This window comes from Paenibacillus sp. HB172176, assembly GCF_011947265.1.
Taxonomy (GTDB): domain Bacteria; phylum Bacillota; class Bacilli; order Paenibacillales; family Paenibacillaceae; genus Pristimantibacillus.
The window spans coordinates 86,856-144,526 of record NZ_JAATHD010000005.1; the positions used below are offsets into that span (position 1 = coordinate 86,856).

Sequence of the window (57,671 nt, forward strand, 5' to 3'; positions counted from 1 at the left end):
GTGACGCCGCAAGTCGATAAAGTCGACTTAGGAGAGTAGAAGCGGGCCTGTGTGATGCCGTAAGTCGATAAAGTCGACTTGGAGGAGCAGAAGCGGGCCTGTGTGACGCCGTAAGTCGATAAAATCGACTTGGAGGAGCAGAAACGGGCCTGTGTGGCGCTGCAAGTCGATAGAGTCGACTTGGAGGAGCAGAAGCGGACCTGTGTGACGCCGTAAGTCGATAAAATCGACTTGGAGGAGCAGAAACGGGCCTGTGTGGCGCTGCAAGTCGATAAAGTCGACTTGGAGGAGCGTGACGCCGCAAGTCGATAAAGTCGACTTAGGAGAGTAGAAGCGGGCCTGTGTGATGCCGTAAGTCGATAAAGTCGACTTGGAGGAGCAGAAGCGGGCCTGTGTGACGCCGTAAGTCGATAAAATCGACTTGGAGGAGCAGAAACGGGCCTGTGTGGCGCTGCAAGTCGATAGAGTCGACTTGGAGGAGCAGAAGCGGACCTGTGTGACGCCGTAAGTCGATAAAATCGACTTGGAGGAGCAGAAACGGGCCTGTGTGGCGCTGCAAGTCGATAAAGTCGACTTGGAGGAGCAGAAGCGGGCCTGTGTGGCGCTGCAAGTCGATAAAGTCGACTTGGAGGAGCAGAAGCGGGCCGGAGTGGTGCCGCAAGTCGATAAAGTCGACTTGGAGGAGCAGAAGCGGAGTTTTAGGTGTAGAAAGTAACTCTGCAGAGTGGGTAAGTGCTGAAATGGGCGCTGCAGGTGTAGAAAGTAACTATGCAGAGTGGGAAAGTGCCGAAATGGGCGCTGTAGGTGTAGAAAGTAACTCTGCAGCAAAAAAGGCGCCGCATGCGGCGGCGCCAACAAACCAACAAACCAACAAACCAACAAACCAACAAACCAACAAACCAACAAACCAACAAACCAACAAACCAACAAACCAACAAACCAACAAACCAACAAACTTCCAACCAACGAACCAACCCGCCTAACCCCAATCAACCGACCGCCCCGACCTCAGTCAACCAACCTAACTCTCACCACGTCCCGCTCTACACTTGCTCAACACATGCTCTACACCAGCTTCCTAATCGTGAAGTTCTCGCCGAGCACGTACCAGTTCTGCGGGAACGGCACGCCGAGCACCCAGTAGCTGACGCCGCGGAGCTTGTTCGTTTTGACAAAATCGAATTTGGCTTGCACGCTGCGGGCGTCCTCGAACCATACCACATGCTCCTTGCCTTCTTCGTCATAGTAGCCGTACCAAGGCGATTGGGACTCCGTGTCATATTGAATTTCAGCGCCGTATTTCGCGGCCCGGACGACGGCTTCGTACGGGCTGACGGTCGGCGCCCAAATGCCGCCTTGCACGTAGGGCAATGTCCAATCGTAGCCGTAGAGCGGCATGCCGAGCATGATTTTCTCCGGCGGCATGACGCTCAAAGCGTAATTCACCACCTTGGCCACCTCGTTCAACGGAGCGACCGCGCGAGGCGGACCGCCCGACCATCCCCATTCGTAGGTCATGAGCACGACGAAATCCAATATTTTGCCCATTGCTTCATAATCATGCGCTTCGTACAGCGTGCCCATCTGCTCGCCGGACTGCTTCGGCGCCAGCGCCGCCGAGACGAGATAATTGTATTGATGCATTTCGTTCACGAGATTCTGCAGAAATTCATTGTAGAGCGTTTTGTCAGCCGGCGGTACATATTCGAAGTCTACATGAATGGCCAGATACCCTTTCAGCTTCATTACCGCTACGCACTCGGCGATGACCGCCGTCTGGATAGCGGCGTTCGATACGACCGCATGCGCAATATCCGGACTGAAGCTCCCATTCTCGAAATTCGTAATGACCATCATCGGAGCGACGCGCTTCTCGTAAGCGGCGGCGATGACGCCTTCGTCATTGATCGGCGTTAGCTCGCCGTTCACTTTCACGCGATAGCTGAACGGGCTGAGGTAGGTTAGATATTCCCCCACATCGCGTACCAACTGGACGCCGTCGGCGCCAAATTTCTCCGTATATGCGTTCACCTCGATTATCGGCTTGCTGCCGGCGGGAATTTGCAGCACTTGACCGGGAAAGATCAAAGCCGGATTTCGGATTCTGTTCGCTTTGGCGAGCTCTCTCACCGACAGACCGTAGCGCTGACCGATGCTCCACAGTGTATCCCCGCTTTTGACGGTATAAGTTGTTCCAATGCTTGGAGTGGGGATGATTACGGCTTCCCCGATAACAAGTATGCTTTGCTGGGACAGCCCGTTAGCCGAATAGACCGCCTCTAATGGAATGTTGTAGGTTTGCGACAGCTGCCATAAGGAATCGCCGGATTTAACCGTATGAATGTACATAACGTTAGCCTCCTTTTTAGAGGGGTATTCAATCATGTGCTGAAAACGGAACATTCCGAACACGCAGGATTAGCGGGTTCTCCTTAGAAAATTGCACTCTATAACATCTATATTCAAGAGAGCGGCGTTCTAGTCTTGTTCATAGAAGAGCAAGTCAATGGGCAAAGTAAGTGGGAATGGTTTACAAAATAGTTTGATGTTCGCCAAAACCATGCTTATGCGTTGAAAAAGCGAACTTTAATAATTGACATGTTCAAATTGTTCGTATTTCATTGACAGTACGAAGGCTATTGGATAAACTAAAGTAGCTTTGAAATGAGTCGAATATTGACCGCCTGCATTTCTGGCAGGGAAACTTCTGCAACGGCCCCGCGGCGAGAGATGCAACACCTGCTGAAGGGCTTTTTCTATTTGAATAAGGTATTATTCAACCTATAAGAATGCATAAGTTGCGTCGCACTTATCAGGTTCTTATCTGTCTCGTGAAATCGCTCTTGTCAAATACGACAGAGTGTTTCATCTTGACCATACTGAATATAGAAAGTGGGTTTGTGAAAATGTCTGCTAAGGTAGGCGTCATCATGGGCAGCAAGTCAGACTGGGACACCATGAAGCTGGCATGCGATGTTCTGGAGGAGCTTGAAATCCCTTATGAGAAGAAAGTCGTTTCGGCGCATCGCACGCCGGAGCTTATGTTCGAATACGCGGAATCAGCCGCCGAGCGAGGTCTGAAGGTCATCATCGCCGGAGCTGGAGGAGCCGCACATCTGCCCGGCATGGTCGCTGCGAAGACGATTTTGCCGGTAATTGGCGTTCCCGTGAAATCCTCGAATTTGAACGGTCTCGATTCCTTGCTCTCCATCGTGCAGATGCCCGGGGGCATCCCGGTAGCGACTGTCGCGATTGGCAATGCTGGCGGCACGAACGCGGGCTTGCTCGCGGCGCAGATGATTGGAGCGTTCGAGCCCGAAGTGCAAGCCCTCGTTCAAGCAAGGCGCGATCGCGTGAAGCAGGAAGTGCTGGAAAGCAGCGAAACGTTATGAGCGGCAATGACGTGAAGACGATTACGCGCACCATATTGCCAGGCAGCACGATCGGCATTCTCGGCGGCGGCCAGCTCGGACGCATGCTTGCGAATGCGGGAAGCGCGATGGGTTATCGATTCGTGACGCTCGATCCGACAGAGGACGGTCCAATGGGACAAGTGTCCGAGCAGATTACGGCGGCTTATGACGATCATGGAGCTGCGCTTAGACTCGCGGAACGTTCGGATGTCATTACCTATGAATTTGAAAATGTGGACGCCGAGGTGGCGGCGATGCTGATGTCGGAATCCTACGTACCCCAAGGCAGCGAGCTGCTCTACACGACACAGCATCGCCTGAGAGAGAAGGCGGCCATCACAGCCGCCGGTGTTCCGGTAGCTCCGTATCGCGAAATTGCCAGTGAGGAAGAGCTTCGCGCCGGCGTCGCCAGCTTCGGTATGCCGTGCGTGTTGAAGACGGCCATGGGCGGCTATGACGGCAAGGGACAATGGGTCATCCGCAGCGAGGAAGAGATTCCCGAAGCTTACGAGATGTTAAGCAAGGCGAAAACGGAGCTCGTGCTGGAGCAATTCATCGCCTTCGACAAGGAAATATCCGTTATTGCCGCGAGAAGCACGAATGGTGAGATCAAGGCATTCCCGCCCGCGGAAAACATTCATGTCGAAAATATTCTACATCTGTCGATCGTTCCTGCGCGCATCAACGAGGAGCTGCAGAGGAAAGCGGAGCAGCTTGCCGTTCGTATTGCGGAGAGCATGAATGTCGTCGGTCTGATCGCCGTCGAGCTGTTCGTCACGAAGGATGGAGCGCTGTTCGTGAACGAGCTGGCGCCAAGGCCGCATAACAGCGGGCACTATACGATGGAGGCTTGCCGAACCTCGCAATTCGAGCAGCATATCCGCGCGATTTGCGGTTTGCCGCTGGGCGACACGACACTGATGAGCCCGGTCGTGATGGTGAATGTGCTCGGTCAGCATGTCGAGCCCGTCGTGAAGCGGATGGCCGAGCGGGACGAGCTCGCCGATAAGCTGGGCGTCGCTCCGAAGCTGCATCTCTACGGCAAGAAGGACGCCGTGTTCAAACGCAAGATGGGGCATATCAATGTGCTGGCATCCACGATAGACGCCGCACTCAAATGGATAGAAGAGACAACTATTTGGAAGGTGTGAAGGATTCATGTTAGATCGTTACAGCAGACCGGAAATGAGAGCCATCTGGACCGAGGAGAACAAGTTCAAAGCTTGGCTGGAGGTTGAGCTTTGCGCATGCGAGGCTTGGTCCGAGCTAGGCGTTATCCCGAAGGAGGATGTGGCGGCGCTACGCGAGAAAGCGAGCTTCGACATCGACCGCATCTACGAAATCGAGCAAGATACGCGCCATGACGTAATCGCGTTCACGCGCGCCGTATCCGAGACTGTCGGATCTGAACGGAAGTGGGTGCATTACGGCCTGACGTCGACGGATGTTGTCGATACGGCGCTTGGCTATTTGCTGCTGCAGGCCAACGGAATTTTGCTTAAGGATATCGAGCGCTTCATCGGCATTCTTCGCGAGAAGGCGATTCAGTACAAGGAAACGCCGATGATGGGCAGAACGCATGGCGTTCATGCCGAGCCTACCACCTTCGGCCTGAAGCTGGCGCTTTGGCATGAAGAGATGAAACGGAACCTGGAGCGCTTCAAGCATGCGGCTGAAGGCGTTCAATTCGGCAAGATGTCTGGCGCTGTAGGCACCTACGCCAACATTGATCCTAGAGTTGAGCAATTCGTATGCGAGAAGCTCGGCATTACAGCCGCTCCGATCTCGACACAGACGCTGCAGCGCGACCGTCACGCCGAATATATGGCGACGCTGGCGCTGATCGCGACTTCGATGGACAAGTTCGCAACCGAAATTCGCGCGCTTCAGAAGAGCGAATTCCGCGAGGTGGAGGAGCCTTTCGCAAAAGGTCAGAAGGGCTCGTCGGCGATGCCGCATAAGCGCAATCCGATCGGCTGCGAGAATATGTCCGGTCTGTCTCGCGTCATTCGCGGACATATGCTGACCGCCTACGAGAACGTGCCGCTGTGGCATGAGCGCGATATTAGCCATTCTTCGGCGGAACGGGTTATTTTGCCGGATTCAACGATGCTGCTGAACTATATGCTTAACCGTCTGGGCAATATCATCGCCAACCTGACCGTGTTCCCGGAAAATATGAAGCGCAACATGAGCGCGACCTACGGCGTGCCGTTCTCCGGCCGCGTCATGACGAAGCTGATCGACAAAGGCTTCTCCCGTGAGCAAGCCTACGACACGGTTCAGCCGCGCGCAATGCAGGCCTGGGAAGAGCAGCGTCAATTCCGCTCGATCGTTGAAGATACGAAGGAAATTACAGAGGCTTTGTCCGCGGAAGAGATCGAGGATTGCTTCAATCCGACATGGCATTTGAAGCATGTGGACACAATCTTCGCTCGTCTGGGCTTGAACTAAGGGGGAAACGTCGAACAATGACTGCAGATTCGAACGTATTGGCAATATCCACCGCCGTCGATTATGTGAAAGCGCCGCTTGTCTACAAGGGCAAGGTGCGCGAGCTGTACGATCTGGGCGAGCATTTCCTCATCGTCGTAACGGATCGCATCTCGGCCTTCGATTATGTGCTGGAGCCGGCTGTTCCCGACAAGGGCAATGTGCTGAACAGCTTATCCGCATTCTGGTTCGAGATCACGAAGGATCTCATCGAGAATCATGTCGTGCACACGGACGTGACCAAGCTGGGCGAGCTCGTCACCGAGCCAGAACTTCTTAAGAATCGAATTATGGTTACGAAAAAAGCCGAGCGAATTGATATCGAATGCGTCGTTCGCGGGTATATAACAGGAGGGGGCTGGCGTCAGTACCAGCAAACCTCCTCAATCAACGGCATTAAGCTGCCGGAGGGCATGCGGAAGAACGAGCATTTTGCCGAGCCGATCTTCACCCCGGCCGCAAAGAACGATGTCGGGCATGACGAGGATATCTCCTTCGAGAAGATGTCCGAGCTTGTAGGCGCGGAGCTCTCCGCAGAGCTTCGCGAACGCAGCATCGAGCTGTACAAGTTCGCGCACGGCTACTGCGAGGAGCGCGGCATTATTCTCGCCGATTGCAAATTCGAATTTGGACTTATCGACGGCAAGGTGATTCTGATCGACGAGATCTTCACGCCGGATTCCTCGCGATTCTGGTCGGAAGCGAATTACGCTTATGATGTAGAAATCGACAGCATGGACAAGGAGCCGGTGCGAGCCTATCTGCTCGGTTCCGATTGGGACCGCGACAGCATGCCGGCGCCGCTGCCGGATGTGGTCGTTCAGGCGACAACCGCGCGTTACCGCGAGATTTACCGCCGTTTGACGGGAACAGAGTTGGAATAGTTTTACGAAAATTAAAATCTTTTTTCAGGAGGCAATTATGAAGGCAACGGTCTATGTCACGATTAAAGAGAATGTACTCGATCCGCAAGGTACGGCGGTGCAAGGTGCGCTTCACTCGATGGGCTTCGCAGAAGTAGGCAAGGTGCGCATCGGCAAATATTTGGAGGTCGAGCTGGATACGAACGACCGCAGCGAAGCGGAAGCAAGGCTGAAGGTGATGTGCGAGAAGCTGCTCGCCAACACGGTTGTAGAAGACTACCGTTTCGAACTGGAGGGTTAATTCCATGAAATTTGCAGTACTCGTATTTCCAGGCTCCAATTGCGACATCGACTGCTTCAAGGCGGTGGAATCCACAATCGGCCAATCCGTCGACTATGTCTGGCATACCGCGACCGACCTGTCGGCTTACGACGCGATTCTCGTTCCCGGCGGCTTCTCTTACGGCGATTATCTGCGCTGCGGCGCGATCGCGCAATTCGCCGGCGTGATGAACGAAGTGAAGAAAGCTGCCGAGCAAGGCAAGTACATCCTCGGCATCTGCAACGGCTTCCAGATTTTGACCGAAGCGGGCTTGCTGCCAGGCGCTCTAATCCGCAATACCGGCATCAAATTCCGTTGCCACGCGACAATGCTTGAGGTTGTGAATAATGAAACGCCGTTTACGAATCAATACTCGCAGGGCGAGCTTATTAATATTCCGATCGCGCATGGCGAAGGCAACTACTTCTGCGACGAAGCGACGCTTGCCGAGCTGAAGGCGAACAATCAAATCGTATTCCGCTATGCGGGCGACACCAATCCGAACGGTTCAATCGAGAACATTGCCGGAATCAGCAACAAAGCGGGCAATGTGGTCGGCATGATGCCGCATCCGGAGCGCGCCGTTGATCAGTTGCTAGGCTCGGAAGACGGAACGCGGATGTTTACATCGATTTTGAACGCATGGAGGGAACAGCATGGCGCAGCAGTTAACGGCTAAAGAACCAACGGCAGAACAAATCGCGGATCAGCGGATCTATACGCAATTCGGCGTGACGGACGAGGAATATTCGCTCATCTGCGGACATCTCGGACGCAAGCCTAATTATACAGAAATCGGAGTATTCAGCGTCATGTGGTCCGAGCATTGCTCCTACAAAAATTCGAAGAACATTCTGAAACGCTTCCCGATTACGGGACCGCGCGTATTGATGGGTCCGGGCGAAGGCGCCGGCATCGTCGATATCGGCGACAACCAAGCGGTTGTGTTCAAGATCGAATCACATAACCATCCATCAGCGGTAGAGCCGTATCAGGGCGCTGCTACCGGCGTCGGGGGCATCATCCGCGACATCTTCTCGATGGGCGCGCGTCCGGTGGCGCTGCTCAACTCCTTGCGCTTCGGCAATCTGAAGAACGAGCGCGTGAAATATTTGTTCGAGCATGTGGTCAGCGGCATCGCAGGTTACGGCAATTGCATCGGCATTCCGACCGTTGCGGGCGAGGTCATGTTCGACGAGAGCTACGAAGGCAATCCGCTCGTTAACGCAATGTGCGTCGGCTTGATCGATCATGACAAAATCCAGCGCGGCGTAGCCAAGGGCGTTGGCAATCCGGTATTCTACGTGGGACCGGCTACGGGCCGCGACGGCATTCACGGCGCGACCTTCGCGTCGGTCGAGCTGTCTGAGGAATCCGAAGAGAAGCGCACGGCGGTGCAGGTCGGCGATCCGTTCATGGAGAAGCTGGTTATGGAAGCGACGCTCGAGCTGATCGATTCCGGCATCGTGCTCGGCATTCAGGATATGGGCGCGGCGGGTCTTACCTGCTCCAGCGCGGAGATGGCGTCGAAGGCGGGCAACGGCCTTGAGCTTTACCTCGACGAGGTGCCGCAGCGCGAGACGGGCATGACGCCTTACGAGATGATGCTGTCCGAGTCGCAGGAGCGTATGCTGTTCGTCGTCGAGCCTCAGCATGAGGCGCAAGCGAAGGAGATTTTCGATCGGTGGGGCATTATTTGCGCCAAGGTCGGCAAGGTAACGGATGATGGAAGCCTGAGATTGTTCCACAAGGGCGAAGAAGTGGCGAATATGCCGGTGAAGGCGCTTGTCGACGAGTGTCCGGTATACAACAAGCCGTCTGCGGAGCCTTCCTACTACACGAAGCATGGCGCGGTTGACGCGGGTGGATTCCAAGAAATTACGGATTTGACCGGCGCACTGGAGCAAATTCTCGCATCTCCTACAGTAGCGAGCAAAGAATGGGTATATAACCAATATGACTATATGGTTCGCACAGCTACGGTAGTGCAGCCGGGCTCCGATGCGGCTGTCGTCCGAATCGACGGCACGCGCAAGGCGCTGGCGATGACGACGGACTGCAACGGCCGCTATGTCTATCTCGATCCGGAGATGGGCGGACGCATCGCAGTGGCCGAAGCGGCGCGCAATATTGTATGCTCCGGCGCCGAGCCGCTCGCGGTGACGGATAACCTCAACTATGGCAACCCGGAGAAGCCGGATGTGTTCTGGCAGCTGGAGAAGTCGGCGGACGGCATGGCTGAAGCCTGTGTAGCGCTCGACACGCCGGTAATCGGCGGCAATGTCAGCTTGTACAACGAGAACGCAAAGGGCGCGATCTACCCAACGCCAGTTATCGGCATGGTCGGCCTCGTACACGACATTGATCATGTGACGACGCAAGGCTTTAAGTCGGAGGGCGATGTGATCGTGCTGATCGGCGAAACGAAAGCGGAATTCGGCGGCAGCGAACTGCAATATGTTCGCGACGGCGCTCCGTCGGGACGTCCGCCTGTGCTTGACCTGAAAGTCGAGAAGAAGGTTCAAGGCGCGGTGCTTGGAGCGATTCAGAAGGGGCTAGTCGCATCCGCGCATGACTTGTCGGAAGGCGGTATCGCGGCGGCGCTGGCCGAATCCTGCATCAGCGGCGGAATCGGCGCGGAGGTATCGCTGACAAGCGAGCTTCGTCCGGATCATCTGCTCTTCAGCGAATCACAGTCCCGCATTCTGCTGTCGGCGAAGCCCGAGCAAGCGAAAGCTCTTACGGCTTGGCTTACGGAGCAAGGCGTGGCGAACGCGGCAATCGGAGAGGTCAACGGAAGCAGCCTGAACATCAACGTCAACGGAAAAGCCGGCATCAACGCGCCGGTCAAACAACTGGAGAAGGTTTGGAAGGATGCGATTCCATGTCTGATGAATTAAAGAGTCCCGAGGGACATTCTCTCTGGACGGGAAATCATTATAACGAGGGCATCGGCCGCGATGATATCTTCGACAAGCTGCGGGAGGAATGCGGGGTGTTCGGGGTGTTCGGTCATCCCGATGCCGCCGGACTGTCCTATTACGGGCTTCACGCGCTTCAGCATCGCGGAGAAGAGAGCGCGGGCATCTGCACGGTCGATACGGCGGACAATAACAAGTTCAGCTATTATCGGGGAATGGGTCTCGTCAAAGAGGTGTTCACGAAGGACAATCTGGATATGCTGTCGGGCGACCGCTCGATCGGCCATGTCCGTTATTCTACCGCCGGAGAGAGCAAGCTGGCGAATGCTCAGCCGCTAATCTTCCGATACCGTGACGGAGATCTCGGCGTAGCCACTAACGGGAATATCGTCAACGCTCCGGAAATCCGCCGCGAGCTCGAGCAAGGCGGCTCGATCTTCCAGACGTCGAGCGACACCGAGGTTATCGCGCATCTTATCGCGCGTTCGCCGAAGGACTTCGTCACGGCGGCGAAGAAAGCGTTGCAACGCATAATAGGCGGCTTCGCCTTCCTGATCATGACCAACGACAAGCTGCTCGTCGCCTCCGACCCGCATGGCTTAAGACCGCTGGCGATGGGCCGCCTTGGCGACGCGTATGTGTTCTCGTCCGAGACCTGCGCGTTCGAGACGATCGGCGCCGAGTACGTGCGCGACGTGCAGCCGGGCGAGCTGCTCATTCTGGACAGCGACGGCATGCGTGTCGACCGCTATGCGGATGTGGGCCGCAGAGCGACCTGCGCGATGGAATATATTTATTTTGCAAGACCAGACAGCGATATTAATACGATCAATATTCACTCCGCCCGCAAGCGGATGGGTCAGAAGCTCGCGCATGAATCCTTCGTTGACGCAGATATTGTGACCGGCGTGCCGGATTCGAGTATTTCCGCAGCCATCGGGTATGCCGAGCAGACGGGCATTCCTTACGAGCTGGGACTTATCAAGAACAAATATACCGGCAGAACATTCATTCAACCGTCGCAGGAGCTTCGGGAGAAGGGCGTGAAGATGAAGCTGTCGGCGGTGCGCAAGGTGGTCGAGGGAAAACGCGTCGTCATGATCGACGATTCGATCGTGCGCGGCACGACCTCCCGCCGCATCGTGAACCTGCTTCGCGAAGCGGGAGCGACGGAGGTGCATGTGCGCATCACATCGCCGCCGTTCAAAAATCCATGCTACTACGGCATCGATACGCCGGATCGCAACGAGCTCATCGCTTCTTATCGGACGGTGGAGGAGATTCGCAAGGAAATTAATGCGGATTCGCTGGCTTTCCTGACGGACAGCGGATTTATCGAAGCGGTTGGCGGCAATGACGGCGCTTATAACCGCGGCATGTGCCTGGCTTGCTTCGATAATGATTATCCGACGCCTGTTGACGAGGAAGCGGAGAAGAGCTGCAGCTGCTAGTTGCGAGCGCGCGGATGCTGCAGATCGGGATTTGATTCCTGCTGCTTTGAAAAATGAGACTGCGAGCAGCAAGCAGCATGAATAGGCATGATTGTATAGGATTGAATTTGTGCAAGAGAAAGGGTGGGCGAATTGTCAGAAGCGTATAAGAAGGCCGGAGTCGACATTGCCGCGGGCAACGAAGCGGTCGAGCGGATGAAGAAGCATGTGAAGCGTACCTTCCGTCCGGAGGTTATGGCGGAGCTGGGCGGCTTCGGAGGTTTGTTCAGCCTGAATAAGGACAAATACGACGAGCCCGTGCTGGTATCGGGCACCGATGGCGTCGGAACGAAGCTGAAGCTTGCTTTCGCGATGGACAAGCATGACACCATCGGCATTGATGCCGTGGCGATGTGCGTGAACGATATTATCGTGCAGGGCGCCGAGCCGCTGTTCTTCCTCGATTATCTCGCTTGCGGCAAGGTTGTGCCCGAGAAGATCGAAGCGATCGTCGCCGGGATTTCCGAGGGCTGCGTGCAATCCGGCTGCGCTCTGATCGGCGGTGAGACCGCCGAGATGCCTGGCATGTATTCCGATGAGGAATACGATATCGCGGGCTTCACGGTCGGCATTGTCGACAAGAAGAAAATGATCGACGGCTCCACGATCGCTCCCGGCGACGCGGTTATCGGCTTCGCTTCGAGCGGCATCCATAGCAACGGCTTCTCGCTCGTTCGCCGTTTGCTTCTTGAGGAAGCGGGCTACAAGCTGGAGCAAGAGCTTGACGAGCTTGGCGGCGCGAAGCTTGGCGATGTGCTGATCGAGCCTACCCGCATCTATGTGAAGCAGGCGCTGAAGCTGATCGAGCAAGTGAATGTGAAGGGCATGGCCCATATTACGGGAGGCGGCTTTATCGAGAACATTCCGCGCGTCCTGCCGGATGGCGTGAACGTCGATATCGCTTACGGCTCATGGCCGATTCTTCCGATTTTTGAATTGATGCAAAACAAAGGGAATATTACGAATCGTGACATGTTCACGACGTTCAATATGGGAATCGGCCTTGTCGTTGTCGTGCCGGCGGACGAGGCTGAAGCTGCGCTCAGAATTAGCGAAGAGCTTGGCGAGAAGGCTTACCGTATCGGGACCGTTACGGAAGGAAGCCGCATCGTCACCTTCACGGGAGCGGAAGTCTAATGGCTCCGCTGCGCATCGCGGTATTCGCATCCGGCAATGGCACGAATTTCGCGGCAATGGTTCGCCGGATGCGTGAAGGGAAGCTCGATGTGTCCATCGAGCTTCTTGTTTGTGACAAGGCTTCCGCGCCGGTAATTGGAAGAGCGCAGGAAGCCGGCATTGATACCTTCGTCTTCCGGTCGAAGGATTATCCAAGCCGCGAGGATCATGATCAGGCGATTGCGGAGGAGCTGCGGAAGCGCGGAGTCGAGCTGATCGTGCTCGCGGGATACATGCGAATTATTACGAATGTATTGGTAGAGCCTTATTATGGACGGATGATCAATGTGCATCCTTCGCTGTTGCCGTCGTTCCCGGGCGTGAATGCGATTCAGCAAGCCCTGGACCACGGAGTGAAAGTAACGGGCGTCAGCGTTCATTATGTGGACGGCGGGCTCGACAGCGGCCCGATTATCGCGCAGCAGGCTGTCGAGATTGAAGCAGGCGACACGGAATCGACGCTGGCCCAGCGGATTCATGCGACAGAGCAGCAGCTGCTGCCGGGCGTTATTCAAGCGATTGCTCATGGCAAGGTGAGGTTGAATGTGCGCAAGGTTGAGTTTCATTAATTTAATTGGAGGGGATAGGCGTGGCGATTCGCAGAGCGTTAATCAGTGTGTCGGACAAGACCGGCATTGTGGAATTTTCCAGAGAATTGGCTAATCAAGGCGTTCAAATTATTTCGACGGGGGGCACGTTCAGCCTGCTGCAGAAGGAAGGCATTCCGGTTATCGGCATTTCCGATGTGACGGGGTTCCCCGAAATTCTGGACGGCCGCGTGAAGACGCTGCATCCCGCCGTACATAGCGGCTTGCTCGCCGTTCGCGACAGCGAGGAGCATCAGAAAGCGATGCAGAAGCTAGGACTGGATTATATCGATCTGGTCATCGTCAATTTGTATCCGTTCAAGGAAACGATTGCGAAGCCGGATGTGACCTATGAGGACGCGATCGAAAATATCGATATCGGCGGCCCTACCATGCTTCGTTCCGCAGCGAAAAATCATGCGTTCGTAACTGTTGTTGTGGACGCAGGCGATTACGATGTTGTGCTGGAGGAAGTGAAGGCTGGCGGCGATACGACACTCGAGACACGCAAACGTCTGGCGGCGAAGGTATTCCGTCATACAGGCGCTTATGACGCGCTGATCGGCGATTACTTGTCCAAGCTGGGCGGCGAGCCGCTGCCGGAGAAATACACCGTTACTTACGAAAAGGTGCAGGATCTCCGTTATGGCGAAAATCCGCATCAGAAGGCGGCCTTCTACAGCAAGCCGCTTGCTTCCGCAGGCAATGTAACGACAGCGGAGCAGCTTCACGGCAAAGAGCTGTCCTACAACAACATTAACGACGCGAACGCCGCGCTATCGATTCTGAAGGAATTCGACGAGCCGGCTGTCGTCGCGGTCAAGCATATGAATCCATGCGGAGTGGGCATCGGCGCTACGATTCACGAGGCGTACCAGAAGGCTTACGAAGCGGATTCGACTTCGATCTTCGGCGGAATTGTAGCCGCGAATCGCGAAATTGGCGCGGACACGGCTGAACTGCTCGGCAGCATCTTCCTTGAAATTATTATCGCTCCGGATTATACGCCGGAAGCGCTGGATATTCTGACGAAGAAGAAGAACATTCGTCTGCTGAAGCTCGGCGAGTTGACCGCTGCGGCGGAACGCAAGCCGGAATGGCTTGTTACGTCGGTAGACGGCGGCATGCTGGTGCAAGAGAGCGATGTTCACAGCTTGACGGAGGCGGATCTCAAGGTCGTAACGAAGCGTCAACCGACTGCTCAAGAGATGAAGCAGCTGTTGTTCGGCTGGAAGGTCGTGAAGCATGTGAAATCGAATGCGATCCTGCTCGCGAAGGATGATATGACCGTAGGCGTTGGCGCTGGTCAGATGAACCGCGTGGGAGCGGCGCGTATTGCTATCGAACAAGCCGGTGAGAAGGCGATTGGCGCCGCTCTTGCTTCGGATGCGTTCTTCCCGATGGGAGATACGGTCGAGCTTGCTGCGAAGGCGGGTATTACGGCTATTATTCAGCCGGGCGGATCGATTAAAGATGAGGAATCGATCGCTATGGCGGATGCCCATAATATTGCGATGGTTGTGACAGGCGTACGTCACTTCAAGCATTAATAGAGTCAGGTCTTATTGTCCATTCTCCTGCGCAATAGAAGTCGCACACGTCCGGTTTCTGGTGCAGGAGGGGAATTGATGGGTGCTTGCAAGTACGGTAATTTTCAGGGGAGGTTTGCAGAGATGCGAATGTTAGTCATTGGCGGAGGCGGTCGCGAGCATGCGATTGTCTGGGCGCTCAAGAAGAGCGAGAAGGTAAAGGAGCTGTTTTGCGCGCCGGGCAACGCAGGGATAGCCCAGCTGGCGGAATGCGTGCCGATTGCGGTATCGGAATTCGATGAATTGGTGCGTTTCGCCAAGGACGCCTCAATCGACCTCGTCTTCGTAGGACCGGATGATCCGCTTGCGGACGGAATTGTCGATGCGTTCGAAGCGGCAGGAATCCCGGCCTTCGGACCGAATAAGAAGGCAGCGGCGATTGAAGGCAGCAAGATCTTCATGAAGGATTTGCTGAAGAAGTACAATATCCCGACGGCGAAATATGAGACGTTCACCGACTATGAATCGGCGCTGTCGTATCTGCGGGAGCAGTCGGCGCCGATTGTCATTAAAGCGGACGGACTGGCAGCGGGCAAAGGCGTTACCGTTGCGGCGACGATGGAGGAAGCGGAGAAGGCGCTGCGCGAGGCGATGGTCGACAAGGTGTTCGGCGAAGCGGGCAATCAAATCGTGATCGAGGAGTTCCTGGAAGGTCAGGAAATGTCGATTCTGGCCTTCGTGGACGGCGAAACCGTGAAGCCGATGGTGCCTGCCCAGGATCATAAGCCGATTTTCGATGGGGACAAAGGGCCGAATACGGGCGGGATGGGAACTTATACGCCGTTGCCGCATATCGATCCTGCCATTATTGAGGAAGCGATCCAGAACATTGTGATTCCAACCGCGAAGGCGATGGTCAGCGAAGGGCGTCCGTTCCGCGGCGTGCTGTTCGCGGGCCTGATGATTACGAAGGACGGTCCGAAGACGATCGAATTCAATGCCCGCATGGGCGATCCGGAGACGCAGGTCGTGCTGCCTCGTCTGAAGACGGAGCTGGTGGATATCGTGCTGGCGGCGATGAACGGAAGACTGGCGGATATGGATATTGAATGGAGCGACGAGGCTGCGGTATGCGTCGTGCTTGCTTCCGAAGGCTATCCCGCCTCGTATCCGAAGGGCCGCGTTATTACCGGACTCGCGGAAGCGGAAGCGCAGGGAGCGCTAGTGTTCCACGCGGGAACGGCGATGAAGGACGGACAGTTCGCGACAGCCGGTGGACGAGTGCTTGGCATCGTCGGGCTAGGCGCGGATATCGCCGAAGCGCGCGGGCGCGCTTATGAAGCGGCGAGCGTTGTGCAGTTCGAAGGCAAGCAGAATCGTAGTGATATCGCGGCGAAGGCTTTGCTCTAAGCCAGGTTGATTGCGACCGATAGTTGAATAGAGATAACCTTGAGCCTTCCCATACAGCTGCTGTTGCTGCGATAACAGCAGCCTTCGCGGGGAGGTGATTTTTTATGTTGTGGAGTATGTTTAAGGACTAACTTGTGCGAAAGCAGTTAGGAAGGAACTGCAGCGCTGGTAACCAGCGTCGGAGAGTCAGAAAGTAACTGGGGAGGAACTGCAGCGCTGGAAATCAGCGTAGGAGCGTCTTTGTAACGCTAACGGAACGAGAGCCGCTTATTGAGCGCAGATTGTTGCGAAGTGTCTCATTTTGTCCGATGATGTTACTATTTTGTAACTCTATTAATCTGCTGATTCGATAAGATAAATCTATCAGCGGAATAGTGGGTGAGACAAATGGTGAATCGGAAGAAACGCGTTCAAAGATTGGCAATTGCAGCTTCTCTGACAGGTCTTCTCGTCTGGGCAGGCGGCTGCGCGACGGGACAAACGATCAGCTTGTCGGCATTGGCGTCGATAGGCGGACAGCAGACGGAAGGGCATGCGGATGGCAAAGCGGGCAGCGACGGTATACATGCGGGCGGCTCGGGCGAAGGCATGTCGGACGGCAAGGCAGCCAGCGGCGGCATACATACGGGAGGCTCTGGCGGGGGCATGTCGAACGGCGGAGATCGAACAAGCGGATCGGGCGTGTTGAATACGGCAGAGTCGGCAACGGCGGGCAACGGCGCGGAAGCAGGCGGAAGTTCGACAGCAGATAACGGTGGAGTGACGACAGCGGTTAACAAAGGCGAGAACACTAGCAGCATAGGAAAGAGCAATGAGGAAATGGGAAACGATCAGGGGGAGGCGCAACAAGGAAGCGAGACTAGCGGAAAAACAAGCAGCGATGGAACCGGCAACGCAGGCAGTGAAGGAACAGTTAACGCAAAGAGCAACGGCACAGAAGGCAACGACGGAGCCGCAGCCAGCACGGAAGGCGATGGCGCCAGTAACGACGGAGCCGCAGCCAACGCGGAAGACGGTAACGCCAGCAACGACGGCAGCAAGACTTCCGCGAGCAAGGACAGCAATGCGGCGAGCTCTAACGGAAGCCAAGCGAACAATACAAGCGATAACGAAGAACCAAGCGTCAAACCGTCAACGGATGCAGATGACGCCAAGGAGCAGAAGCTGATCGCACTGACCTTCGATGATGGTCCGGATTTGCATTATACAACGGCGATTCTGGATATTTTGAAGGAAAAAGGGGTTCATGCCACCTTCTTCGAGGTCGGCCTGCAAATCGAGAAATACCCCGAGGTATTGAAGCGTATCCGGGACGAAGGACATGCGATCGGCAATCATACCCAAGACCACAAGGATCTCAGCAAATTGACTGAGGCTCAAATCATAGATCAGATGAAGCAGGTTGACGATGAAATGAAGGACGCGATCGGAGAGGTGCCTACCCTGTTCCGCGCGCCTTACGGAGCCGTATCCGATACGCTTAAGAAGGTGATGGAGGATAACGGACGCCGGCTCGTAGGCTGGAATATCGATACGCGGGATTGGGCGGGCACCTCGATCAAGGATATGCGCGAGATGATTCGGACGAAAGCGAAACCGAATGCTATAATATTAATGCATTCCTTCGGGAGCAAAAATATTCAGCACACGGTGGACATGCTTGCGGATGTCATTGACGATCTGCAGAAGCAGGGCTACACGCTGGTGACGGTTGATCAAATTCCGGAGAAATAAGGGTTGAACCGGAGATAAAGAGAAATGGAAAGAAAAATGGAAAGAGAAAGACCGGGAAAGGAACATCTTGTAAGGCGGAAGGGGGCGACGACTTGGGGCCTGGTAGAGAGTCTGACAGCAGTAACAGCAGTAACAGCAGTAACAGCAGTAACAGCAGTAACAACAGTGACAGCAGGGATAGTAGTCACAGCAGTAACGGCAGTGACAGAAGGGACAACTGCGCAAATAAGCGCAGCATCGCGGGGGGCGCCCTCCGCTCTTTCTTGTTTCTAACCGTGTTCATAATCCCGCTGTTGCTGGCGGGCTGTAGATACACGGCCGCTCCCGCGGATTTGCTGCGGAAGCCCGACGCCTCCGCCGATCATTTGGAGCTGACAGCAGCTGTCAAGGATGTTTTGCCGGAATACAGCAAGCTTATGCTTCCGAACAAGGACGATTTCAAGGATGCGATCCGACTCCTCGACATAGACGGCGATCGCAAGGACGAAGCCGTCGTTACCTTCTTCAATGAATACAGCATTCCGCAAATTGTTATTTTCAAACAAACCGGGAGCGGGTGGAAGCAATGGCTCTTGGTCGAGCAGCCGCTGGCACGGGATATCGGATGGCTGAAATTCGTCGATGTCGGCGGAGAGGACGAGCTGGTGATGCTGGTCGGATGGGTCGGCTCCTTCGACAATCCGAATGTACTGGAGCATTACTCGTTCCAGGCGCAGGCCGAGCGGGACGATAATGGCAATCTTGTTCTGAGGCCGGTAGAGTCCATACCTTACGAGCTTGCGGAGACAGGAGATCTCGAGGGGAACGGCGATATCGAGCTTGCGCTGATTACCTCTACGGGCAACGGAGGAGAGCTCGTCGTGCCGAAGTATAGTCTTGCCGTCTATACGCTGCAAGAGAATGGCATGACGAAGAAGGCTTCCATGGAGCTGGCCGATACCGCGAGCGCGTTCCAGAGCTTGAAGATCGGCCGCATCTCCGAATCGGGGTACGGCATCGTAATCGACGGCATTACAGGAGCGCACAGCTCCGTCACCCTCATGTTCGCCTGGGAGAACCGCAAGCTCCTTCTCGTGTATCCGAGCCGCAGCCTGCAAGCCGGCATGAGCAGGGCAAGCAGCCAGGATGTCAACGATGACGGCATTCTCGAGGTCGAACAGCGAATTGAAGCACCGGGCTATATGGACACGCCGTACTCGGAGATGCAGTGGATTAATATATGGCTGCAATGGGACGGAGAGAAGAGCTTCCATCCCGTGAAGACGAGGTATGAAGACTATGTCTACGATCTGAAAATCGATATTCCGGATTCCTGGCAGAATCGTTATACGCTCAAGAAGCCGACTGCGCCTTATGGCTTGATCTCGTTCGAATATTGGGATGCGATGGAGCAAGCCTCCTATGACTTGGCAACCGTATACGTCGTGCCGCAGAAAAAATGGACAACAGCCGCCGCTTACTGGAAGAGCGGCGGAATTCCCTATCATCAAGTCATGACGGACAGCGGCAATATATTCGTTGTATCGTTCCAGACCGCCCCTCCAGAGGGCTTGTCCGAGGCGGGGGCGAAAGCTTTCGGTGAGCTGCTGGAGGCGGAGAAGGACTTCCCGTCCTACCTGTCTATTGAGCATATGGAGTAATCGGAGGCAGCTTGAAGGCGACTGTGAGCGGACCTATTCAGATCAGATGAAATCGGCGGTGAGTGCTATTGCGAGTTTTACTTCTGGAGGATGAAGAATCGATTCGAGGCTTTATTCGAATTAATTTGAAACGAAACGATATGGAGGTTGTGGAAGCGGATAACGGTGAGGACGCGATCGCGCATGCGGACACGCAAGGGCCCTTCGATATCGCGCTTCTTGACGTCATGCTGCCTACGATTAGCGGCTTCGAGGTCTGCGAGGCGCTTCGCGGACGATATCCCCGGATGGGCATTATTATGCTGACGGCAAAGTCGCAGGAAGAGGACAAAATTCGCGGACTTGAGCTGGGCGCGGATGATTATGTGCAGAAGCCGTTCAGTCCCGGGGAATTGATCGCGCGCATCAAGTCGCTTTATCGCCGCATGACGGTAGATGCGCCGCCGAGTCCGACTCCAGAGCCTCAAGCGGATCAAAGCGAGATGACAACTCCGGAGCTTGCGGCAGAGGAAGCGGCAGTGCCGCAAGAGCGCCTGGAGTCTGCCGGGTCTTCAGGAGTCGAGCATGCTGCTGAGGCAGTGAGCTCTGCGACAGCCGCAGATGCTATGCTCATCAGCGGCGTTATCAAGCTGTCCATCAAGGAACGCAGACTATGGAAGCATGAGCAAGAGATCATCCTGACGCCCACCGAATGGACGCTTGTACGTCTGCTGATGGAGAGGGAGGGGGAGAGCATTAGCCGCGATCATATTCTGAGCGAGGTGTGGGGACGGTATTATGTCGGCGATCTGAAGGTGGTCGACGTGAATATTCGGCGGATTAGGCAGAAGATTGAGGAGAGACCGTCGAATCCGTCCGTCATCGAGACGGTATGGGGCTTTGGCTATCGCTGGAAACGGAGTGGGACGCCATGAGGATGAGAAGCATCCAGACTCGGATGGTTCTAAGCTATTTGCTGCTGATCGTACTGGTCGTGTGTGTGCTTGGAGCCGCCTTCGCCGCTCTGATGTGGAATTATTATTACGGCAGCGCCCAGAGCTCGGTCAGGCAACGCGCCGAATCGGCGATTTCTCTTCACTCCCGTTCGCTCGCCTCGCTTACGCTTCAGGATCAAGCGGATTATATGCTGCAGCATATGGTGGAGGACGGTCCGGCTCGCATCCAATTGCTGAACAGCATAGGTCAGGTGCGCATCGATTCCGACGGATTCGCGCCCCAGGTTCAATATTCGACCGAGGATGTCAAGGCGGCGATGTCCGGCGGCATCGGCAGCTGGAGCGGGGTTGATCCTTACTACGGCGAACGCGTCATCTCCATCACGATTCCGCTGTACAACGATTCGCGAATTGTGTCGATGCTGCGCTACACGTCATCGATCGAACAAGTGGACAATATGGTTGGCAAAATCATTCGGATGGCGGTGTACGTTGGATTAGGCGTTATTCTTCTCTTCCTGGGACTCAGCCTCTTCCTCGCTCAGCGCATCGTGCTTCCGATCAGAGAGCTGACGAGCGCGGCCAGATATATGGCTGAGGGCGACTGGACCCGAAGAGCGACGAAGCGCAGCAATGATGAAATCGGCCAATTATCCGAAACGTTCAACGCGATGGTAAGCGAGCTGACGAAGCGGGAGAGGTTGAAGAACGACTTCATCTCTTCGATCTCTCACGAGCTTCGTACGCCGCTGACCTCGATCAAGGGCTGGAGCGAGACGCTGAAGGAAAGTCAGCCGGGCGAGGACGACGAGGAGGTCAAGCTTGGCTTGTCGATTATCGGGAAGGAGACGGAGCGGCTGTCCGGACTGGTGGAGGATTTGCTCGACTTCTCGAAGCTGTCCGCGAAGACGATGGAGCTGCATGCGGAGACGCTGGATCTGAACAGCTCCGTGAAGGAGACGGTCCGTCAACTCGTCGTGCGCGAGGACAAGACCAAGGTGCGCCTAGTCGCCTCGTACGACGAAGGACCGATTATTATCTTTGCTGACGCGAATCGGTTGAAGCAGGTCATTATCAACCTGATCGACAACGCGTACAAATTCACACCCGCCGGCGGCATCATTCGTGTGACGACGCAGGCAAGGGAACAGTCGGCGCTGCTCGCTGTCTCAGATACGGGAAGCGGCATCGCTTCCGAGGATCTGCCTCATGTGATGGAGAAGTTCTACAAGGCGAGCAATATGGAGGGCGGATCGGGTCTTGGGCTTGCCATCTGTAAGGATATAATTGAGCTGCACGGCGGAACGATCGCGATCGACAGCGAACGGGGATCGGGCACGGTGGTGAAGATTGAGCTGCCGATTCTGAGAGAGGCCGCGTCCCGGGAACAAGCACGCGAGGAATCAATGTCGGATTCGCAATGAGAGAAAGCATGCGAAAGCAGCATGCTTTCTTCGTTCTCCCTCCTTTCGTTCTCCTGTCTTCGCTCTCGCGAACGCGAGCCCTTACTCCTTGTAGAAGATAAGCTTGCGATTAATGAAGACGAACAGCACGGAGACAATCGCGCCGAGAATAAGCATCGCGGACAGCCAATGCTCCTCCAGCCAAGCAATCCACAAAGGCATGGGAACTCACCTCTTTTTCCTCGATAATGACAATAGATTTTGTATGTCGTTATTCCTTATTCTGCACTAATCCGCAATCCCTATTCCGGCTGTTGCAGACGGATGCTTCGAAGACAGGAGCAACAATCCGCGCGAAGGCTCATTTTTATCAAGACAAACTCGTCCGTTCTGTGTTTAAATGGAGATACCATATTGTAGCAAAGGCGGGTTTTCATGAATAACAGAATGCGAGCGCTGTCAGTTGCCCTTCTCACCTCATGTATCCTATTCATTGCGGCATGCAGCGGCAATAACGAGGAAGTCGCAGACGTGATTGCGACGAACACGATGAGTCCAACGATGGAACCTACTCCAACCGTTACACCGGAGCCGACTTCGACGCCAATGCCCTATATAGCGCCTCTTACAGGCATAGGCCTTGAGCAAGAAGCGACGAACAGGCCGCTGGCCGTCATGATCAACAATTATTCGGCGGCGAGGCCGCAATCCGGTCTGACGCAGGCCGATGTCATCTGGGAAATTCTTGCCGAAGGCGGCATCACGCGTCTGGAAGCAATATTCCAGAGCACAACGGAGCAGACGAAGACGCTTGGACCGATACGAAGCAATAGAGCCTATCTCATCGATATTGCCGACAGCTACGGCGCGATCATGGCGCATGCCGGCGGAAGCCCGGAAGCATACGGCATTCTGCAGAAGCAGGGCAAGCCTTATCTTGACGAAATTTCGAACGCGGGCGGCTACTTCTGGAGAAGCAAGGACCGCAAAGCGCCGCATAATCTATACTCCGAACTGGAGCGGCTGCGCAAGGCGGCGGACAACAAGGGCTACAACAACAAGCTCCCGGCCGCGGCGGCTTATCCGTTCTCGCCGGAAGGCGCGCTGACAGGAGCGACGGCGAGCTCGGCGGAGGATGCGAAGAAGATCGAGATTACGTTCCTCGGACAGGACTACGAGGTCGAATATCAATATGACGAAGCGACCGGCCTTTACAAACGTTTCATTAACAACGAGCCGCATATCGACCGGAATACGGACGAGGCGTTAACGGCGACGAATCTGGTCGTGTTCGAAACGAAGCATACGGTGTACGATAATGTCGGCCGCCTGACCATCGATTTGAAAACGGGCGGCGCGGCGTACATTTTCGAGAAAGGCAAGAAGATCAGCGCGCAGTGGGTGCGGGCGAAGGACGGCATGATTCGCTTCATGAAGGACGGCCAAGAGGTGCCGTTCGTTCCCGGGACAACCTTCATTCATGTCGTGCCGAATAGTCCCGCGCTTGCCGAGCATGTGACGATAAGCATGTAGTGAGAGAATGTAATTATTATACGTGGACACAATAACCGCAAGAAGATGTTCAAAAAGTCCGCTTTTGATCGCCGAGCAGACCAAGAAGCGGCCGTGTTCACGGATTTTGCACAAAAAAAGTGCTGTTCCGACATGGAACGGCATTTTTTGCTTGTTCTGAAGCTGAAAATATGATTAAATTTTCATGGATGTTTACAATCCGTTAACAATTATGGTGTACACTAAGGAAGGCTTTGAACAAGCAATACCGCAAGACCCATACTTTCTAGTCGATAAGGGGATTAGCATGTTTAAGAAAAAGGACATTTTTTTTAAAACACTGGAAGAAATGGCGGACACGCTCGTAGAAGCAATTGAATATTTTGCCAGCGGCGTCTCGGATCTGTCGGATGTGTCGGCTTTCGCGAAGCGGATGAAGGAGCTTGAGAGCGAATGCGATCAGTATACACACACCATCTTGAAGGAGCTTAACAAAACCTTCATTACGCCGATCGAACGCGAGGATATTATGGAGCTGATCACCTCGCTTGACGATGTGGTCGACGGCATTGAAGCTTGCGCCTCCCGCTTTGAAATGTACCATCTTCGCGAGAAGGATGAATATATTACGCTGTTCGCGGAAATTCTTGTCCGTTGCGGACATCAGGTGAAGAGCGCGATCTATCTCCTGACCCAGAAGAAGCTGCTTCCGATGCGCGAGCATTGCATCTCGATCAACGAGCTTGAGAACCAGGCCGACGATCTGCTGCGCGTAGGCGTGACGAGCCTGTTCGCCAACGTGAAGGATCCGATCGAGCTGATCAAGCGCAAGGAAATTTACGAACGGCTCGAACAGACTTCCGACTATTGCGAAGACGTTGCGAACGTACTTGAATCGATCATTATGCGCAACAGCTAACAAGGAGAGTAGGAATCGAAGACATGGAATTATATGTACTCTGGATTGTCGTATTTCTAGCGTTATCATTCGACTTCATCAACGGCTTTCACGACACGGCTAACGCGATTGCGACATCCGTATCCACGAGGGCGCTGAAGCCGAGAGTAGCCATCCTCATGGCGGCGGTCATGAACTTCCTTGGCGCGATCACGTTCACCGGCGTTGCGAAGACGATCGGCTCGGGTGTTGCCAATCCCGCGGAACTGGAGCATGGCGTCACGATTGTCATAGCGGCGCTCGTCTCCGCGATCATATGGAATCTGGTCACATGGTGGTTCGGCATCCCGTCGTCCTCCTCCCATGCGCTCGTCGGCTCCTTGGCAGGCGCGGTTATCGCGGGAGCGGGACTCAGCGCCATTAACGGTGAAGGCTTTGTCGACATTATGAAGGCATTGCTCATTTCGCCGCTGCTCGCCTTCACGCTCGGTTTTATTATTATGTGGATTCTGAAGCGGGCATTCGCGAAGTCCTCTCCGCATCAAGTGAATAAGGGCTTCCGGACCGGACAGATCATCACCGCGATGTTCCAATCCTACTCGCATGGCACGAACGACGCGCAGAAGGCGATGGGCATTATCGTATTCGCGCTTGTGACCGCGGGCGAGCAGTCGACGATGCATGTGCCTCTGTGGGTGCAGATTTCGGCGGCTACGGCGATGGCGCTCGGCACATCAATCGGCGGCTGGAAGATCATCAAGACTATGGGCACGAAGATTTTCAAAATAGAGCCGATCAACGGCTTCGCGGCCGACCTGGGCTCCGCTGCCATCATTCTGTCGGCGACGATGATTCATCTTCCGGTCAGTACGACGCATGTTATCACCTCCTCGATTCTCGGGGTGGGCAGCGCGAAGCGCTTCTCCGCCGTGAAATGGGGAGTAGCGGGCAGAATCGCGATCGCTTGGGTCATTACGATTCCGATTACCGTCGTTCTCGCGATGGGCGTCTTCTGGCTTATTCATCTCTTCGCTTAATTCATGCGAAATACATAGGACAGCCAAGATTTCCGGCGAGCGTCATGAGGCGCTTCGGAAATCTCGGCTGTCCTTTTTTGATTCCGTTGGGGGGCAGAGTTTTGTGGAGCGTATTATCTTCGGCGTCCAGGTCTTCTGCGGCGGCGTCTGCCGGAGCTGCCCCCTTGTCTGGGCCTTGGCCTTGCGCTCGATGCCGGACGTCTCCGTCTTCTGCGCCTGCGAGGCTTCCACTCGCTGTTGTTCTCGTCATCCTCGCTGATCGACTTCTTGCCGAAGGAGCCCATGAGCACCTTCACCATCGGGGCCATCTGAGTAACGCTGCCCATCACCTTCTGCACCTTGGTGACGGTGCTGAGGATGCCGTCGAGGCCGCCCATGCGGTCGACGAAGCCCTTGATCTCTGTCAGGTTCGGCAGCGTTCCGAGATTGCCGAGCTTGATTCCCTTCTTCGACTGCATCGCATCGGTCTCGATCAGCTGATTATTCGAATGGGGAACGATCGAGGGCAGCAGGCTCTGCGTATTCGCGGTCTGAGGTGGAGGCGTCATGTCGCCGTTATATTGGAAGCCTCCGTGCAAGCCGTTGTACTGCTGGCCGAGCTGGCTTTGACCTTGGCGATGACTGCTTGCTTGCCCATAGCCTTGCTGGCCATAATGACCGTGCTGGCCAGGATGACCATGTTGGCCGCGCTGGCCTTGTTGGCCTTGCTGGTTGCCGACGCCGGGGTGATGATATTGATTCAAACAGATCACAACCCTTTTTTTCATAGTCTATGGGTTAGGCGTTCATAACGATTGGACGAATGCCCTGTTTCGCGAAGAAAACTTTTGGTTAATAGCCTGTGGGGAGCGGTTAGGGTTGCAGATAGAATTCCGCCCAAGGCTTTCGCACGTTAATGTTTGATAAATAACGAACAAAGCTATACAATAGTAAGAACAGTATACATAGGAGTGAATGCGAATGCAGCTGAAGAAGCTGAATGATAAAGCGATTGACCAGTTATTCGAAGCTATACTAACATTAAAATCGGTTGAGGAATGCTATATTTTCTTCGATGATCTATGCACCGTGAATGAAATTCAATCCTTATCGCAAAGGCTGGAAGTCGCTCGCATGCTTGGCAAGGGCAGTACATACAATCAGATTGAAGCGGAGACGGGAGCGAGCACGGCGACGATCTCGCGCGTGAAGCGCTGCCTGAATTACGGCAACGACGGTTACAAAATGTCGCTTGAGCGTCTCGGCAGGTAAGGAGGCGCGTATCGCCATGACGAAACCTGGCATACTGGTTATCAGCCACGGATCCAGAGAAGAGAAATGGGTGAAGCTCGTTGACGCGGCAATTCATGCCGCAGCAGCGGGCTTTCATGTGCCCGTTGTCTCTTCTTTTCTTGAAATTGTGGAGGGACGCTTGATCCAGGACGGCATTGACGAGCTGATGCGATTCGGCGTGACGGATCTGTTCGTGCTGCCGCTATTCGTATCCTCCGGCAGCACGCATGTCGATGAAATCGGGCAAGCGTTCGGCTTCCCTTGGGTATCCGATCTCGAAGGCGATCTTGGCGAGTTCCGCGTAGGTGAAGGCGTGCGGGTCACGTATGGCCTGCCCATCGACGATGATCCGGAGATTGGCGAGCTGCTGCTTGCGAATATCTCGGAGCTGTCCACCGATCCGTCCAGGGAAGCGCTGCTGCTGGTCGGGCATGGCAGCAAGGAGCCGGTGTTCCACGAGCGCTGGGCGGAGGGGCTCGGCAAGCTTGCGAAGCGGCTGAGGCTTGCCGGCGGCTTCGCGCGGGCCGAATACGCGATGCTGCTGCCGGATCAGGCTGCCACAGTTCTTCAAAGCATGCAGCAGGAGGAGCCTGAGCGCGAGATCATCGTCGTGCCCGTTTTCCTAAGCGTTGGCTATTTCACCAATCGAGTCATTCCGGAACGGCTGGAAGGACTCCGCTATCGCTATAACGGGAAGGCGATGCTGCCGCATCCGGCGATCGAGCGGTGGATTGCAAGGCGGATTTCGAGCTGGCTGGCTGAAGGATCGAATACATAGAGAAGTATTGAAATATTTTTGGAACCATCTGCGATGATGTCCCTAAGGAGGCTTAGAGCTCTGATGAAACGAGCCAGGTTAATCTATAATCCAACATCGGGAAGAGAAGAGATGAAGCGGCGGCTTCCCGATATTTTGCAGCGTCTTGATCAAGGTGGAATCGAAGCCACCTGCCACGCGACGGTCGGCGAAGGCGACGCGACGCTCGCAGCCGCGGACGCTGCGGACCGCGACTACGATATGATCATCGCCGCCGGGGGCGACGGCACCTTGTACGAGGTCATCAACGGGCTCGCCAACAAGCCGAACCGGCCGCCGCTCGGCATTCTGCCGCTGGGGACGACGAACGACTTCGCCAGAGCGACGGGCATTCCGAAGCATTGGGAATACGCATGCGATCTCATCATCGGTCAATATACGAGACCGGTTGACGTCGGGAAGGCGAATGATCGTTATTTTATCAACATTGCGGGCGGGGGCTCCTTGACGGAGTTGACCTACGATGTGCCGAGCAAGCTGAAGACGATGGTCGGCCAGCTCGCTTATTATATGAAGGGCATCGAGAAGATGACACGCCTGCGCCCGACCGAGCTGAAATTCGAAGCCGAGGACGTCGGCATCTTCCAGGACGAATACATGATGTTCCTCATCTGCAACAGCAACTCGGTTGGCGGGTTCGAGAAGCTCGCTCCGGAATCGAAGCTCGATGACGGGCTGCTCGATGTGATGCTGATCCGCAAGATGCATCTGGGCGAGTTCATCCGGCTTGTCACACTGGCGCTTCGCGGCGAGCATCTGAACGATTCTCATGTCACCTACTTCCGCACGAACAAGCTGAAGGTGACAACGCCGGATTATGTCCAGCTTAATCTCGACGGCGAATACGGCGGCGTGCTGCCTTGCACCTTCTCGGTGTTGCCTTCACATTTGCGCATCTTCGCGGATGAGACGGGGGTTTCGACTTATCGGTAGGTAGAGCGAAGCGAGTGATGTGGAACGAATAAGAATAGGTGTACTTAGAGTGGACTTATAATAAAAGATAACAAGGATTAGATCAGATCGGAGAAGCTATGAGCAGGAAACGTACGGGAGCAGCAGGAGCTAGGAATAGCGGGCGGATGTCTGCGGGGGCGGGCAAGTCCGCGCGGCATGACGGGCCGTTCCAGAAAAATGATGTCGTGACGATGGATATCGTCGGGCTGACACATGAAGGCGAAGGGGTAGGCCGCTCGGACGGCTTTACCCTATTCGTGCATGGCGCGCTGCCCGGAGAGAAGGTTCGCGCCAAGGTCATGAAGCTCAAGAAGCAATACGGCTACGCGCGGATGGAGGAGCTGCTTGCGCCGAGCGGCGACCGCGTCGAACCGCCATGCGAGATCTACAAGGAATGCGGCGGCTGTCAACTGCAGCATCTGGATTATGAGGCGCAGCTCGCCTGGAAGCGGCAGCATGTGGTCGATAATTTGACGCGAATTGGGAAGCTGAACAACATAACCGTTCACCCGACCATCGGCATGGACGAGCCTTGGAAATATCGGAACAAAGCTTCGGTGCCGGTCGGCCATGCAAGTGTTCGAAGCGGGGGAGCAGATAGAGTGGAGGAAGGCGGCGCAGATGGATTAATTGCGGGCTTCTATGCCAGAGGAAGCCATCGTATCATCGACATGGATGATTGCCTGATCCAGCATGAGCATAACGACGAAGTCATTCGTGTCGTGAAAGGCATCGCGAGAGAGCTTCGCGTGACGCCGTATGACGAGGAGAGCGGCACAGGCGTGCTGCGGCATATTATGGCTCGCACCGGCGTCGTGACGGGCGAAATTATGGTCGTGCTGGTGACGAACGGCAAGCGTCTTCCTCGGCAGCCAGAGTGGATCGAGCATATTCGCAAGGCGCTGCCTGCCGTGAAGAGCATCGTCCAGAACGTGAACGAACGCAGCACCAACGTCATCTTCGGCGACGAGACCAAGGTGCTGTGGGGCAGCGAGGTCATCTACGACGAGCTTGACGGCATTCGCTTCGCCATCTCGGCAAGATCGTTCTATCAGGTGAATCCTGCGCAGACGGTGGCGCTTTATCGCAAAGCGGTGGAATATGCGGCTTTGAGCGGGACGGAAAAGGTCATCGACGCCTACTGCGGAATCGGCACGATTTCGCTGTTCCTTGCGCGTCAGGCCGGCGAAGTGTACGGCGTGGAGATCGTCCCCGAGGCGATCGAGGACGCGAAGCGCAACGCGCAACTGAACGGCATCGAGAACGCGTCGTTTGAAGCTGGCCCGGCCGAGGTCGTCATCCCTCGCTGGCGCGACGAGGGGATAGAGGCCGACGTCATCGTCGTCGACCCTCCTCGCAAGGGCTGCGATCCTGCCCTGCTCGACACCATCCTCGACATCAGCCCCGAGCGGGTCGTCTATGTGAGCTGCAACCCCTCGACACTGGCGCGCGACTTGCGAGTGCTGGAGGATGGCGGGTACCGGACGGTGGAGGTGCAGCCGGTGGATATGTTTCCGCATACGGTTCATGTGGAGTGCGTGGTGGGGATATGTCGCGTCGATACCTAGAAGTCTATAGTTTTGAGCATTCAGCGAAGTATTTCTCCTTTGCGCAGGATGAGAGTGACTATAAGAACAAGGTGTTGAGAGATACGATTAAGGTTTCAGTTGTTTTGGATTTGAAATGGATAGATATGACGAGCGAGTTTTGACCTACAAAGAGAGAATTCTTCTGTTATTTATGAAATGAACTGTGAAAACGCGAATGAGCATCATAACGATCCAAAGACCACCTTATAAAGCAAAATAGAGGTGGTCTTATTTTTTAGCTTAGATAAACGAATTAGGTACATGAGAGACATGCGCACCTGATTTTTCGTGACACATAAAGCTAATAATGAAAGTATAAATTGACTCAATTTGATAGACGACTATGTTGGAATGTTGGGAATGAACAGTATTGCCGGGCTTTTGCCGAGCGAGGTAACACAATAACGTTATATACCAAACCTTTAGCATGATATGAGGAGAATATAAATGGAAGAGCATCAAAAAATACTAATGAATATAGCGGCACGTGCTAGTCATATCTTACATGAATATTTTTCAAAGATATCACAATATTTTGATAGTGATTCTGAAATGCCGGTTTTTGAAAGGTATGTACTTAAACAATTGCCTATTAGTTGTCATACTACAAGTGAGAGTGTATTAGTGTTAGTCGCAAACAATAGATTATGGGATAACGAGATGCTTATTCGATCTATCCTTGAAGGGACGCTAAAGTTCATTTATTTGACAGTGGGCTCAAATGAAGAAAGGACAAAGAAAATAGATGACTTTTGGAATGTCCTTCCTATCATAAATAAAATAAAACGTTCAAAAAGAGCAGAAGATGTATACAAATATTTACCTGGCGATCAAAAACAAAAAAATGACATGAAATTTATCGGTGCAACCGTTCTTAGTGAAGAAGAAATTGAGGAAATAAATAAAAAGTATCCGCGGAAATACCGAAAAGAGTTAGAGCACAAATGGTCATATAGTGAAATTATTAAAGAGCTATCAAAGCAAGATAAGCATAAGTTTTTCTTTGGATTGTTTCATGGATATGGAATTGGAAGTCACTTAATCCACCAAGATGCGGATGCTATTAATTTTCTAATAGATCATAATCAAAGAATTCCTGAAAGAAGGATAGCTAAAGAGTTAGCGCACGGGTGTAGACAGATTAGCGATGTCTTGATTTTTGCTTTCTTAAGACTCTACGCGTATAAAATACTAAATAACGAACCTGCAGAAAAAATCTATTTAGATTCGCACTCAAGATTAGATGAAGAAATGGAAAGATTCCATAGGTCCTTCCGAGAAATCGAAGAACAGTTTTTAGATTATTGATCTTGTTCATTTAAATTCAAAATGTTTTTGGGAAATGGAGAAGAGGGTGTCCAAAAATACAACCAGAGCTACCTAATAGATTGCTGTTTTGTAATGTTAGAAATGGAAGTATGAAATCGCAGATTCTTGTAGAATGGATGTTACCACACCACCAACTCAAGAAGGGGCGATTTTTTGCGTTGTCGAATGACTACTTCAAAACAGTAATCATATACAGGGGACTTACTTTCGCTATTGAGGAGATCGAAAAACAGGTGAATTTGACAAATATGAATCTGAAATAGTGAATGTTGTCGAAAAAAAGGACTTTCCGATCAGCTTATAGAAGATATACCCATGGAATTGTTGGATCGAATTGTAAGGTTGTCTCTGATAGGAGTGTTGAGGGTTTATTAACGTTAATGTTTCTTAGGGGAGGAGATACGAAAGTTATTTTTAGGTCTTATCAGAAATTACCGAAAAAATAACGGTACTTTATTCGTTGGGCATCCTTAATCATTTAATCATAGAAGAAAGGAATCAGTATATGAAAACAGTCTCGTTGCCGCCGCACGCACCTACGCTAATAGAATCAACCCGTGCGATTGGGTATACGTTAGAAGCAGCAGTTGCTGATATTATCGATAATAGTATAACGGCATTAGCATCATGTGTTGATCTCTTTTTCTTTCCTATAAATGATTCCTACATAGCAATATTAGACAACGGAAATGGCATGCACTCGACACAACTTGAGACCGCGATGAGGTATGGAAGCCAAAATCCTAATGATAACCGCGATGCCAATGACTTGGGACGATTTGGACTGGGTTTAAAAACAGCCTCTCTTTCGCAATGCCGTACTTTAACTGTGGTTAGCAAACAGGAAAGCCGAGTTGAGGCACGCCGTTGGGATATCGACCATGTTACAGAAACAGAAGAGTGGTCGTTATTGGTGCTTGAAACTGAAGAAGAAATGTCCACTGTTCCGCGCATTGAGGAATTAAATAAACTTCAATCCGGCACACTCGTTGTTTGGCAGAATCTTGATAGGTTAAAAGTAGGCGAAGTCAACTTTGATCGCTCGATGAGCAAAAAAATGTCTGATGTACGAGATCATCTATCATTGGTTTTTCACCGCTACATAAGCGGTGAAGCGGGGCTAAAGAAATTACGTATAAATATGAATGCTCTTCCTGTCGAACCTGCTGATCCTTTTCTTACGAAGCGAAATACGCAAGTTATGGCAGATGAAGTGTTATATATTGAGGATGCAAAGGTTGTTGTTCGCCCTTTCATACTTCCGCATGTATCAGCGTTATCCTCTGATGAAATTGATGCTCTCGGCGGAAAAGAGGGGCTTCGTAAAAGTCAAGGTTTCTATATATATCGTAATAAGCGGCTACTTTTAGGGGGCACTTGGTTTCGCATGATGCGCCAAGGGGAACTTTCAAAGCTGGCTCGCATTCAAGTGGATATTCCAAATGAACTTGATGGTCTCTGGACGTTAGATATTAAGAAATCCACGGCAGTTCCACCAGAAGTTGTGCGTAATAACTTGGAATCGATTGTCGAGCGTTTAGCTGAACGAAGCAAGCAAACTTGGACTTTCCGTGGTAAAAAAGAAACAAACGATTCGGTCGTTCATGTCTGGCAAAGATTTAAAGGTAAACAAGGCGGCTTTTATTATAACATCAATCGAGACCATCCAATGGTTGAAATGTTCTTAGACGCACCAGCACAGGTTCGTCGCAACCTAGAAACATTGTTAAAGGCGATTGAATCGCAACTCCCTTTAAATCAGCTATATATAGATTTGAACTCGGATAAGCCAATCGAAAATGACACAGAAACCACTGCAAATGATATTGAAGCAACTCTAAAGTTGCTGCTAGATCAAATGCCAACCGCGGTGATGCGAATGGAATTACTGGAGCGGCTTTCGGTATCTGATCCATTTGTGGATTACCCACATATAGTTGTTAAATTCAGAAAGTGAGGAGCGTGCTAACTATGGCAGGGACTAACGTCGAACAACTGGAAGGGATGATTTCCTCCAGCATCAACACAGCATTTCCCTCCGAGCCACCAACCGAGGCGGAGTTTGATGGTATAGCAGACAAATTGCGAGCGTCGCTCGATTCTTTCTGTCATGTCACTGATGAAGAATATGAGGAGATCAAGCGCAAGCTGAAAATAAACATCGTTGTGAAGATGGAAATAGGTACAGTCATAATTGACCGCAAACGTCCTCACCAGTCATGGCTGCCGGCTCGACGGTCCAAGTACGACTTTTTCTTTTGGAATCGTTACAAGAAGTATCTTGAAAACGTTAAACATTGGAATCCTCGAGTTACTGGCAATCTCGGGAGAGTATCTGATGAAATTGTGGACTTGCTTGGCGATCCCGAAAGCACTGAGCCTTTCCAGCGGAGAGGTCTTGTTCTGGGGGATGTCCAGTCAGGTAAAACCGCTAACTATACTGCTATTTGTAATAAGGCGGCAGACACAGGCTATCGCGTAATAATTATACTTGCTGGCATGATGGAAAACCTTCGTCAACAAACCCAAGAACGACTTGATACTGAGTTTTCGGGTAGATTGAGCCAGTATTTGCTTGACCCTGAGAAGCGTGAGATTGAAAACGTTTCTGTGGGTGTTGGGCGATATGGACAGGAAAAGCGAATTGAATCCTTTACATCAGTTACCAAAGACTTTGACAATAACATATTACGAGCGTTAAACCTGTCTTTGCACAGCGTCACTTCTCCCGTTGTATTTGTCGTAAAGAAGAATAAAAGCATCCTTAATAATCTTATTCGTTGGTTGAAAAACAATAATACCAATTCACATGGCATAATCAACCTGCCAATGCTCTTAATTGATGATGAGGCTGATAATGCTTCAGTTAATACGAAAAAAGAAGATGAAAACCCGACGGCGATTAACGAAGCAATTCGTGCACTGTTGGCATTGTTCCGTCAGGCGTCTTATCTTGGAATCACTGCAACTCCATATGCTAACATCTTTATCAATCCCGACACGGATGATGAGATGTTACGTGAGGACTTATTTCCTCGTGATTTTATATACTCACTCGCTCCTCCATCGAATTACATAGGTGCCGATAGTATTTTTGGTGAGGACGCTACGTTCAGTAGTGTTCTTGAGGAACTCCATCCTATTGAGATGGATGCGTTTTTTCCTTTCGATCACAAAAAAGGCCATCCTGTTACTGCGTTGCCGCCAAGCATGAAAGAAGCAATGGCTTACTTCTTGCTGATGAATGGAATTCGTGATGTGCGGGGCGATAACAAAGCCCATCGCTCTATGATGATTCACGTTAGCCGTTTTACTGATGTGCAGAATCAAATTCGAGATTTGGTGAGCGTATGGCTCAGTGATATGCGAGATGATTTGCGGAGCTATTCGCGTCTTTCTGAAAGTGAAAGTAGCGCAATCGACAACATTTTTTATTTAAAGCAGGTTTGGGAGAAATACGGACTTGCTGAAAAGGCTGGGTATTGTGGTCAACCGATGACTTGGCACCACTTCTTGTCGAAATATCTTTTTATCGCTGTATCGCCTATCGATGTAAGAGCAGTAAACCAGCAAAGCGGTTCTACCAGCCTCAATTACTTTGAAAATCGTGAGAATGGTCTTCGTGTTATTGCTGTCGGAGGAAACAGTTTATCTAGGGGGCTTACCATCGAAGGGCTTGGCGTGAGCTATTTCTACCGCAAGTCGCTCATGTACGATACATTGCTTCAGATGGGGCGTTGGTTCGGATATCGTCCTGGGTACGATGATTTATTCAAGATTTGGATAAGCGAGAAAGCCATCGACTGGTACGGATATATCACGGCTGCCGCCGAAGAGTTAAAGCTCGAAATTGCAAGAATGAAAAACGCCAACTTGACCCCGTTGGAATTCGGTCTTAAGGTACGGCAAGACCCCGCTTCATTGATTGTAACAGCAAGGAATAAAATGCGGGCAGGAACTATGGTGAAGCGCCCAATTACAGTGTCTGGTCGATTGTTAGAAACGCCGCGCTTAAAAGCCGATGCGACTTCATTAACTTCCAACGAGGAAGTATTCAAAGATTTTGTGAGTCGATTGGACTTAATCGGGCAACGGTCGCCACGTGACAAAGCGCAGTATTTTTGGACTGGCGTTGCTAAAGGAGAAGTAGAACAGTTACTGAGAGACTTCAAAACTCATCCTTGGCATCTATCTTTCCAAGGTCATGCACTTGCTGATTTTATCAGAGATAAGATGGGCACTGCAACTTGGGATGTTGTTATTGCAGAAGGCTCTGACAAAACCGAAACATATTCGGAACTATACTGTAGCGGCGAAGTTCTGCAAATAAAGCCAGAAAAGCGTTTTGTTGTTGCTAGCGTTGACCAAATCAGTATCAGTGGTACGAAGGTTAGAGTTGGTGCTGGTGGTGCATCTGCACTCGGGTTAACACAAGGGCAGAAGACGCGAGCTGAAGAAGATTTTCGGGATAAGAATCCTGATAAAAGGCATGTTCCCGATAGTGCTTATCTTATCAAGGGACGCTCGCCAATCCTCATGTTGCACGTCATCTATGTTGACCGTATTGGGAAAGACAAAAAAGGACAAATAAGAACACAAATTGATGATGGCGTTAAAATTCCAGACTACTTGTTTGCCATCGGTGCTGGCTTCCCATTTACTGGGTTACCTGAGAAAACTGCAAGCTACATGGTCAATGCGGTTGAACTCAAAAATTATTACGACCCTGAGGAGGACAACGACGAATGACAATAACACCAGAATCTCTCCAAAGGCAATGGGACAGTATTAAATATCGCGACGGTGGCTTTTTACAGGTGGATATAAAACATCCATTGGAATGGCACATAGGTTTTCAGTCAATAAGCCAGAAAACCTTGCTCTTAGTCAGCGACATTGAAATCGGGGATGTTATATCTTCAAAGTCCATGGCGGTTAGTCGCCGTCGCAGAGAATCGGATAACAGGTGGACACTGTCCTTCGAATTGCTTCGTGATGAACAAGAAAGTGTGTTTGCAATCCTATGTAGCGATATTGTCGTTCACTCTCAATCGGCTTCAAATAAGAAAGAAGCTCTGACACTTGTGATAAGTCGGTATAAGCAATGGAGTCGGCTGCTTGAATCCCAGAAAAGCGGACTAATGGATGAGCATAGCCGAAAGGGATTGATCGGCGAATTATTATTCTTATCCAACAGACTAGCTGCTTCGGACTCAGCACTTACTACTGTGCAAGGGTGGATTGGAGCGGATGGTGCAGACCAAGATTTCGCATATGCCGATGGTTGGTTTGAAGTAAAAAGTGTGGGGGCCTCCGCAACAAGCGTTACCATTTCATCACTTGAACAGCTGAATTGTAACGATTATGGCGAACTTGTGATTATGCGCATTGACAAAACTGCTCCCGAAAAGAATGGCGCATTTTCGCTGAATGATATTGTTAGACAAATCTGTGATCAGCTCTCCGGTGACTCTGATGCTTTGGAGATATTTCGCTCAAAACTTGCAGCATATGGATACATTGACCTCCAAGCCTATTCGGAACAGAAATATTACTGCTCGGGTACGCAATGTTACTCAGTTAATGAAACATTTCCTCGAATGACGAAAAAAACTATCCCTGCTCAGATAGTTTCTTTACATTACGAGTTAAACCTTCCATCCTTACAGGAATGGCAGAAAGGATGACATAAATGGATGCACAAGAATTTAGAAAAGATTTTATGGAAAACGTCAGAGCCGAAGCCGCGGCTACTGGTGAGGGTTCTTGTGCCTCTTTTGTCAGTAGTTTCGCTGAATATTTAGAAAGCGCAGAAGTCCTATTAGATTTCACTGCTTCTTATTTTGAAGGGACGGGTAAACGTAATCGCAAGCTCCGGGTTGATGGATATGCGTTTGATGAATTTGATAAAACGATGTCGCTCGTAATAGCCGACTTTGATTCTTCAGATAGAGAAAATGTTATTACACGGACACAAGCAACACAGTTACAAGAACGTCTCGTGTATTTCGTTGACCAGTCTTTAAATAGTTCGCTCCACAGTGAAATTGAAATGAGCAGAGCCTGCTCAGACTTGGTGGACTTGTTGCGCGAAAAAAGAGCAATTACAAGAAAATATCAGCTGTTGATATTTACAACCTCAATAATGAGTTCTGCAATTAAAGCTTTGGATGTAACAGAGATAGATGGAGTTCCTGTAGAATGCCAAATTTGGGATTTAGAGCGGCTTTTCAAAGTCTGTGGTTCCGTTTCTGGACGCTCAATTATTGAAATTGAATTTAAGGAGTATACCGCAAGAGGTATCCCATGTATTGAAGCCAGCGACACCACGACTGATGACTTCAAAAGTTATCTCTGCATTATTCCAGGCGTACTTCTAGCTGATATCTATGATCGATATGGCAGTTCACTGCTTGAAGGAAATGTTCGTTCCTTCTTATCCACAAAGGTTGCTGTGAATAAGAAAATTAGAACGACAATTCTACAATGCCCGGAACGTTTCTTTGCATATAATAACGGAATAGCCGCAACGGCAATGAATATAAAAACTGAAATCACTTCACAAGGCATCTTCCTTGTCGGTGTTACAGATTTTCAGATTATCAACGGCGGTCAAACGACAGCATCGCTTTCCAATGCTCGCCATAAAGACAAGGCAGACCTTAGTTCTATTTTTGTCCAAATGAAACTTACAGTTATTGAACGATCTCTTGCTGACGAAGCAACAGAATTAATGCAGAATATATCGCGTTCGTCTAATAGTCAGAACAAAGTAAGCGATGCCGACTTCTTCTCTACGCATCCTTTCCATGTTCGTATGGAGCAATTTTCTCAAAGGCTCTATGCACGCGCAACGGGCGGCTCGCAGTTCGATACTAAGTGGTTTTATGAAAGAGCGCGTGGACAATATTTGCAAAAACAAATGCGCTTGACCCCAAGCGAAAAGAAAAAATTCTTGTTGCAAAATCCCAAAAGTCAACTTATTACAAAAACTGATCTTGCGAAAGTCCGAAACTCTTGGAAATGCTTGCCTCATATTGTGAGTCGAGGAGCTCAAACGAATTTTGCTGCTTTCGCTGAAGCTACTGATAAAGACTGGGCTGAGACGGATAATGGGCTGATTTTCAATGAGAGATACTGGCAAGAAAGCGTTGCTTTGATGCTCTTATTTAGATATACTGAGAGAATGGTATCACATCAACCGTGGTATACTCAAAGCTATCGTGCTAACATTGTAACTTATACTATAGCGTTATTACATAAACTAATTGTAGGGCAGCATCCTGGTATGACTTTAGACTTGGCAAGCATATGGGCAAGGCAAACTGTCCCATCTCCAATTGCTTCGGTGCTAACATCCCTTTCTGAATTAGTCTATAACAAATTAACTGACCAGAGTCGCAAAGTAGAAAACGTAACTCAATGGTGCAAACGTGAAGAATGTTGGAAAAACGTCAGCACCATTTATTTTGATTTACCTTATGAGATCAAAACATGCCTTATCGATAATGAGGAAAAGAAGACGGCTGAACGTGAAGCAAAGTCCGATCAGCGAATGCTATCGGGAGTCGAAATACAGACAAAAGTCTGCACGGAGATAGCTCCAGATCAATGGAACGCGGTCATGAAGTTTGCGATAAGTAAGCGCATGATTACACCCGATGAAAGCACCGCGCTAAGAATCGCTTGTCAGATACCACTGAAAATACCTACACCAGCACAAAGCAAGAAACTTCTTGAAGTGTTGGAACGAGTTCAAGAGGAGGGATTCAAGCTATGAGTGAGCAGACAAATATCAAATATAGTATCGTTGACTTGTTTGCTGGCGCAGGTGGGCTTAGTTTTGGATTCCTTCAGACCGGTAGGTTCATGGTGAAAGCTGCTTTTGAAATGAATCGATTTGCTCAGCAGACTTATCTTCGCAACCATGCAATTGAAGAAAGTTGTATGTACAGCGATGTTGAGGATGCTTTATCGGAAGAAACAAAGAAAAAACTAGGACAGGTGGATATTGTCATTGGCGGGCCTCCGTGCCAAGGTTTTTCCAATGCGAATCGCCAGAAAAACCACGCAATAAGTCTTAACAACTCGCTTGTAAAGAAGTTTGTTAAGACTGTTCTTCATCTAAATCCTAAGGCGTTTTTAATGGAAAACGTTAGTATGCTTCAATCAGAGGTTCATCGGTTTTTTGTTGCTGAAGAGGATATGAGTGACATCGAGCAATATGGAATTCCTACGACAGATTCACAAATACATCTTCTTGAAGTGGAATTTGTATTCAATGGCGTAACAGAGATTATTTCGGATGTAAATATGATTTCCCGTTATTTATGGGAAGACGAAAGTTATCTCGTTCTGAATGTAGTTTTCAAGAATCGTAGTAACATGGAAAAACTCAGGGCTGCGTTAAATAAACATCGGCGTAAACTAACGGCACTCGCTAAAGAGCTGCTCGATACTGAAGGCGAAAACTATATTATACAACAAGGACGGCAAGCTGGTAATGCCTTAGTACAGTATTTCAATAATGATGAAATTGATGGACTTTGTGAAGCAATTAGACCATCAATTTTACTACAACGTATGCTTTCTAAAGCACTGGAAATCAAAAATAATAGAATCGTAGTTGAACGGTATTCTGGTGAAGGTGATTTGGTTGCCTATGTGAAATCTATGTCCGTTCTGGACTACATTACGTCCATATTGGAAGCAGATTGTAACGGATATACGATCAGCAAAGGTGTTTTGTCAGCAGCAACCTTCGGTGCGCCTCAAAAACGAATGCGATATGTTGTTATGGGCATTAAAAAGCACATTGCTGATTGTATCGAGTTGCCTGTAGGAACTATAAAAGAAGAGAACTTTAAAACTGTTCATGATGCTATTGGGGATTTGGAAGCAATTGAACCAACGACAAACATAGCAGAAGGTAACACTGGAGTTTCAATTGGAGATGCCTCGGATGGGCTTTCTGAGTTGGGGTTGTTGTTGCGTGATTCAATTACATTATATAATCATGTATCTACTGCAACAACCGAACGCGCGCTTGAGCGATTTAAGGCAATCAAGCAGGGGCAAAACTTTCACAGCCTAAAGCCAGAGCTTAAAACGACCTACTCGGATTCCGAAAGAACACAGAATACGATTTATTTGCGCTTGAATTATGATGAGCCTTCGGGAACAGTAGTAAATGTTAGAAAATCAATGTGGATTCACCCGATCCATGACCGTGCGCTCAGCATTCGCGAGGCAGCGCGTTTGCAGACTTTTCCTGATAGTTTTGTTTTCTGCGGAACTAAAGATGCTCAGTACCAACAAGTGGGGAATGCGGTGCCGCCAATCCTTGCCAAGTCGATTGCAACACATTTCCTTAAATATTTAGATGTGCGGCGACCACACGTTCATAGTGTTCATGAATGTATTGATGACAACCAAAGTAATTCATTGTTATTTGTCTGAAACAATAAGCCCGAAAGTTGACGTTAATGCCTGTCCAACAATTTACAGATATAATGATCAAGAAGAATAATAGAGGGGGGAGAAAAGCTCCTCCCTTGGAACGCCAATATTTATCGTATCAGTAACAAGCCACGATTCTGATGTTATTGATGGAAAACGGCATGGTGAGTTGATGTGGATGATCCAAAACACATCCGCTGGACGTTTTTCATCGCATTGCTTCAGCCATTCGGCCTCGCGTAAAGCTTCATATGCTTTATCCATCTGCAAGTCCTCCGCTATATTTCGCTGCTGGCATCTCTATTTCCTCAAACAGTTGTTTCAGTCTTTTCTCGCGTACTGTCTTCTTCAACTCGCATTCCCAAACAATGATTACCCGCCACCCGTCAGAACGGAGTTTCTCGATGTTCTTAATATCTCTGTTCCGGTTATTTTCCAACTTTGATTTCCAATACTCAATATTTGACTTCGGCATAACAAAGTATGGACAATTCTGATGGCAATGCCAGAAACATCCGTGTATGAAAAGTATTGTACGATATTTAGGAAGAACGATATCAGGAGTGCCTAAATAGCGTCTGTCATTCTTCCTATAGCGAAAACCTTTTGCAAACAGGTGCTTTCTCACTAATTCCTCAGGTTTTGTGTTTGAACTTCGGATTCGTGACATGTTGTAGCTGCGAGCTTGGGGAGAACGATCGTCAGCCATAGAATCCGCCTCCTTAGCTGTTAGAATATTCACCAGAACATATTTTCACTTCAGCAGTGCGTCGAGATTGCCTAAAAACTAAATACTTAAATCGCTATATTCATCATCCATATTACCCCTTAGTACAATTACTTGTCGAATGGTAAAATGTGTGATGTTTAGTAAGTAATCGGATCGATCAAGAATTGATAGTATTGCTGGGATTGCATTGGATTATTCAAATAAATCAGAAATCGAGTATGTTGGAAAAACCAAACAATGATGTCTTCTTTCGTGTTCAAATGTTTCTTTTAGAGTTTTGATGATCTCCCATAAGTTTTCTAAAGTACTCTTTAGTCCGAACCCACATCTCGATAAACCATTCAATTACTGGAATCTCCCTCGGTTCAGACAGAACAATCGACTGGTAAGCCGTATAGTTGAATAATCCAACAAAGAAGACTATTACTATTAAGCCAAACCTGTCATCAAAGATGTTTTCATAACCAGTTACTATACTGTTTGATGTCAAGAAACCTTTCATAGCACCGATAGCCGAATACAGACCGGATCCATATAGAAAAAAGAGATTCACCGTTCTGAACCAAGGTGCGAAATTTCTCGCATTAACGATATAACGATAAATAATGTGCAGAACAATGGTGCCTACAAAAGATATGATTGAAGCAATAATAGTGCCATATGCAAAGAATCGCACTACATGCGCTGTTTCATTTTTGATAACAGAGTCTATTATCCTTAAACCAAAATATAAACTGAAAAGATAAAGCATAAAAAAGGTTAGTACAAAATAAATCGTTTTCCCAGCTAACTTGCTCAAAATTTCTGTCATATGCATCTCCCTCAGAATTTGATTAATTATAATACGACAAATAATACCATTAGTTTCAATGAAGATGAATTGGGTGTTTGGAAAGCGAAGTATGTAATTACTGAAATTGTTTTTTGAACTAAGTTAACTCTTTCAATAGATACCAAGCTGTTTCGAGTACTGTAGTATCTGAGAGTAGGTACATTCTATATAAGTTCACCTGTGTCTTTCTTTAAGAGTGATAATTATTTTGTCAGTCATGGGAGGTGTGCAGTACTTATAGCTTGCAAAAACCTCTCCTAATCCCAGAAGGGAATAACATAAAATCATACCTCACTTCACTGATGTGATTTTGGGCTTTTTTTTGATCTGGCATGCAAACTTAACAAATTCATTACTTAAAGCACAATTGAAATTTACAATGATGCTTCATGATAGAAATATAGGTTCGGAACATAAAACGGAATAAGGAGCAGTGACGATGAAAAATAGCAATAAAGCAAGGCGTCTATTAAACCTGTTCATTCTTGCATCGATGGTCGTATTTCCAATGCAGGTATTTCCCATGCAGGCTGTACATGCAGCAGAAGTTGAAAACACCGTTGTTATTAATGAAATCGAATCTAGCGATTCCGTTACAGATATCGATTGGGTTGAATTAATAAATATCGGCAATGAAGATATCGATATCAGCGGATGGTTTGTGACGGATGATAAAGGGTTAGAGCGGTTGGCAGACAATGAGGAATGGCGTATTGAGGATGGCACTGTTTTAAAAGCTGGCGATATCCTTGTTATTGAACAAGCTGAAGGTGATTCCGGTTTGGGAAATGGAGATGCTGTTTCCCTGTACGATAGCAACAGTACATTAATGGATTCGTATGCTTATTCCGCTCATGCAGTCGGTACGTATTCCAGGGTTCCGGACGGTACGGGAGAATTCGTTGATCAGGCGCCAACCAAAGGCGAGCCCAATATTGTCGAAGAAGAAGAGCTGCCCCAGCATCAATTACTCCTTAATGAAATTAATTCTTCGCCGGATGATTGGGTAGAGCTTATTAATCTGGGCACCCAAGAGATGGATATTTCCGGTTTTGAAATTCGCGACAATTCGGATGACCACCGTTGGAAATTCGCAGAGGGCGCAGCTCTGGGAGCAGGCAAGTTACTTGTTGTCGATGCGAACACGGAGGGTCTAGTCTACGATGACCAGACAGATGCTTATGCTGCAGGTACGTTCGAGGCGGCGATTGGCATTGGTTCGGGAGATTCGATTCGTTTGTATGATGCGGATGGGAATCTCTTGGATGAATATTCCTGGACAGAGCATGCGAGTTATGAAGGCGATGCAGCATTGGCCTCCTTCGGAAGATATCCGGACGGGACGGGTTCGTTTGAATTAACGAAAGAAACAAAGGGACTGCCAAACGATTGGTATAAACCTCAGATTGTTATCAATGAAGTAGAGTCTAATGACGACGAAACGGATTGGGTCGAAATTTATAATGGAGGAGCAGCGGTCGTTGATCTGTCAGGCTGGTATGTATACGATGATGATCCAGTCGGCCATGCTGCAGATATAACGCCCGTAACGGATGGCACCCTTCTTAATCCGGGCGAATTTTACGTTTTTGATCAAAATATACATTTCACCTTTGGTCTGGGGAAGGCTGATCGCGTTACGATTTTCAATAAAGACGGTGTGTCCATTGCAGACTATTCATGGGAAGCCCATGCAAATGGCGTGTACGCGCGTATTCCGGATGGAACAGGCGAACTCATAGAGTTTCCGACTTCGACTAAGGGGAAAGCCAATGTGGTCACAAATCCGGTTATACTAAACGAAGTGCAATCCAATGACCTGAACGGCGGGCCTGACTGGATAGAGCTTGCCAATCCAACAGGAGAAGCTTTAGATATTTCGGGCATCGTCATAAAGGACAGTGAGGATTCCCATCAATATGCGATCCCGAGCGGTACAACTATTCCGGGAAATGGCTTTCTGGTATTAACCGATGAAGAGTTCGGGTTTGGCCTTGGGAAGAATGATGCTGTACGTCTGTTTGAAAATGAGAGATTAATAGCCAGCACAATATGGCCAGAGCATACGAATCCGACTTGGGGCTTGTATCCTGATGTAACGGGAGCCGAGTATAGAAATACAAAGGAAGCAACCCCTGGCGCGCAAAATAAATTCGAAGGTGTCCCTGATGTTATGGAATGGCCGGGTAATGATGAGGTTGTCATTTTTGACCAGGAACCAACATTCCTGGAGGATTCTTCGGGGCTCGATTTCTATAACGGTCAATTATATGCAGTTGATAATGGTACGGGCCGATTTTGGATTTTGGACGTTGCAAAAAATGGAGAGTTAAGCTTTGCGGAAGGCTTTGAAAACGGCAAGCGTATTCGTTTCCAAAAGGATGCGGAGGATGCAGAAGCGGTAGGTCCGGATACGGAAGGTATTACAGTAGATGAAGACGGCTTTGTTTATGTCGCTTCCGAACGTGATAATAGCGATAAGGGCGTTAACTTTAATATGATTTTGCAAGTTGATCCGAAGCTAGAGGGCAGTGATTTGGTTGCCTTACAGCAGTGGGACCTAACGGCTTCATTGCCGCAGGTTTCCGCCAATATGGGGATTGAAGCTGTAGAATGGGTATCCAATGCAGATGTTGAAGGCAAGCTGTATGATCAAAATATGGATACCGTTTTTGATGCGGCTCAATATCCGGATGCCATTTCAAGCGGCGTGTTCTTTGTTGCCTTGGAGGATAATGGTCATGTGTATGCTTATGTTTTAAATGAAGATGGAAGCTCTGTGCAAATTGCGGATCTGGACGGGAAAATGGGTGGTGCCATGGCGCTCGACTATGATACTTATGAACATGTATTGTGGGTTGTTGCAGATAATGGATATGGCAACCGCGCGGCAAAAATAACGCTGAATGGAGAGAAAGATCCTGCCATTATTCATGTAATGCCTCCAAGCGGTGTCGATACGAGCTTCAATAATGAGGGATTTGCCATTGCAGAGGCAAGCTTTACGAGAGAGGGTCAGAGACCGGTGTATCGGTTCAAAGATGGTGAAAATACGGGCTCTCTGACGATAGGCTCTATCGCCTCTGATTATAAGGAAAATGATGATTCCGGAAATATAGGTAATGAAGGTAATGAGGGCAATGAGGGCAATGAAGGTACTGGCGGTACAGGAGGCGGCAACAATGGTGCGGTAACGCCTACACCAGACGCGCCGAAGGTAGAACATAACAGAATCAACGTTACTTCCGAAATCACACAAACGTCTGAAGGCAGTATCGCGACAGCGGCTCTAACGGAAGAAGCCATTGCTGAAGCGATTGCTAATGCAGAAGCCGCGAATGCAACAAAAAAGAAGGTTGAAATTAAGGTAGAAGCTGAAGGAAACCCTGATTCCGTTGAATTGAAGATTCCACATCAATCGATTGGCGCATTAGCCGAAGCTCGGGTAGAAGCTATTGAAATGACTTCGTCCATTGCAACCATCATGTTTGATGATATGACGCTAAATGCCATTGCCGAAGCGGCGAAGGGGGATGTGAAGCTATCTGCCAGTGTTATTGATCCTGGCGTGCTTTCCGTATCCGGAGACGCTAAAGAGAGGATTGCGGACAGACCGGTCTACGAGTTTACGGTTGCAAGCGGCGATGATATAATCAGTGATTTCAATGGCGGTTCGGCGAGTGTAACCTTGCCGTACACATTACGCCAAGGCGAGGATCCGAACGCTATTGTCGTGTACTATCTGGACAAGAACGGAAGTCTTGAACCTGTCATGGGAATGTATGATTCTGAAGCTGGCACAGTAAGGATGACTCTTAACCACTTCTCAAGCTATGTGATTGGCTACAATAAAGTCGCATTTGCTGATGTCTCAAGCACGCAATGGTATGGGAATGCAGTAGACTTTGTAGCGGCTCGCCAGCTCTTCAATGGGGTAAGCGACAATACCTTCGCGCCGAATCTCGAAATGACAAGGGCGATGGTTGCCAAGGTTATTGCGAATATGGAGGGAGCGGACCTGACGAGCTACGATACATCCGTATTCGCGGATGTGGATAAGGATGCATGGTATGGCGCTGCCATTGCCTGGGCAGCCGATCATGGGATTGTGTCGGGTGCAGGGGATGGAAGCTTCGATCCAAGCGCGCCTGTCGCGCGCGAGCAATTGGCTGTAATGATCCATAACTATTTGGCGTACAAGGGCATCAAATTCGAAGGAACAAATAAGCCTGCCTTTGCAGATGCTGACGCAGTGAGCGATTGGGCGAAGGACGCAGTGACGACCCTTCAAAGCTATGGTCTTATAAACGGAATGTCCGGAAACATTTTCGCGCCACAAGCAAATGCCGACAGAGCAGCCGTGGCCACGATATTCAAAAATGTTGCGACTGCGTTTGTGAAGTAAATGAATTGGATAGAGGCTGGGATAGAACGCAGCTAAATAAACATGCCCGAGCGCTTTAATGGCGAAGCGCTCGGGACTTTGTTTTATCTCGAATTTTTATGAATTATAGCTACTCCCCAAATCCTTCAAATAAAGCTTTAATTCATTAGCCTCTCGAACAGAAAAGGTAATCTCTACGGTTTCTGCTAAACCCGTGATTCTTACATCTAGCGAAGCTTCGTTCTCCAAGTTTTTTAATAAGATTTGAGCTGCAGGAACATGCGCTTCGTTTAATAAGCGAATGATTTCGTTAATGATTTCACTATTTTCCTTTTGATACTCTGCGAGCTGATACACCTCAATCCCATCCTTATGATATTCAGCGAGACTGCTGCCAGAATTATTCGTTATTCCAAATTCTGAATAAATATCCGATTGGTCTATTTTTTCGCTACTTCCTTGTTGCCAAGAGTACGAATAGTAGAAATCGTGGACGGTATGTACGCCATTTAACTCGTGATTTATTGCATATGCATCGGAGCGATACAAGCTATAATCTACTTGATTGGCAGATGAATGCTCCAACACAAACTCAAGTGGACCAACCTGAGATTGATATTGTGGGAATAGATAGGGATGTCCACCTAGCAATAAATCAATCTGTTCTTTCCATTCTATGTATGATGATGTTGGCGTTTCAATTGTAGTATTCCTGTTCATCGAACATGATGTAATCATTAGTAGCAGGAATGCAAGGGCGCATGCCTTCCAGGTCATAAGCATCAATGCCTCCTCTGCCAGCCATAATCTTTATCCAGATCATCAAACCTGTTCAGTATTTTCCAATGCCATCGTAAGACGCGGCAAAGGTATGCCTAATTTTTTTGCTTCTCTCACAACTTCAAGTACCGCAAACCCTGCTTTACTGTTGTTGTATTCCATGAAAAGTCGCGGTAAGCTTCCCTTTGCAAAAATGACCTTGTTAAAAAGTATGCCGAGAATTGCAGGTGGAATCTTGGTCAACAGCAGAGTAATCGTATCTGTCCTTGCGCCTCGTGCTTTAAGGACAGGAATCATTTCCCTCATATTTAACCCAACATTTGCAAATGAGGCTTTGTGGTTCATGAGCGCAGAAAAGCTTCCCCGTTTTAACACCTCGGTCTCCATCGCTGCATTCATGGCAAAGTGATTCCATAGCCAGCTTTGCATATCCTTTATCCAACTAATTTTAAAATGGGCACTTTCAAATAGCTCCTTGACCCTGTCGTTAATAGGTTCAGTGCCTGCCCGCGGCTTTTCCAGAAATATCATTTTCATAAAACCGCCTCTCAGTCTATTGTCCGCGATGCCGCCTCCTGCTCCGGGGAAGCCAAAAACAACATTGTTCATGGACAGAGGTGCGATAGACGACTTCAGATCTTGCCAAATGTTATTGAAGATGAGAACGGGGGTATTTCCTGCAGCAGTGGATAGGAATTGTGCTGCCCCAGGAAGCTGCTCCGTATTGACGCTCACAATAATGAGATCATAATGGGGAAGAATTTCCTCATGCAGTTTGACGTTCCAGCTTTCTTTTATGAACTTCTTCCCTTTCCGTGCATCCCACATTTCAAGCGCAATACGGCTCCCGAAGGTTTCTTTCCTCCCCTTTCTAACGTAAAACTCAACTGTATGTCCTACCTGTTCGAAAGACCAAGCATACTGGGTCGATATTAAACCTCTGCCGAAGAATAAAATGTTCATGTTAGCCTCCCTCAAAAAGTTGATTATTGTTGTTAATGATCCAACAACGTGTTGTATAATGTTATTGTATGGCTTCACCATACGGTCATCAACCATCAGATTTTCAATATCTGTCGGATTATCGATTGGACAGAAAAGTGGAGGCAAATCATGAATAAGCAACCTGAGATTACGGACAAAACAAGGCAAACCTTTATCAATGTATTCTGTGATTTATATAGCCAAAAGGCAATTGAAAAAATATCTATACAAGAGATTGCGAAGCAATCCGGATATAATCGCAGTACATTTTATCAATACTTTACGGATATCTATGCGTTGTTAGACTATGTGGAAGAGCGTGTCATAAAATCCATTCACGAGGAAATGGCAAGCAGGGAGCTTTCTACGCATGCGTTTCAAGATGCGCTTCAATGCTTGGAAAATGCAGAAGAAATTTCAGTCTTGAAAGCTCTCTTGGGCGACTATGGTTCTGTTCATTTTGTTGAACGCCTGAAAAGAGAAATTCCTTTTGAGAGATTGATTGCGGACTTTCCAGCAAATGATAACTTAGCGCCATATCTGATTGAGTTTTACATCTCAACATTACTGTCTTTGTTTCGCCTTTGGATACGCAACGGCAAGGATTTATCGTCGGAGGAATTGGTCACGCTGATCGATAGCCTATTTGCAAATGGGATAAAACCGTATTATTTCTTTGGAGCAGTCAATGAAGGGGAAACGCGGAGAGAATCTGGTTTCCCGTGAGGAAGAATTGGAAACAATATTGCGGTTCCTATTGCTTCAAAGTGATTTGAGAGGACAAATAAGATACAGATTGGCATGCAGACGCAAGCAGCTGCATGCCAATCTGTTGGTTTACCGGATGAGTTCGTTACGGACATACAGAACCCGCTGAAGCTTGAGAAATCAAGCTTCTTTGTGGCGATCCACCGCATGGCGTTTATCATCTGGGCGTGGTACACAATTGCAGCTATTCAGATTCAACAAATTGATTTCTAGCGGCCCCCAAACCAACCAGACCGAGTAGAGCAGAAGCGCCAACCAATATCAGGAGTGGAACGCGCCAACCATGAGTGGCATCATGCAAATATCCAATTAGTCCTGGGCCAATAGCAGCCAGTAGATATCCGATGGATTGGGCCATCCCCGATAGTTCACCCGCCTGATGGGCACTTTGGGTACGCAAGCCGAAAAACATCATAGACAAGCCAAAGGCAGAGCCCGCGCCAATACCCAGGATAATAACCCCAAATGATAACAGATGGATGCTGCTATAGAGGAGACCGAGTGTTCCAATCAAAAGTAAAACCGATGTAATAATCACTAATAACCGTTGATTATGCATGCGCCCGGCTGCAACAGGAACGATATATGCAAAGGGGAGCGAAGCTATAATCAGAATCGACAGAAACCAGCCGGATTGACTTGAGCTGATGCCCTGACCTTTTAGTATTTCAGGCAACCATGCCACCAGCACATAAAAAATGGTCGATTGTATGCCCATAAAAAGAGTTACTTGCCAGGCTAATGGAGAGCGCCATATAGGAATCCGTTGGTTGTTCACTGCGCTGCTTGCAACAGTGGCTGGTTTCGCTGAAGCCTTAAGTTGCGGTGCCCATATGAGAATAGAAATGACGCTAAGTATTCCCCATACCCCCAACGCACCTTGCCAGTTCAAGCCCGCCCCTACAGCTAAGGGAACACTAATACCCGATGCGATTGCCCCGCATACATTCATAGAAACAGAATAAATGCCTGTCATTGCACCCATTTGCCTTGGAAATTCCCGTTTAATCAGGCTCGGCAGTAATACATTGCATATGGTAATTGCGAATCCCAGAAATGCGGTTCCAACATACAAGGTTACCACTCCGGATAATGAGCGAACAGCGATCCCCATAGTTAAAACGATAAGGGAAATGAGGAGGATGCGTTCGATACCATATCTGCGTGCTAATTTGGGTACAAAAGGCGATAGCAAAGCAAATGCAATCAGTGGAACTGTGGTAATTAAGCCGGCTGAGGTATTTGAAATATGCAAATTCTCCCGAATAATACTGACTAATGGCCCTACCGAGGTGAGGGGAGCGCGCAAATTTGCTGCGATAAAAATAATGCCTACTATCATGAGCCAGAATCTCGCTTGCGCGGGGGTTCCGGAGTGGGGTATTGCATTCTGTTTTTTAATCAACTGTTCCGATGAACTCATAAGGGTTCCTCCTGCGATTTGGTTTTAGGTAAGCAATTACCGTTCAAGTCGGGTAGTGTGTCACGAGCCTTTTCAATGTATGAGCGAACAGCTTCCTCGGCTTGATGGCCATCTTGATTCGCAATGGCTTGATAAAGCAGCTCATGGGAGTCTTGATAAAAAGCTGCATTTTCGAAATCCTCCGTTTCTAAAATCGTGGTTTGCAGCGCCTCGGAAATATGATTATACAAATCTGACATCAATTGGTTATGTGAAGCGGCAATCACCTTTTTATGAAACTCGACATCCCAATGAGCATACCTTTTGAGATCCTGCTGGCTGGCTGCTTGTCTGCACTGCTCCAAGCATGACCGAATTGCCTCCAAATCTTCTTGATTTCTTCGGAACGCAGCCAGGGCGGCGGCCTCTCTTTCCAAGGCATATCGAACCTCCAGGCTCTCAAGTCTGTCGGTATGCTGAATCACCTTTTCAATTACGGCTCCCAAAACACTTGCAGAGCAGACATAGGTCCCATCTCCTTGTCTGGTTTTCAGCAGCCCTGCATACGATAAAGCCCGAATAGCTTCCCTCAAGGTGTTACGGCTGACTTGAAGCTGCTCCATCAGTTCGGGTTCTGGGGGAATGCGCATCCCTACTTGCCATTCGTTGTTTTCGATCTTCATCTGGATTTGGGAGGCGACCTGCTCCACCAAGGTTAAACGTTGCGTCTGAGTTAACAACAGCATCACTCCAATTTAAACGTAGGATGTTTGGTTCAATGGTCGTATTATAACAGATTGATTCTGATTTGAATAGATGAAAATGATAATTGTTATCATAGTTTTATTATCAACGCTCCTCCCTCGAGAGGTTTTCTCATATTGAATATGAAGTCTTCATAGAATTGACAATTAGTAAATTAAAAGATAAAATATTTACTTAAAAGAATAACTGGGAGGATTGGAAGAATGGCTACCGTCAAGCAAATTGCCGAACTGCTGGGCATCTCAAACGCGACCGTGTCGAGAGTGCTGAATCATGATCCGAAAATATCGGTCAGCGAGCAAACCAGGGCTGCGATTTTCAAGACAGCCGAAGAGATTGGCTATACGAAGAAGAAGGTTAATCCCAAAATAGAAAATATCGCCTTGCTCTACTGGGGAGAAGAGGGCGAGGAGCTCGATAATATATTCAACGAATCCATTCTGAATGAGATTATTGATCAAGCCAAGAACCGGAATATGAGCTTGGTGAGATACGAAAAGCGAGACGGCATTGGAGCGGTGAAGGCGGATATGACCGGGTTCATTGCGATTGGCTGGTTCGATATGGAGGAGATCGAGTATCTCAAGCGAATAACGCGCAAGGGCGTGTTTATCAATACTCGGCCCGACGAGAGCTTGTTTGACAGCGTACAGGCCAATCAAGACTCCATGGTGCGGCAAATCGTGGATTATTTCGTCTTGAAGGGACACAAGAGCATCGGATTCATCGGCGGTCCCGATTACGAGATGGTCACCCATAAGCCTCTTATGGACATTCGGGAATGGTCCTTCCGCCAGACAATGGCCTATTACAAACTACTGAAGGAAGAACATGTTTTCATTGCGGAAGGTTTTACGGTGAAGGAAGGCTATCGCATCGGCGTCGACGCCATCAATAAGCTTCAAGAGGAGATGCCGACAGCGTTCTGCGTTGCGGACGATGCGCTCGCGATCGGGGCCCTCCAGGCGTTCAACGAGCGACAATGGGAAATTCCGGGGAGGGTATCGTTCTTCAGCATTAACGATATCGGCATCGCGCAATATGTTTCGCCGCCGCTCACCACCTTCCGTATTGATATCTCGATTCTATGCAGCTCAGCGCTGGACTTGTTGATGGAACGCGTTCTGAGGAACAGGGAGACGACCAAGACTGTGTACATTAACGGCACACCGATTTTTAGAAAAAGCTGCTGACTGCAGCCGCGCGATCGCCAACCGGCGGTCGCTTTTTTATGCGATGAGAGGTGAAGGAGCACCTTTGGTAGAAAGCGGTTACAAATTTTGATTGACAGAATTTGACGGAACGTGATAACATAAATTAAGTAAATGATTTACCATATAAATAATAAATAATTTATTAGAAAGGTGAAGTTGATGGAGTTTATCAAAGGCATGGACATTTCCGTTCAAAGAGAGATCGAGCAGCTAGGCGCCAAATATTACAATGGCGGAGAAGAGGGCGACGCCTTTCAGATTCTCGGTGATTATGAAGTGAATCAAATCCGTCTTCGGCTTTGGAATCATCCTTACGATGCGAATAATAAGCCGTATGGCGGAGGAACGAATGATCTTCCTACAACGATCAAGCTCGCGCAGAGAGCTGCAAAGCAAGGCATGGGATATTTGCTGGACTTTCATTACAGCGACTTCTGGGCGGATCCGAAGGTTCAGATCAAACCGAAGGCCTGGCAGAATCTATCCGGGGAGGCGCTGAAGGAAGCTGTCTACCAATATACCTACGACACGCTCACGGAGCTGGCGCGCTATGGAGTGCCGCCCTCTATGGTGCAAATTGGCAATGAGATTACGAACGGCCTGCTCTGCCCGGAAGGCCAGCTTGAGAACGTTGAGTATATGATCGAGCTGCTGGAGGCCGGCATTCAAGCCGTCAAGGACCATAACCCTGAAATTCGGACGGTAATTCATCTGGACTGGGGCGGAGACAACGCGCTATATCGCAGATGGTTCGACGCGGCTGCCACAGCCAAGCTGGATTTTGATATTATAGGGCTGTCCTATTATCCGTTCTGGCACGGCACGCTGGAGCAGCTGCTTCACAATATGAACGACATTTCCTCGCGCTACGACAAGGATGTGCTTATTGCGGAGACGGCCTTCCCGTTCACAACGGACCGAATCCATAATGAGCCCATGATCTTCACCGAGGAGCAAGCAGGTACCGTTCCCTATTCCATCGATTCCGAAGGACAGCGTCAATTTCTGCTGGATCTGATGAATGTCATCCGTTCGGTGGAGAACGGCAGAGGAATCGGCTTCTTCTATTGGGAGCCGACTTGGATCAGCATCCCCGAGGCAAGCTGGGCGACGGAGGCTGGAAGGAGATATCTGCAGAGCACCGGCAAGGCGTCGAATGTATGGGCCAACCTCGCGCTGTTCGACTACGAGGGCCGGGCTTTGCCCGCTTTGCAAGCTATCAAAGAGTTTTAATTTCATGATATTGAAGGGGGAGCTTTACATGAGAAAAGGATTACAGTTTGCGCTTCTAGCCGTTATGAGTCTGGCCGTTCTGTCCGGGTGCAGCGATAATGCCGCGAATTCGGAATCGCTGACTGCGACGGGGTCTCAGCCCTCCGAGTCGGCGGGAGGATCCGGCAATTCCGGGAAGGGGGGAGAATCGATCACGCTATGGACGAATTTCCAGGTAGAGGCGGAGCTGCTTCAAAGGTACGCGGACGCATGGTCGGAAGAGACGGGCAACAAAGCGACGATTGTCCAGACGAGCATCGAGCTTCAGCAATTCGCCCAGGCGGCCAACAGCAAGGGAGGTCCCGACGGCATATTCGGCATCGCCAACGATCAGCTTGCCAGCTTTGTAACCGCCAAGCTCGCGGAGGAAGTGCCTGCCGACTTCTATAATGACGACGATTATGTGGATGCGGCGGTACAGGCCAGCTACGTAGACGGCAAGCGATACGGCGTTCCGATCGCAGTGGAGACGGTCACGCTGTTCTATAACAAGGACAAGGTATCCGCAACGCCGGCTACCTGGGACGAACTGCTCGAGACGGCGAAGTCGAGCGGCGGAGTGAAGTTCGATGCGACGAGCATCTATTATGATCTGGGCTTCGTGCGGGCTTTCGACAGTTATATTTTCAAGTGGGCGGACAATGCCTATGACACCGAAGATATCGGGCTTGGCAACGAAGGCGCGGTTCAAGCTTACAGCTATATCAAGAGGATGGTTGACGAAGGCTTCATCTCGTCCGACATTACGTTCGATATCGCAAGAAGCGCTTTCGAGAATGGAGAAACCGCTTATTATATCGGCGGTCCATGGGATGTGGACGCGTTTGCGTCGGCAGGAGTCAACTTCGAGCTCGCTCCGATGCCAGCCTTGAATGGAAAGCCCTTCGTGACGCCGGTAGGGACGCAGGTCGGCTTCGTCAGCTCGAAATCGTCTCATAAGGACGCCGTGTGGGATTTCTATCAATACTTGATAGATGAAGCGTCTGTGGAAATGTATGAGACAGGCGCCCGAATTCCGGCCAAGCTGAGTGTTCAGCAGCAAATCGAGATGGACGCCGTGACGGAGGCCTTCATGAAGCAGATCGCGAGCGGAGAACCGCTTCCATCCGTTCCGGAGCTGGGGCAGCTATGGACCCCGTATTCCGACAACATGCGGCTGTTGTTCCAAGGCACGCTGACTCCGGCAGATGCGGCCGGGTATATCGAAGCGCAATTCAAGGAAGCGATCGAGCTGATGCATGCCGGCTCGTAAGACAGCCGACCAGGAGACGATGGAATGAATAAAGCAAAGCATAACCTTACTGCGTACACGTACTTATCGCCTGCGCTGATCTCGATCTTCGTTCTTACTTTTCTGCCGGTCGCCTATACGGTCTATATCTCCTTCACCAACTACAACATGTACCATCTGGACAGCTACGACTTCGTCGGCTGGAGGAATTACGAGACCTTGCTGCAAGGCAGCATCAAGAATGTGTTCTTCTCCGTGCTTGGCTGGACGGTCGGCTTCGCGCTTCTCAGCACCGTCCTCGCCTATGCGGTGGGCATGGGACTTGCGGTTCTGCTGAACAATCCGCTCATGAGGGAGTCCGGCATTTACCGCTCGATTCTGATTGTTCCGTGGGCGTTGCCGGCGACGATCGCCATTCTGTCCTGGCAAGGTCTGCTGAATGAGCAATACGGGGGCATCAATCATCTGCTTGAAACGTTCGGCATTGCGGGCGTTCCTTGGCTCACGGATGTTTTCTGGGCGAGAGCGGGTATTATCCTCGTTAATGTTTGGCTGGGCTTCCCCTACATGCTGAATGTGTGCATGGGCGGGCTGCAGTCGATCTCGCCCGTCTTCTACGAGGTGGCCAGCGTGGAGGGCGCCTCCAGATGGTACGCCTTTCGTCGCATTACGCTGCCGCTTATGCTTAAGGTAAGCCTTCCCCTTGTTGTGGCTTCGTTCGCGGCCAACTTCAATAACTTCGGGAATATCTATATGATTACCCAGGGCGGACCGGCCAAAGTCAACTCCCAGTTCGCGGGCAGCACGGACATACTCGCCAGCATGGTCTACAAGATGACGACCTGGTCGAACCGCTACGATCTGGCGGCGACGCTCAGCATTTTCATATTCCTCATTGTCGGGGTTCTGACGCTGGTCAATCTCAGGCTCTCCGGGGCGTTCAAGGAGTAGATCGATATGGAACAAATCGAATGGCGTAAGGGGAGGAAGACAAAATGAAAGGGAATCAACGGGCGAGTCTATGGGTAAGCCGGCTAGTCATATGGATCGCCATCTTCTGCACGCTGTTTCCGGCTTATTGGATTTTTATGGCCTCCTTCTCCGCAGGCCAAAGCTTCTTCAGCGCGACACTGTTCCCCAAGGCGCTGACAACGCAAAATTACGAGCGTCTGATCGTAGAGACCGACTTCATGATTTGGGTTGGCAACTCGCTCAAGATCTGCCTGTGGGTGTCAGTTATTCAACTGTTCCTGACGAGCACGTCGGCGTACGCCTTCTCGCGCCAGCGCTTCCCCGGCAGGAAGAACGGACTGCTTGCCTTGCTCGTGCTTCAGGTATTCCCGAGCAGCATGGCCGTTTCGGGTTATTTCATCCTCATCTATCGATTCGGGCTGTCGGACAGCGTCTTCGCGCTGATCCTGGTGCTGGCGGGAGGGAGCGCCTTCAATATCTGGCTGCTCAAGGCGTATATCGATACGATTCCGAAGGAGCTTGACGAGGCGGCCTTCGTGTCGGGTGCCAGTCACCTGATCGTGTTCACGCGCATCATTCTGCCGCTGGCTCGGCCTCAAATCGCGGTTATCTTCGTCTTCTCCTTCATCGCGGCGTACAGCGAGTATGTCATTACTTCGGTCTTCCTGAACAAGCCGGCCAATCACACGCTGGCGCTTGGGCTTCAGACCTTCATCACGAATCAGTTCGCGGCGAACTGGACGCTGTTCGCGGCCGCCGCGGTGCTGTCATCCTTGCCGATCATGGCGATGTTCATGTTCATGCAGCGGTTTATTCAGAACGGTCTGGCCGCAACCGGCGTCAAGGGCTGACGGTCATACATATTGAGAGGAGGTGATGAACCGGCTTGACGGGGGTCTGATGATACATCTGTATGAACGGGCAAGCGACATGATCAGAGGAGGATGGTATGATGTTGAGAAAGCGGTTTCGGAAAGCAACGACAGCGATGCTGGTTGTTGCGGTACTGCTCGGGGGAAGCGTCAACGCGCCTTCGTCCGCAACGGCGGAGGAGTACGACGATTTCATCCGCGGTGTTGACGTATCCATGCTAAGCATGGTGGAAGACCTCGGCGGTCAATTCTATTCGGACAATGTCGAAGGAGACGCGCTGGAGATTCTGCATGACAACGGCGCCAACTATGTCAGACTGAAGCTGTGGGTCGATCCCTATGACGCGAACGGCAACCCTTATGGCGGAGGAACCAACGACTTCGAGACGACACTGGCCCTTGCCAAGCGGGCCGATGACCTTGGCATGGGCATTCTGATCAACTTCCATCTGAGCGACTGGTGGACGGATCCTGCCAAGCAGATCAAGCCGAAAGCCTGGAGCAGCCTGTCCTTCTCCAGCTTGAAGACGACGCTGTACAACTATATGAAGGACACGCTCGACGACTTCGCGGACGAAGGAATCGTCCCCGATATGGTTCAGGTCGGCAATGAGATTCCGACGGGGATTTTGCACGATGACGGCAAGGTGGGCGATGGCAATGACGACTTCTCCGATCTGGC

48 protein-coding genes (1 of these 48 only partly in view) are annotated in these 57,671 nt (G+C 50.2%); 39 read left to right on the top strand and 9 right to left on the bottom strand.

Going from position 1 to position 57,671, the window contains the following annotated elements:
- Nucleotides 1-547: 547 nt before the first annotated feature.
- On the top strand, nt 548-715 hold the full coding sequence (locus tag HFP08_RS09350; RefSeq protein WP_168120328.1) for a hypothetical protein: 168 nt from the start codon (nt 548-550) through the stop codon (nt 713-715).
- Nucleotides 716-740: 25 nt separating this feature from the next.
- Entirely contained in the window at nt 741-983 is a 243-nt protein-coding gene (locus HFP08_RS29490) for a hypothetical protein (protein ID WP_206109223.1), read from the top strand.
- 82 nt (nt 984-1,065) lie between these two features.
- Here HFP08_RS29490 and HFP08_RS09360 read toward each other — a convergent pair whose 3' ends face one another.
- Nucleotides 1,066-2,349 carry a LysM peptidoglycan-binding domain-containing protein gene (locus HFP08_RS09360; RefSeq protein ID WP_168120329.1) on the bottom strand — a complete coding sequence of 428 codons (1,284 nt, stop codon included), beginning with the start codon at nt 2,347-2,349 and terminating at the stop codon, nt 1,066-1,068.
- A gap of 557 nt (nt 2,350-2,906) precedes the next feature.
- On the opposite strand from HFP08_RS09360, the gene purE reads away from it, so the two are divergent.
- The 19 genes from purE (at nt 2,907) to HFP08_RS09455 (ending at nt 25,363) form a co-directional block, all read left to right on the top strand.
- Nucleotides 2,907-3,392, top strand: a complete 486-nt coding sequence (gene purE, locus HFP08_RS09365) for a 5-(carboxyamino)imidazole ribonucleotide mutase (RefSeq protein ID WP_168120330.1) — start codon at nt 2,907-2,909, stop codon at nt 3,390-3,392.
- On the top strand, nt 3,389-4,564 hold the full coding sequence (purK, locus tag HFP08_RS09370; protein WP_168120331.1) for a 5-(carboxyamino)imidazole ribonucleotide synthase: 1,176 nt from the start codon (nt 3,389-3,391) through the stop codon (nt 4,562-4,564). Before purE ends, purK begins: the two co-directional genes overlap by 4 nt.
- A gap of 7 nt (nt 4,565-4,571) precedes the next feature.
- Complete coding sequence (purB, locus tag HFP08_RS09375) at nt 4,572-5,867, top strand: adenylosuccinate lyase (protein WP_168120332.1); 1,296 nt, start codon at nt 4,572-4,574, stop codon at nt 5,865-5,867.
- A 38-nt stretch (nt 5,868-5,905) separates the two neighbouring features.
- Nucleotides 5,906-6,790 carry a phosphoribosylaminoimidazolesuccinocarboxamide synthase gene (locus HFP08_RS09380; protein ID WP_168120518.1) on the top strand — a complete coding sequence of 295 codons (885 nt, stop codon included), beginning with the start codon at nt 5,906-5,908 and terminating at the stop codon, nt 6,788-6,790.
- Between the two features lie 34 nt (nt 6,791-6,824).
- A complete protein-coding gene (gene purS, locus HFP08_RS09385) occupies nt 6,825-7,070 on the top strand; it encodes a phosphoribosylformylglycinamidine synthase subunit PurS (protein WP_206109220.1) in 246 nt (81 codons plus the stop codon).
- A gap of 4 nt (nt 7,071-7,074) precedes the next feature.
- A complete protein-coding gene (gene purQ / locus HFP08_RS09390) occupies nt 7,075-7,770 on the top strand; it encodes a phosphoribosylformylglycinamidine synthase subunit PurQ (RefSeq protein WP_168120334.1) in 696 nt (231 codons plus the stop codon).
- Nucleotides 7,748-9,991, top strand: a complete 2,244-nt coding sequence (gene purL / locus HFP08_RS09395; RefSeq protein WP_168120335.1) for a phosphoribosylformylglycinamidine synthase subunit PurL — start codon at nt 7,748-7,750, stop codon at nt 9,989-9,991. Before purQ ends, purL begins: the two co-directional genes overlap by 23 nt.
- Nucleotides 9,976-11,463 (top strand): amidophosphoribosyltransferase, encoded by a 1,488-nt coding sequence (gene purF, locus HFP08_RS09400; protein ID WP_168120336.1) that lies wholly within the window; start codon nt 9,976-9,978, stop codon nt 11,461-11,463. The genes purL and purF overlap by 16 nt, the downstream gene beginning before the upstream one ends.
- 132 nt (nt 11,464-11,595) lie before the next feature.
- Nucleotides 11,596-12,639, top strand: coding sequence for a phosphoribosylformylglycinamidine cyclo-ligase (gene purM / locus HFP08_RS09405; protein ID WP_168120519.1), 1,044 nt, complete (start codon nt 11,596-11,598; stop codon nt 12,637-12,639).
- A complete protein-coding gene (purN, locus tag HFP08_RS09410) occupies nt 12,639-13,247 on the top strand; it encodes a phosphoribosylglycinamide formyltransferase (protein WP_168120337.1) in 609 nt (202 codons plus the stop codon). Before purM ends, purN begins: the two co-directional genes overlap by 1 nt.
- A gap of 20 nt (nt 13,248-13,267) precedes the next feature.
- Entirely contained in the window at nt 13,268-14,815 is a 1,548-nt protein-coding gene (purH, locus tag HFP08_RS09415) for a bifunctional phosphoribosylaminoimidazolecarboxamide formyltransferase/IMP cyclohydrolase (protein WP_168120338.1), read from the top strand.
- A gap of 123 nt (nt 14,816-14,938) precedes the next feature.
- A complete protein-coding gene (gene purD / locus HFP08_RS09420) occupies nt 14,939-16,204 on the top strand; it encodes a phosphoribosylamine--glycine ligase (protein WP_168120339.1) in 1,266 nt (421 codons plus the stop codon).
- A gap of 387 nt (nt 16,205-16,591) precedes the next feature.
- Complete coding sequence (locus tag HFP08_RS09425; protein ID WP_168120340.1) at nt 16,592-17,938, top strand: polysaccharide deacetylase family protein; 1,347 nt, start codon at nt 16,592-16,594, stop codon at nt 17,936-17,938.
- Nucleotides 17,939-18,201: 263 nt separating this feature from the next.
- Nucleotides 18,202-19,578, top strand: coding sequence for a hypothetical protein (locus tag HFP08_RS09430; protein WP_168120341.1), 1,377 nt, complete (start codon nt 18,202-18,204; stop codon nt 19,576-19,578).
- Between the two features lie 68 nt (nt 19,579-19,646).
- Nucleotides 19,647-20,492, top strand: coding sequence for a response regulator transcription factor (locus tag HFP08_RS09435; RefSeq protein ID WP_168120342.1), 846 nt, complete (start codon nt 19,647-19,649; stop codon nt 20,490-20,492).
- Nucleotides 20,489-21,937 (top strand): sensor histidine kinase, encoded by a 1,449-nt coding sequence (locus HFP08_RS09440; protein ID WP_168120343.1) that lies wholly within the window; start codon nt 20,489-20,491, stop codon nt 21,935-21,937. The genes HFP08_RS09435 and HFP08_RS09440 overlap by 4 nt, the downstream gene beginning before the upstream one ends.
- Nucleotides 21,938-22,351: 414 nt before the next feature.
- Nucleotides 22,352-23,449, top strand: a complete 1,098-nt coding sequence (locus HFP08_RS09445) for a DUF3048 domain-containing protein (protein ID WP_240941240.1) — start codon at nt 22,352-22,354, stop codon at nt 23,447-23,449.
- Between the two features lie 286 nt (nt 23,450-23,735).
- Entirely contained in the window at nt 23,736-24,347 is a 612-nt protein-coding gene (locus tag HFP08_RS09450) for a DUF47 domain-containing protein (protein ID WP_168120344.1), read from the top strand.
- Between the two features lie 23 nt (nt 24,348-24,370).
- The gene (locus HFP08_RS09455; protein WP_168120345.1) at nt 24,371-25,363 is read left to right on the top strand and encodes an inorganic phosphate transporter; all 993 of its coding nucleotides are present in this window, start codon (nt 24,371-24,373) and stop codon (nt 25,361-25,363) included.
- 113 nt (nt 25,364-25,476) lie between these two features.
- On the opposite strand, the gene HFP08_RS09460 is transcribed toward HFP08_RS09455, so the two are convergent.
- Complete coding sequence (locus HFP08_RS09460; RefSeq protein WP_168120346.1) at nt 25,477-26,106, bottom strand: hypothetical protein; 630 nt, start codon at nt 26,104-26,106, stop codon at nt 25,477-25,479.
- Between the two features lie 217 nt (nt 26,107-26,323).
- Between HFP08_RS09460 and HFP08_RS09465 the strand changes: the two genes are divergently transcribed.
- From HFP08_RS09465 to HFP08_RS09510, 10 genes are all read left to right on the top strand, one after another.
- Nucleotides 26,324-26,614 carry a YerC/YecD family TrpR-related protein gene (locus HFP08_RS09465; protein ID WP_168120347.1) on the top strand — a complete coding sequence of 97 codons (291 nt, stop codon included), beginning with the start codon at nt 26,324-26,326 and terminating at the stop codon, nt 26,612-26,614.
- A gap of 16 nt (nt 26,615-26,630) precedes the next feature.
- The gene (locus HFP08_RS09470; protein WP_168120348.1) at nt 26,631-27,413 is read left to right on the top strand and encodes a sirohydrochlorin chelatase; all 783 of its coding nucleotides are present in this window, start codon (nt 26,631-26,633) and stop codon (nt 27,411-27,413) included.
- Between the two features lie 63 nt (nt 27,414-27,476).
- Nucleotides 27,477-28,385, top strand: coding sequence for a diacylglycerol kinase (locus HFP08_RS09475; RefSeq protein WP_206109214.1), 909 nt, complete (start codon nt 27,477-27,479; stop codon nt 28,383-28,385).
- A 98-nt stretch (nt 28,386-28,483) separates the two neighbouring features.
- A complete protein-coding gene (gene rlmD, locus HFP08_RS09480; RefSeq protein ID WP_168120349.1) occupies nt 28,484-29,974 on the top strand; it encodes a 23S rRNA (uracil(1939)-C(5))-methyltransferase RlmD in 1,491 nt (496 codons plus the stop codon).
- Between the two features lie 468 nt (nt 29,975-30,442).
- Nucleotides 30,443-31,303 (top strand): DUF5677 domain-containing protein, encoded by an 861-nt coding sequence (locus tag HFP08_RS09485; protein ID WP_168120350.1) that lies wholly within the window; start codon nt 30,443-30,445, stop codon nt 31,301-31,303.
- A 526-nt stretch (nt 31,304-31,829) separates the two neighbouring features.
- Nucleotides 31,830-33,281, top strand: coding sequence for an ATP-binding protein (locus HFP08_RS09490; RefSeq protein WP_168120351.1), 1,452 nt, complete (start codon nt 31,830-31,832; stop codon nt 33,279-33,281).
- Nucleotides 33,282-33,295: 14 nt separating this feature from the next.
- Nucleotides 33,296-36,073 (top strand): Z1 domain-containing protein, encoded by a 2,778-nt coding sequence (locus HFP08_RS09495; RefSeq protein ID WP_168120352.1) that lies wholly within the window; start codon nt 33,296-33,298, stop codon nt 36,071-36,073.
- Nucleotides 36,070-37,011, top strand: a complete 942-nt coding sequence (locus HFP08_RS09500; RefSeq protein WP_168120353.1) for a PD-(D/E)XK motif protein — start codon at nt 36,070-36,072, stop codon at nt 37,009-37,011. Before HFP08_RS09495 ends, HFP08_RS09500 begins: the two co-directional genes overlap by 4 nt.
- Nucleotides 37,012-37,016: 5 nt before the next feature.
- Entirely contained in the window at nt 37,017-39,104 is a 2,088-nt protein-coding gene (locus HFP08_RS09505) for an AIPR family protein (protein WP_168120354.1), read from the top strand.
- Entirely contained in the window at nt 39,101-40,783 is a 1,683-nt protein-coding gene (locus HFP08_RS09510) for a DNA cytosine methyltransferase (RefSeq protein ID WP_168120355.1), read from the top strand. The genes HFP08_RS09505 and HFP08_RS09510 overlap by 4 nt, the downstream gene beginning before the upstream one ends.
- 57 nt (nt 40,784-40,840) lie before the next feature.
- On the opposite strand, the gene HFP08_RS09515 is transcribed toward HFP08_RS09510, so the two are convergent.
- The 3 genes from HFP08_RS09515 to HFP08_RS09525 all read right to left on the bottom strand — a co-directional run bounded on the left by HFP08_RS09515 (nt 40,841) and on the right by HFP08_RS09525 (nt 42,324).
- Nucleotides 40,841-41,047 carry a hypothetical protein gene (locus HFP08_RS09515; protein WP_168120356.1) on the bottom strand — a complete coding sequence of 69 codons (207 nt, stop codon included), beginning with the start codon at nt 41,045-41,047 and terminating at the stop codon, nt 40,841-40,843.
- Nucleotides 41,040-41,492, bottom strand: a complete 453-nt coding sequence (locus HFP08_RS09520) for a very short patch repair endonuclease (protein WP_168120357.1) — start codon at nt 41,490-41,492, stop codon at nt 41,040-41,042. Before HFP08_RS09520 ends, HFP08_RS09515 begins: the two co-directional genes overlap by 8 nt.
- A 277-nt stretch (nt 41,493-41,769) precedes the next feature.
- Nucleotides 41,770-42,324: a hypothetical protein gene (locus HFP08_RS09525; RefSeq protein ID WP_168120358.1), complete on the bottom strand. Its 555-nt coding sequence runs from the start codon at nt 42,322-42,324 to the stop codon at nt 41,770-41,772.
- Between the two features lie 460 nt (nt 42,325-42,784).
- Here HFP08_RS09525 and HFP08_RS09530 point away from each other — a divergent pair, with 460 nt between their 5' ends.
- Entirely contained in the window at nt 42,785-46,750 is a 3,966-nt protein-coding gene (locus tag HFP08_RS09530; protein ID WP_168120359.1) for a lamin tail domain-containing protein, read from the top strand.
- Nucleotides 46,751-46,846: 96 nt separating this feature from the next.
- Here the strand turns inward: HFP08_RS09530 and HFP08_RS09535 are convergent, their stop codons facing one another.
- Entirely contained in the window at nt 46,847-47,506 is a 660-nt protein-coding gene (locus HFP08_RS09535; protein ID WP_168120360.1) for a hypothetical protein, read from the bottom strand.
- 45 nt (nt 47,507-47,551) lie between these two features.
- Nucleotides 47,552-48,472, bottom strand: coding sequence for a ketopantoate reductase family protein (locus tag HFP08_RS09540; RefSeq protein ID WP_168120361.1), 921 nt, complete (start codon nt 48,470-48,472; stop codon nt 47,552-47,554).
- 150 nt (nt 48,473-48,622) lie between these two features.
- On the opposite strand from HFP08_RS09540, the gene HFP08_RS09545 reads away from it, so the two are divergent.
- On the top strand, nt 48,623-49,219 hold the full coding sequence (locus HFP08_RS09545; protein ID WP_168120362.1) for a TetR/AcrR family transcriptional regulator: 597 nt from the start codon (nt 48,623-48,625) through the stop codon (nt 49,217-49,219).
- A 226-nt stretch (nt 49,220-49,445) separates the two neighbouring features.
- Here the strand turns inward: HFP08_RS09545 and HFP08_RS09550 are convergent, their stop codons facing one another.
- Together HFP08_RS09550 and HFP08_RS09555 are read right to left on the bottom strand one after the other, a co-directional pair.
- Nucleotides 49,446-50,684 carry a CynX/NimT family MFS transporter gene (locus HFP08_RS09550; protein ID WP_168120363.1) on the bottom strand — a complete coding sequence of 413 codons (1,239 nt, stop codon included), beginning with the start codon at nt 50,682-50,684 and terminating at the stop codon, nt 49,446-49,448.
- Entirely contained in the window at nt 50,681-51,409 is a 729-nt protein-coding gene (locus HFP08_RS09555) for a FadR/GntR family transcriptional regulator (protein ID WP_240941241.1), read from the bottom strand. Before HFP08_RS09555 ends, HFP08_RS09550 begins: the two co-directional genes overlap by 4 nt.
- Nucleotides 51,410-51,631: 222 nt before the next feature.
- On the opposite strand from HFP08_RS09555, the gene HFP08_RS09560 reads away from it, so the two are divergent.
- The 6 genes from HFP08_RS09560 to HFP08_RS09585 form a co-directional block, all read left to right on the top strand.
- Nucleotides 51,632-52,621 (top strand): LacI family DNA-binding transcriptional regulator, encoded by a 990-nt coding sequence (locus tag HFP08_RS09560; protein ID WP_168120364.1) that lies wholly within the window; start codon nt 51,632-51,634, stop codon nt 52,619-52,621.
- Nucleotides 52,622-52,801: 180 nt separating this feature from the next.
- Nucleotides 52,802-53,875, top strand: a complete 1,074-nt coding sequence (locus tag HFP08_RS09565; protein WP_168120365.1) for a glycoside hydrolase family 53 protein — start codon at nt 52,802-52,804, stop codon at nt 53,873-53,875.
- Nucleotides 53,876-53,903: 28 nt separating this feature from the next.
- On the top strand, nt 53,904-55,166 hold the full coding sequence (locus HFP08_RS09570) for a sugar ABC transporter substrate-binding protein (RefSeq protein WP_168120366.1): 1,263 nt from the start codon (nt 53,904-53,906) through the stop codon (nt 55,164-55,166).
- 24 nt (nt 55,167-55,190) lie between these two features.
- On the top strand, nt 55,191-56,096 hold the full coding sequence (locus tag HFP08_RS09575) for a carbohydrate ABC transporter permease (protein ID WP_168120367.1): 906 nt from the start codon (nt 55,191-55,193) through the stop codon (nt 56,094-56,096).
- 44 nt (nt 56,097-56,140) lie between these two features.
- Nucleotides 56,141-56,968 carry a sugar ABC transporter permease gene (locus tag HFP08_RS09580; protein ID WP_168120368.1) on the top strand — a complete coding sequence of 276 codons (828 nt, stop codon included), beginning with the start codon at nt 56,141-56,143 and terminating at the stop codon, nt 56,966-56,968.
- A 98-nt stretch (nt 56,969-57,066) separates the two neighbouring features.
- Nucleotides 57,067-57,671, top strand: the 5' portion of a protein-coding gene (locus HFP08_RS09585) for a glycoside hydrolase family 53 protein (RefSeq protein WP_168120369.1). Its footprint extends 1,051 nt past the window's final position; only the first 605 of its 1,656 coding nucleotides appear in the window; the start codon lies at nt 57,067-57,069; the stop codon falls past the right edge of the window.

What these genes read in the sequence shown, in the direction of transcription:
- purE (WP_168120330.1), top strand. Translation starts at nt 2,907, where the DNA reads ATGTCTGCTAAGGTAGGCGTCATCATGGGCAGCAAGTCAGACTGGGAC.
- HFP08_RS09510 (WP_168120355.1), top strand. Translation starts at nt 39,101, where the DNA reads ATGAGTGAGCAGACAAATATCAAATATAGTATCGTTGACTTGTTTGCT.
- HFP08_RS09540 (WP_168120361.1), bottom strand. Translation starts at nt 48,472, where the DNA reads ATGAACATTTTATTCTTCGGCAGAGGTTTAATATCGACCCAGTATGCT.
- HFP08_RS09530 (WP_168120359.1), top strand. Translation starts at nt 42,785, where the DNA reads ATGAAAAATAGCAATAAAGCAAGGCGTCTATTAAACCTGTTCATTCTT.
- HFP08_RS09525 (WP_168120358.1), bottom strand. Translation starts at nt 42,324, where the DNA reads ATGACAGAAATTTTGAGCAAGTTAGCTGGGAAAACGATTTATTTTGTA.
- HFP08_RS09450 (WP_168120344.1), top strand. Translation starts at nt 23,736, where the DNA reads ATGTTTAAGAAAAAGGACATTTTTTTTAAAACACTGGAAGAAATGGCG.
- purQ (WP_168120334.1), top strand. Translation starts at nt 7,075, where the DNA reads ATGAAATTTGCAGTACTCGTATTTCCAGGCTCCAATTGCGACATCGAC.
- HFP08_RS09500 (WP_168120353.1), top strand. Translation starts at nt 36,070, where the DNA reads ATGACAATAACACCAGAATCTCTCCAAAGGCAATGGGACAGTATTAAA.
- HFP08_RS09515 (WP_168120356.1), bottom strand. Translation starts at nt 41,047, where the DNA reads ATGGATAAAGCATATGAAGCTTTACGCGAGGCCGAATGGCTGAAGCAA.
- purL (WP_168120335.1), top strand. Translation starts at nt 7,748, where the DNA reads ATGGCGCAGCAGTTAACGGCTAAAGAACCAACGGCAGAACAAATCGCG.
- HFP08_RS09475 (WP_206109214.1), top strand. Translation starts at nt 27,477, where the DNA reads ATGAAACGAGCCAGGTTAATCTATAATCCAACATCGGGAAGAGAAGAG.
- HFP08_RS09545 (WP_168120362.1), top strand. Translation starts at nt 48,623, where the DNA reads ATGAATAAGCAACCTGAGATTACGGACAAAACAAGGCAAACCTTTATC.
- HFP08_RS09560 (WP_168120364.1), top strand. Translation starts at nt 51,632, where the DNA reads ATGGCTACCGTCAAGCAAATTGCCGAACTGCTGGGCATCTCAAACGCG.
- HFP08_RS29490 (WP_206109223.1), top strand. Translation starts at nt 741, where the DNA reads ATGGGCGCTGCAGGTGTAGAAAGTAACTATGCAGAGTGGGAAAGTGCC.
- purN (WP_168120337.1), top strand. Translation starts at nt 12,639, where the DNA reads ATGGCTCCGCTGCGCATCGCGGTATTCGCATCCGGCAATGGCACGAAT.
- HFP08_RS09445 (WP_240941240.1), top strand. Translation starts at nt 22,352, where the DNA reads ATGAATAACAGAATGCGAGCGCTGTCAGTTGCCCTTCTCACCTCATGT.
- HFP08_RS09520 (WP_168120357.1), bottom strand. Translation starts at nt 41,492, where the DNA reads ATGGCTGACGATCGTTCTCCCCAAGCTCGCAGCTACAACATGTCACGA.
- HFP08_RS09555 (WP_240941241.1), bottom strand. Translation starts at nt 51,409, where the DNA reads ATGCTGTTGTTAACTCAGACGCAACGTTTAACCTTGGTGGAGCAGGTC.
- HFP08_RS09470 (WP_168120348.1), top strand. Translation starts at nt 26,631, where the DNA reads ATGACGAAACCTGGCATACTGGTTATCAGCCACGGATCCAGAGAAGAG.
- purB (WP_168120332.1), top strand. Translation starts at nt 4,572, where the DNA reads ATGTTAGATCGTTACAGCAGACCGGAAATGAGAGCCATCTGGACCGAG.
- HFP08_RS09425 (WP_168120340.1), top strand. Translation starts at nt 16,592, where the DNA reads ATGGTGAATCGGAAGAAACGCGTTCAAAGATTGGCAATTGCAGCTTCT.
- HFP08_RS09550 (WP_168120363.1), bottom strand. Translation starts at nt 50,684, where the DNA reads ATGAGTTCATCGGAACAGTTGATTAAAAAACAGAATGCAATACCCCAC.
- rlmD (WP_168120349.1), top strand. Translation starts at nt 28,484, where the DNA reads ATGAGCAGGAAACGTACGGGAGCAGCAGGAGCTAGGAATAGCGGGCGG.
- HFP08_RS09505 (WP_168120354.1), top strand. Translation starts at nt 37,017, where the DNA reads ATGGATGCACAAGAATTTAGAAAAGATTTTATGGAAAACGTCAGAGCC.
- HFP08_RS09465 (WP_168120347.1), top strand. Translation starts at nt 26,324, where the DNA reads ATGCAGCTGAAGAAGCTGAATGATAAAGCGATTGACCAGTTATTCGAA.
- HFP08_RS09455 (WP_168120345.1), top strand. Translation starts at nt 24,371, where the DNA reads ATGGAATTATATGTACTCTGGATTGTCGTATTTCTAGCGTTATCATTC.
- HFP08_RS09490 (WP_168120351.1), top strand. Translation starts at nt 31,830, where the DNA reads ATGAAAACAGTCTCGTTGCCGCCGCACGCACCTACGCTAATAGAATCA.
- HFP08_RS09580 (WP_168120368.1), top strand. Translation starts at nt 56,141, where the DNA reads ATGAAAGGGAATCAACGGGCGAGTCTATGGGTAAGCCGGCTAGTCATA.
- HFP08_RS09495 (WP_168120352.1), top strand. Translation starts at nt 33,296, where the DNA reads ATGGCAGGGACTAACGTCGAACAACTGGAAGGGATGATTTCCTCCAGC.
- HFP08_RS09360 (WP_168120329.1), bottom strand. Translation starts at nt 2,349, where the DNA reads ATGTACATTCATACGGTTAAATCCGGCGATTCCTTATGGCAGCTGTCG.
- HFP08_RS09440 (WP_168120343.1), top strand. Translation starts at nt 20,489, where the DNA reads ATGAGGATGAGAAGCATCCAGACTCGGATGGTTCTAAGCTATTTGCTG.
- HFP08_RS09575 (WP_168120367.1), top strand. Translation starts at nt 55,191, where the DNA reads ATGAATAAAGCAAAGCATAACCTTACTGCGTACACGTACTTATCGCCT.
- HFP08_RS09570 (WP_168120366.1), top strand. Translation starts at nt 53,904, where the DNA reads ATGAGAAAAGGATTACAGTTTGCGCTTCTAGCCGTTATGAGTCTGGCC.
- purK (WP_168120331.1), top strand. Translation starts at nt 3,389, where the DNA reads ATGAGCGGCAATGACGTGAAGACGATTACGCGCACCATATTGCCAGGC.
- purD (WP_168120339.1), top strand. Translation starts at nt 14,939, where the DNA reads ATGCGAATGTTAGTCATTGGCGGAGGCGGTCGCGAGCATGCGATTGTC.
- purF (WP_168120336.1), top strand. Translation starts at nt 9,976, where the DNA reads ATGTCTGATGAATTAAAGAGTCCCGAGGGACATTCTCTCTGGACGGGA.
- HFP08_RS09485 (WP_168120350.1), top strand. Translation starts at nt 30,443, where the DNA reads ATGGAAGAGCATCAAAAAATACTAATGAATATAGCGGCACGTGCTAGT.
- HFP08_RS09565 (WP_168120365.1), top strand. Translation starts at nt 52,802, where the DNA reads ATGGAGTTTATCAAAGGCATGGACATTTCCGTTCAAAGAGAGATCGAG.
- HFP08_RS09535 (WP_168120360.1), bottom strand. Translation starts at nt 47,506, where the DNA reads ATGACCTGGAAGGCATGCGCCCTTGCATTCCTGCTACTAATGATTACA.